Here is a 41,129-nt window from a genome sequence, read left to right on the forward strand (position 1 = left end):
AATTAAATGTTTTACTGACATTTGAATTTCAACAGCTAAAGATTTTACAGTTATATTATTATCTATCATGCTGTTTACTCCTCTATTTAAAAAGTAATTTAGTTATACATTATTTTTTTTATTAAACCAACAAATATTACGAGCAGACATAATTATTTTTCCTGCTTGTTCTTTTTTTAAACTATTTATATCAGATAAATCTTCAATACTTTGCTCAGCTAAATCTTCTATGGAGAGTATTCCTTTAATTTTTAATAAAATCGCTAATTTTTTATTCATTCCTTTAATATTTAATAAATTTTTATCTAACTGTTTATCATATATATTTTTTATTAAAGATAAATTATTTAGATTACATTTAGCTGTTTCTTGTATTTTCTTCAATTTATCTATAGATAAATTAAACTTATTAGTTAATTTATATAATTCATTAATAGAAATATATGTTAATTCTTCTATAGTAGAAAAACCTGATGTAACTAATTGTATAGCTAAATTTTTATCAATATTTAAATTTTTTATAAACATATTAACAATAGCATTATTTTCTTCTTTATGTTTATTTTGTAATTCATTATTAGTCATAACATTTAATTCCCATCCGCTTAATTGTGAAGCTAAACGAATATTTTGACCATTACGACCAATAGCTTTTGCTAAATTTTCTTCTTCTACAGCAATATCAACAACATGATTATCTTCATCTAATACTATCGATGATACATCAGCTGGAGACATAGCATTAATAACAAATTGTGCTGGATTTTGGTCCCATAAAACAATGTCAATTCTTTCTCCATTTAATTCATTAGATATAGCTTGTACTCTAGCACCTCTCATACCAACACAAGCTCCTACAGGATCTATACGTTTATCATGAGTCTTTACTGCTATTTTTGCTCTATAACCAGGATCTCTGGCTGCAGCTATAATTTCAATTAATCCTTCATTTATTTCAGGAACTTCAATTTTAAATAATTCAGTTAACATTTTGATTTTAGATCTACTAATGAATAATTGAGGACCATGAAATACTGCTTTTACAGAAAAAAGAAGACCTTTAATTCTATCACCTATTCTAAAATTTTCTCTAGGTAACATATCTTCACGTAAAATAGTAGCTTCTACATTATTACCTAAATCTAAAATTAAGTAAGTTTTATTTGTTTTTTTTACAATACCATTTAAAATTTTTCCTTCTTTTTTTTTAAATTGTTCAATAGTTACAGCTTTTTCTGCTTCTCTAACTTTATGTACAATAACTTGTTTAGCAATTTGTGTAGTTATTCGATTAAAGTCAATAGAAGTTATCTTATCATATATATAATCTCCTATATTTAATGAATTATCTTCAATACGTGCTGCGTCCAATGTAATTTCTTTAGTAGGATAATGTACTTCTTTTACAATTAACCATTTTCTAAATGTTTGAAAATTTCCATTTTTTCGATTAATATTTACATATACTTCTATATCTTGTTCATATTTTTTTTTTGTTGCACTTGTTAATGCACTTTCTATTACTTCAAATATTTTTTCACGAGGTAAAGATTTTTCATTAGAAACTGCTTCAACTACAGCTAATATTTCTTTATTCATCCTAGTTATCCTCAAACCTAAAATTTTATATAATAGGGAACTAGATAATTTTGATCAAAATATAATTGATATTATTAATAATATTATTAATTAATAAAAAATTATTTTATAATAGATGTTAATTTTCATAAAATTTAATTTTAGTAATTAAACTTATTTTATTCACAATAATATATATACATATTTTATTACTCCTTTCGATAAATATTTTTATTAAAAATAATCTTTCATGAAACAAACAATTATTTTTAAATAATTTTTCATAAAATTCAATAATTAAATTACTAAATTTATATAATTTTATAATTAAATTAATATTTGTAATTAGATATGAGAACTTAATTGATAGAAATGGTTGCGGGAGTTGGATTTGAACCAACGACCTTCGGGTTATGAGCCCGACGAGCTACCAAACTGCTCCACCCCGCGTCTACTTAACGATATATGATAGATATGTTAAAAACTTAAAAAACTTAATAATAGTAAAACTCTGGTACCGAAGACGGGATTTGAACCCGTAAACCCTTAAAAGGGCACTACCACCTCAAGGTAGCGTGTTTACCATTTCACCACCTCGGTTTTACTAAATACAATATTTTTTACAAATTAATATAATCATTTGTTATAATATTTTTTTTATGATTATTTAAATTACCTAATATTAAACTAATCATAAAAAAAACTATAACTAAAATAAAAATAGATTTAGTTACAATTTTACTAGAAGTATTAGTATTAAAAAAAGATTTTGAATTATTCATATAATAATCACTAATATTAACAATATTATTATTTTGTACCATAATTAAACTAATTAATATAATTGATACTAAAACAAATAAAATTAAAAATAATTTATACACAATACTTACCAAAATAAATTATAACATGTAATTACATAATAATATATTATATATATTTAATTTACAATACATTTTAAATATTTTTTATTATATATTAATATATTATTTTTTTATCCAATCAGGTGTTCTAACTTTTTTTCTAGACATTAAATCATCTATTTGTAATATTCCTATAGTTTCATATTTAATTAAAGCATTTTTCATTGCATGTAATATATCAATATTGTCTTTTAAAATTTTAAAAGCTCTATCATAATTTTCTTGAATTAAATATTTAACTTCTTCATCAATTATACGTGCAGTTTGATCTGACATATGTTTTGTTTTTGTTACATTTCTACCTAAAAAAATTTCTCCTTCTTCTTCTGCATATAATAAAGGTCCTAATTTTTTAGAAAAACCCCACTGAGTTACCATGTTTCTTGCTAAGTTAGTAGCAATTTTTATATCATTAGATGCACCAGTAGATACATATTTTTCTCCATAAATTATTTCTTCTGCAATGCGACCACCATATAATGTAGAAATTTCACTTTCTAATTTTTGACGATTTAAACTAATAATGTCAATTTCTGGTAAAAAAAATGTAACTCCTAATGCTTGTCCTCTTGGAATTATAGTTACTTTATGTACTGGATCATGTCCTGGTACTAATCTTCCAATTATAGCATGTCCAGCTTCATGATAAGCAGTAGACTCTTTTTGAGATTCTGTCATAACCATAGAACGTCTTTCAGATCCCATCATAATTTTATCTTTAGCTTTTTCAAATTCATTCATAGATACAAACTCGTAATTTTTACGAGCAGCTAATAATGCACCTTCATTTACTAAATTAGCTAAATCAGCTCCAGAAAAACCAGGAGTACCACGTGCTAAAATTGAAACATTAACATCTTTTCCTAATGGTACATTTTTCATATGTATTTTTAATATTTGTTCTCTACCCCTAATATCTGGTAAACCTACTATTACTTGTCTATCAAAACGTCCAGGTCTTAAAAGTGCTGGATCTAATACATCAGGACGATTTGTTGCAGCAATAACAATAACACTTTCATTATTATTAAAACCATCCATTTCTACTAACATTTGATTAAGAGTTTGTTCTCTTTCATCATGACCACCACCTAAACCGGCACCTCTTTGACGTCCTACTGCATCTATTTCATCAATAAATATAATACATGGAGATGATTTTTTTGCTCTATTAAACATGTCACGAACTCTAGAAGCTCCTACACCAACAAACATTTCAACAAAATCAGATCCAGAAATAGTAAAAAAAGGCACTTTAGATTCACCAGCTATAGCTTTTGCTAATAAAGTTTTTCCTGTACCTGGTGGACCTATCATTAAAACTCCTTTAGGAATTTTCCCACCTAATTTTTGAAATTTTAAAGGTTCTTTTAAATAATCTACAAGTTCTTTAACTTCTTCTTTTGCTTCATCACATCCTGCTACATCATTAAATGTAATTTTAATCTGATTTTTTGTAAACATACGAGCTTTACTTTTTCCAAAAGATAATGCACCTTTACCTCCTCCTTGAATTTGACGTATAAAAAACAACCAAACACAAATAAGTAAAAAAATAGGAAACCATGATATAAATATAGATAATAATACATTAGGACTAGCAGCAGGTTCACCAAATACTTTAATATTGTTATTAACTAATAACTGAAGTAAATTAGGATCACTTATAGGAATATATGTTGTATATTTAGTATCATCTTTTTTATAAACATAAATTTGACGTTCATTTATATAAACTGCATTAATTTGTTGATGAATAATATCAGATAAAAAAGTTGCATATTCAATTTTTGATGTTTTGTCATCAATATTTAGATTAAAACCCTGGAAAAAAGATAATAAAGTAATTGCAATTGCTAACCAGAGCATTAGATTTTTTGCTATACTGTTCAAAAAAGTAACTCCATAATTATTAGTATAAATACAATAAAATATTATTTATTTTGATATCCTTTTGCTACAACATATATTTCACATGAATGAGATCTTGAAGCATCAGGTTTTCTGATTTTCATTGTTTTAAATAATGAATCAATTTTTTTTAAATATTGATTCACTCCTATACCTTGAAAAATTTTTATTAAAAAGTTTCCATTAAAATCTAATACAGAATAACATAAATTTAAAGCTAATTCACTTAAATACATAGATTTAGGTATATCTATTTCTTTAATACCAGAAATATTAGGAGATATATCAGACATTATAACTTGTGCTTTCAAATTATTTAATTTAATTTTAATTAAATTAATGATATTATCATCACATAAGTTTCCTTGGATAAAACTTACATTATTTATTTTTTTCATTGGCAATAAATCACAAGCTATTATTTTACCTTTTAATCCAATTTTTAATGATACAAATTTAGACCATCCTCCAGGAGAACAACCTAAATCTATTATTGTTATATTTGGTTTAAAAATTTTATCTAACTTTTGTATTTCTTGTAATTTAAACCATGATCGAGATCTAAATTCACTATTTTGTTTTACTTTTTTGACATAAATATCTTTAAGATATTTTTTCATCCAAACATTTTTTTTTTTATTTTTTCTACAAAACATGAATTGTATGAATTAAAATAATTAATAATAATTATTTTTAATATATATTATATGTTCAATCAGTATAACAAATTTTTTTTAAAATTACAATTTACAAAAATGATAATATGTATTATACGTTTTAATAAATATTTCTAATATTAATATAAAATATTAGTTTTAATTATTTTATAAAAAAATTTAAATAATTACAAACAAATGTTTAAAATAATTTAACTTATTTTATGATAAATACTAACTATTTTAAAGTCAGTTATTTATTAATAATATTTTTAATTATTTCTTAATAAAAAATTATTTATATTTATTATTTTTGTTTAAACTAGCGTTTAACAGTTCAGTTAAATTTGCAGATGCTGATGCTGCTGCAGTAATATTATGATTTTTAATTTTATTAATACGATTTTTATGGTAAGAATATCCAGTACCTGCAGGTATTAATCTTCCAACGATAACATTTTCTTTTAAACCTCTTAATTCATCAAATTTTCCTGCAACAGAAGCTTCTGTTAAAACTCTTGTAGTTTCCTGAAAAGAAGCAGCAGAAATAAAAGATGTAGTTGCTAAAGAAGCTTTAGTGATACCTAATAAATCATGAATATAAGATATTGTTTTTTTACCTTGTATTTTTAATTTTTTATTAATTTTTTTAATTTGAGATACATCAACTTGTTCTCCTACTAAAAAATTTGAATCTCCTTTACTTTTAATTGTTGCTTTACGTAACATTTGTCGTATTATAACTTCAATATGTTTATCATTAATTTTAACTCCTTGTAAACGATATACTTCTTGAACTTCATTAATTATATAATTTGTCACTTTATTGACACCTTTTAAACGTAATATATCATGTGGAGATTCAGGACCATCTGAAATAATATCTCCTTTATTGACTAATTCTCCTTCAAATACATTAATTTGTCTCCATTTTGGTATCATTTCTTCATATATATTTTCATTATTATTAATAGGATTAATTATTACACGTCTTTTACCTTTAGTTTCTTTTCCAAATGAAATTATACCACTAATTTCTGCTAAAATAGCTGATTCTTTTGGACGACGAGCTTCAAATAAATCTGCTACTCTAGGTAATCCTCCTGTTATATCTTTAGTACCTCCTGACTCTTGTGGTATTCTTGCAATTATTTCTCCAGCATGAATATTCATTCCATTTTCTAAATGAACTATTGCTTTACTAGGTAAAAAATAATGAGCTGGTATATCAGTTCCAGGGATAAAAATATCTTCATTTTTAAGATTTACAATTTTTAACATAGGTCGTAAATCTTTTCCTATTAATGTTCTTTCTGATGTATCTAATACTACTATAGAAGATAAACCTGTTAATTCATCAGTTTGACGAATAATAGTTTGACCATCTAACATATCAACAAATTTTATTTTTCCATTAACTTCACTAACTATAGGCATAGTATGTGGATCCCAATAAGCAATTATTTCTCCTGAATTAATTTTTTCTCCATTTTTTTTAGTTATAATTGCTCCATAAGGTATTTTATATTTTTCTTTTATACGTCCAAACTCATCTAATATTTTTAATTTAACATTTCTTGAAGTAATAACTAATTTCCCATCTGAATTAATAACAGACTTCATATTTGTTAATTTTATAATACCCTTATCTTTTATTTGGATACTAGATTCAGATGCAACTCTAGAAGCAGCACCACCTATATGAAATGTTCTCATTGTTAACTGTGTTCCAGGCTCTCCTATTGATTGAGCTGCAATTACCCCAATTGCTTCTCCTTTATTGATAATATGTCCTCTTGCTAAGTCACGACCATAACAATTAGCACATACACCAAAATTAGTTTCACAACTAACAACAGATCTAACTTTAATATTATCAATAGAATATTTATCTAAAATATCACAATATTTTTCACTTAATAATGTATTTTTAGCAATTAAAATATCATTTCTTCCTGGTTTTAAAATATCTTTTGATGTTACTCTACCTAATACTCTTTCTCTGAGAGATTCTTTTACATCTCCTCCTTCAATTATAGAAGACATTTCAATACCATTTGTAGTTAAGCAATCATTTTCTGTTATGACTAAATCTTGAGCAACATCAACTAATCTACGAGTTAAATAACCTGAATTAGCTGTTTTTAGTGCAGTATCTGCTAGTCCTTTTCGTGCTCCATGAGTAGATATAAAATATTGTAATACATTTAATCCTTCTCTAAAATTAGCTGTTATTGGAGTTTCAATAATTGATCCATCAGGTTTAGCCATTAATCCTCTCATACCAGCTAATTGCCTTATTTGAGCGGCTGAACCACGTGCTCCAGAATCTGCCATCATAAAAATATTATTAAAAGATATTTGTTTTTCTATAATTCCTTTTTTATTTATTACATTTTCTGTAGATAAATTTTTCATCATTGCTTGTGCTACTTTTTCATTTGCTACTGACCAAATATCAATAATTTTATTATATCTTTCTCCAGCAGTTACTAATCCTGATTGGAATTGTTCTTGTATTTCAGAAACTTCAGATTCTGCTGCTAATATTATAGTAGATTTTTTTTTAGGAATAATAATATCATCAATTCCTACAGAGGATCCTGATCTAGCTGCATAATAAAATCCAGTATACATAATTTTATCTGCAAAAATAACTGTAGATTTTAATCCTAAAATTCTATAACATATATTTAACATTTTAGAAATTGATTTTTTACCTAAAGTTTGATTTATTATCTTATATGGTAAACCTTTTGGTACATACATCCAAAATATTGCTCTACCTATTGTGGTATTAATAATATTTTTATTTTTTATCCATTCATTATTTTTATTTTTATAATATTCAGTAATTTTTACTTTAACACGTGCATGTAAATCGCCTTGTCCTGTAAGATAAACTTTTTCTGCTTCTTGAGAACTAGCTAATATCATATCTTCTCCTTTTACATTAATTTTTTCCCTAGTCATATAATATAAGCCTAAAACAACATCTTGTGATGGAACAATAATAGGTTCACCATTAGCTGGTGATAAAATATTATTAGTAGACATCATAAGAGCTCTAGCTTCTAATTGAGCTTCTAAAGTTAAAGGAATATGTACTGCCATTTGATCTCCATCAAAATCAGCATTATAAGCAGCACATACAAGAGGATGTAATTGTATTGCTTTTCCTTCAATTAATATTGGTTCAAAAGCTTGTATTCCTAATCTATGTAAAGTTGGTGCACGATTTAATAATATTGGATGTTCTCTTATAACTTCTTCTAAAATATCCCAAACTACAGATTCTTCTTTTTCAACCATTTTTTTTGCTGTTTTAATTGTTGTTGCTAATCCTTGCATTTCTAATCTTCCATATATAAATGGTTTAAATAATTCTAAAGCCATTTTTTTCGGTAAACCACATTGATTTAAATGTAAATAAGGACCTACTGTAATAACAGATCTTCCCGAATAATCTACTCTTTTACCTAATAAATTTTGTCTAAATCTTCCTTGTTTTCCTTTTATCATATCTGCTAATGATTTCAAAGGTCTTTTATTAGATCCTATTATTGCTCTTCCTCTTCTTCCATTATCTAAAAGAGCATCAACTGCTTCTTGCAACATACGTTTTTCATTTCTTACTATAATATCTGGAGCTGATAATTCTAATAAACGTTTCAATCTGTTGTTACGGTTAATGACACGACGATACAAATCATTTAAATCAGAAGTTGCAAATCTTCCTCCATCTAATGGAACTAAAGGTCTTAAATCAGGAGGTAATACCGGTAATACATTCATTATCATCCATTCTGGTTTATTTCCTGAATGAATAAATAATTCAAGTAATTTTACACGTTTAGTAATTTTTTTTCTTTTAGTTTCAGAATTAGTATTCTGTAATTCTTCTCGTAAAAATTTATATTCTTCTTCTAAATTAATATTTTTCAATAAATCTTGAATAGCTTCTGCGCCCATTTTTGCATTAAATTCATCACCAAACTCTTCTAATGCATCTAAATATTGTTCTTCTGTTAAAATTTGTTTTTTATTTAATTTTGTCATTCCTTCTTCTATAATAACATAAGATTCGAAATATAATACTCTTTCAATATCCTTTAAAGGCATATTTAATAATAATCCTATTCTAGAAGGTAATGACTTTAAAAACCATATGTGTGCAGTAGGTGACGCAAGTTCAATATGACCCATTCTTTCACGTCTAACTTTGGTTTGTGTAACTTCCACACCACATTTTTCACATATTACACCACGATGTTTTAATCTTTTATATTTACCACATAAACATTCATAATCTTTTATAGGACCAAAAATACGAGCACAAAATAAACCATCTCTTTCAGGTTTAAAAGTACGATAATTAATTGTTTCTGGCTTTTTAACTTCTCCAAAAGACCAAGATCTAATTATATCAGAAGAAGCTAAAGAAATTTTTATTGAATCAAATTCTTTTATTCTATTTGGTGATTTTAAAAGCTTAAATAACTTTTTCACAAAAAAATTACCTCACACATATTAGAAATTAATAAATAATTTAATTTTTAAATAATTAAACATAAATTTTAAAAATTTATTCTTTATTTTCTAATTCAATATTTATTCCTAATGAACGTATTTCTTTAAGTAAAACATTAAAAGATTCTGGCATCCCTGGTTCCATTTGGTGATTTCCATCAACAATATTTTTATACATTTTTGTTCTACCATTTACATCATCAGATTTAATTGTTAACATTTCCTGTAAAGTATATGCTGCTCCATATGCTTCTAAAGCCCATACTTCCATTTCTCCAAATCTTTGTCCTCCAAATTGAGCTTTACCTCCTAAAGGTTGTTGTGTAACTAAACTATATGATCCTGTAGATCTTGCATGCATTTTATCATCTACTAAATGATTTAACTTCAACATATACATATAACCTACAGTTACAGGTCTTTCAAATTTTTCGCCTATGAGACCATCATATAATGTAATTTGACCTGAAGTTGGTAAATCAGAAAATTTTAATAATTCTTTTATTTCATTTTCTTTAGCTCCATCAAAAACTGGAGTTGCTATTGGCATTCCTTGTTTTAAATTATTTGCTAAAGATAATATTTCTTGATCTGAAAAATTATTTAAATTTATATTTTGTTTAATTTCATTTCCTAAATTATAAGCTTTTTGAATAAAACTACGTATTTTTTCAATGTTTTTTTGTTTTTGTAATAAAAAATTTATTTTATCACCAATACCTTTCGCAGCCATTCCTAAATGTGTTTCTAAAATTTGTCCTATATTCATTCTAGATGGGACACCTAATGGATTTAATACAATATCTACAGGATTACCATTATCATCGTATGGCATATCTTCTACAGGACAAATTTTTGATATAACTCCTTTATTTCCATGTCTTCCTGCCATTTTATCTCCTGATTGAACTTGTCTTTTAACAGCTAAATTAACTTTAACTATTTTAAGTATACCAGGAGCTAAATCATCACCTTGAGTTATTTTTTTTTTTTGTAAAGTAAGTATTTTATGAAATTTTATTTTTAATTCATTATATTGTTTTATGAGTTCATTTAATTTTTTTTCTTTCTCTTTATTTTTATTAGTAAAAAATTTTACCCAATATTTTAATGAATATTTGATTATATCTTCTTTACTAATATCATTTTCAATTAAAAATAAGTGTATACGTGTAATAATATTTGCTTCAAATATTTTTTGTTCATCAAGTAAATCTTTTTTAATTTGTTTTAATTCCATTTCTTCAATTTCTAAAGTTCTTTTATCCTTTTTAACTCCATCCCTAGTAAAAATTTTTACATCGATAACAGTACCTGAAACACCATTAGGAACACGTAATGATGTATCTTTAACATTAGAAGCTTTTTCTCCAAAAATGGCACGTAATAATTTTTCTTCTGGTGATAATTGTGTTTCACCTTTAGGTGTTACTTTACCAACTAAAATATCACTACTTGTTACTTCAGCACCAATATATACAATACCTGATTCATCTAATTTAGTTAAAGAAGATTCACTAACATTAGGTATATCTGAAGTAATTTCTTCAGGTCCTAATTTAGTATCACGTGATATACATGACAATTCCTGTATATGAATTGTTGTAAATCTATCTTCTTGCACAATTTTTTCTGAAAGTAAAATAGAATCTTCAAAATTATAACCATTCCATGGCATAAATGCTACTCTCATATTTTGACCTAATGCTAATTCACCTAAATCAGTAGATGGTCCGTCTGCTAATACATCTCCTTTTTTTACTAATTCATTTAATTTAATACATGGTATTTGATTAATACATGTATTTTGATTAGATCTTGTATATTTAGTTAAATGATAAATATCAATACCTTTTTTTTGTTTTTTTGTTTCATGATCATTAATTTTTATTATAATTCTAGATGCATCTACATACTGAACAATACCTGAATTTTTGGCAATAATGTTAACTCCTGAATCTACAGCTACTATTCTTTCCATTCCAGTTCCTACTAAAGGTTTTTCTGCCCTTAAAGTAGGGACTGCTTGTCTTTGCATATTAGCACCCATCAATGCTCTGTTGGCATCATCATGTTCTAAAAATGGAATCAAAGAAGCTCCTACAGAAACTATTTGTTGATTAGAAACATCCATATAGTTTATTTGCTCTTTTTTAAATAAACTAGATTCTCCTTTATTTCTACATGTAACTAAATCATCTATAATTAATCCACTTACTAAATCTAATTTAGTATTAGCTTGTGCAATAATAAAATTACCTTCTTCTATAGAAGATAAATAATGAATTGTATTAGTAACATAAGCATTATTAACACAACGATAAGGAGTTTCTAAAAAACCATATGTGTTAGTTCTAGCATAAACTGATAATGAATTAATTAAACCTATATTAGGTCCTTCTGGTGTTTCAATAGGACATACTCTACCATAATGAGTAGGGTGAACATCTCTAACTTCAAAACCTGCTCTTTCTCTTGTTAAACCTCCAGGACCTAAAGCTGAAATACGTCTTTTGTGTGTAATTTCCGATAATGGATTATTTTGATCCATAAATTGAGATAATTGACTAGAACAAAAAAATTCTTTTATAGCAGCAGAAATAGGTTTGGCATTAATCATATCTTGTGGCATGATATTATCATCACTTAATGATAATCGTTCTTTAACAGAACGTTCAACACGAATCAATCCTATACGAAATTGATTTTCTATCATTTCTCCAACAGATCTAATTCTTCTATTACCTAAATGATCAATATCATCAATTTCTCCTTTTCCATTACGTATATTTATCAATTTTTTAATTACATCAACAATATCTTGCTTATTTAAAATCCCAGAACCAATTATATTATCACGTAATAAAGAACGATTAAATTTCATTCTTCCTACAGAAGATAAATCATAACGTTCTATATTAAAAAATAATTTTTTAAATAATAATTCTGACGATTCTTTAGTAGGAGGTTCACCAGGTCTCATCATTCTATATATTTCTATTAAAGCTTCTATTTTATCATTAGTTGTATCTATTCTTAATGTTTCAGATATATATGGTCCATGATCTAAATCGTTAGTAAATATTGTATCAATTGTATTATGTTCATTATTTTCTATAATTCTATTAATAATATCTAATTCTAAATAAGAATTAGCAGAAATTATAATTTCTCCAGTTTTATTATTTATATAATCTTTAGATACTATTTTTCCTATAAGATAATCTTTTGGTATATTTATATATTGAATTTTATTTTTTTTTAAATTATTAATATGTTTTAAAGTAATACGTTTTCCTTTTTCTATATAAACTATATTATTAATTATTATATTAAATAACGCTGTTTCTCCTCTTAATCTATCTGGTACTAATTTTATTGATAATTTTTTATTATTGATAATATAAATATTTTTTTCGAAAAAAATATCTAAAATTTGTTCAGTATCATAACCTAAAGCTTTTAATATTATTGTAACTGGTAATTTTCTTCTTCTATCAATACGAGTGAAAATATTATCTTTAGGATCAAATTCAAAATCTAACCAAGAACCTCTATAAGGAATAATACGAGCATTATATAATATTTTTCCTGAGGTATGTGTTTTTCCTTTATCACTATCAAAAAATACTCCAGGACTACGATGTAACTGAGAAACTACTACTCTTTCAATACCATTAACTATAAAAGTGCCATTTTTTGTCATTAATGGAATTTCTCCCATATACACTTCTTGTTCTTTTACAGTTTTTTGGTTTGTTTCTGATAATTCTTTATTATACATAACTAATTTTAATGTTACACGTAAAGGTACAGAATAAGTCATACCACGTATTTTACATTCTTTAACATTAAAAATAGATTTACCTAAACGATAATTTATATAATGTAATTCACAATTACCGCTATAACTATTTATTGGAAAAATAGATTTAAAAGCAGCCTCTAATCCATATTTGCCCATAAAATCTTGTTTAATAAATTTTTTAAATGAATCAAGTTGTATAGAAAGTAAATATGGAATATCTAAAACTTGAGATTGTTTACTAAAATTTTTACGAATACGTTTTTTTTCAGTTTGAGAATAAACCATATGGTTCCTCAGTTATCTGATAGATTGAGTATTTAATTTAAATTTAATTTTAAATAAAACTTAATATATATGTATTATAAAATGTTATTAAAAAAATTTAGTAATTATTTTATTTCTATTTCAGCACCAGTAATTTTTAATGTTTTTTCCAAAGATAATGCTTCTTCTTTACTAATAGCTTCCTTTAAAATGACTGGAGCAGATTCTACTAAATCTTTTGATTCTTTTAATCCTAAACCCATACAACTTCTAACTGCTTTTATTACTGCTATTTTGTTTTTTCCTATACTTTTTAAATATAAATTAAATTCAGTTTTTTCTTCTACTTCTTCTATTTTCGTATCATTAACTGCTTTTGTCATAATAGTAGAAGCTGATACTCCAAATTTTTTTTCCATATCACTGATTAAATCCATTATATCCATAATAGACATAGTACTAACAGCTTCTATTATTTGTTCTTTAGTTATAGACATAAAAAATTCCTAAAATTAAGAAAAATTTTTTTATTTATTTAAATAAAAATTTAATTTTTATAAATTATTTTTTTATATTTTTAATAATTACTAATATTTTAATAAATTTTCCTATAGCAGCTTCTTTGATTGTAGCTAACATAAAAGATAAAGCCTCTTTGTAAGTAGGCAATGTAGCTAACCTATCAATATCTTTAGCATCAATTAATTTACCATTAAAAGAAGCAATTTTAATTTTAAAATTAGTATTTTTTTTAGCAAATTCTTTAAATAAACGTGCAGCTGAACCAGGATGTTTAAGTGAATATCCAATTAATATTGGTCCGTGTAATTGATCTTTTAAACATTCAAAAGTACTATTTTTGATAATTAGTTTTAATAGTTTATTTTTAACTACTCCTATAAAAACATTATTTTCACGACTGTTTTTTCTTAATTCAGTAATACTATTAACGTTTATACCACAAGAATTAGCAATAACAACAGATAAAGCTTTTTGATTTATTTTGCTTAATTTTGCAACAATCATTTTTTTTTCTGTAATATTTAATGGCATTAGATTATTGCACTCCTGATTTTTTAATATAAAAGAATTACATTATTAGAATTAATATTCTATATATAAAATATATTACATTACAATGTATAAATTATATTGTTTAATTAAAAAATAATTATTTTAATATAAAAAAAGCTATTCGTAAAGTTTATACTTTAATATTTATTAAAGATGTTGTTATATCAATAGATACTCCCATAGTTGATGAGATATATATTTTTTTTATAAAATCTCCTTTCAATTGTGTTGGTTTATATTTTATTAAATTTTTTATTAAATACTCTATATTTTCTTTTATTTTATAATTATCAAAATTAATTTTGCCTATGCTGGTATGAATAATTCCATTTTTATCATTACGATAATTAATTTGTCCTTTTTTAATCTTTTTTATAATTTCTTTAATATTTTCAGTAATAGTTCCCAATTTAGGATTGGGCATTATTCCTCTTGGACCTAATATGGGAGCTAATTTACTAACTAAATTCATCGCTTCTGGAATAGTTATTACTATATCAATTTGTTTGATGTTATTTTTAATTTTATTTACTAGATCTTCCATCCCAATTAAATCTGCACCAGCTGTTTTTGCCTCTATTGCTTTAGCTCCATAAGCAAAAACAGCAATTTTTAAATTTTTTCCTGTTCCATAAGGTAATATAACACTATTTCTAATGTTCTGTTCTGATTTTTTTGGATCTATATTTAATTGTATTGCAATATCAATGCTTTCAATGAAATTAACTGCACTAAATTCTTTTAATTTATTAATAGCTTCATCAATAGAAATTTTTTTGTTTTGATTAATTTTATTATACATATTAGTCATACGTTTTGTTTGTTTAACCATTATTATATTTTAATCCTCTATTATTAATCCCATTGAAAGCGCTGTCCCTTCTATAGAATGCATCATTGATTCAATATTTATTCCTGTCATATCTACAGATTTTAATTTTGCTATTTGACGAATTTGTTCATGAGTTATTTTACCTATTTTTTCTAATTTTGGTTTACTAGAACCAGATTTAATTCCCAAAGCTTTTTTTATTAAAATTGCTGCTGGAGGAGTTTTAGTAATAAATGTAAAAGAACGATCTGAATAAATAGTAATGATAACAGGAATAGGTATTCCTTTTTCTAAATTACTAGTTTGAGAATTAAAAGTTTTACAAAAATCCATTATATTAATTCCATGTTGTCCTAATGCAGGTCCAACAGGAGGGCTTGGATTAGCAATACCTGCTGAAACTTGTAATTTAACATAAGTTTTAATTTTTTTTGCCATAATTATTCCTTTAAATTAATAATTTATTATAAAAATTTTATAAATAAATTATCCTTTTTCTACTTGACTAAAATCTAAATCAACAGGAGTTGCTCTACCAAAAATTGATACTGATACTTTTAAACGACTTTTTTCATAATCAACTTCTTCAACTATCCCATTAAAATCAGAAAAAGGACCATCATTTACACGAATCATTTCTCCCGCTTCAAATAATATTTTTGGTCTTGGTTTATCTCCAATTTGTTGAAGACGACTTTTAATTATGTCAACTTCTTTATTACTAATAGGAGATGGATTATCAGAAGTTCCTCCTACAAAACCTAATACTCTAGGAATACCACGAACTAAATGCCAACTTATATCTTTCATAACCATATTAATTAAAATATATCCAGGAAAAAATTTACGTTCACTTTTATAACGTTGTCCATTACGAATTTCTACTACTTCTTCAGTAGGTATTAAAATATCTCCAAAAAAATTATTCATATTATTAATATGAATATGTTCTTTTAATGATTGTGCAACACGATTTTCAAATCCAGATCTAGCTTGAATAACATACCATTTTTTTTGTATAGATTTAGTCATTTATAATCTCATATTAGTTAAAAATGATATTAAATAAATTAAAATACTATCAAGACACCAAATAATTAATGATATAATCAAAGTTATTATGATAATAATTAAAGTTATTTGTAAAGTTTCTTTATAAGAAGGCCAAATTACCTTACGTGTTTCTATACGTGTTTCTCTAATAAATAAAAATATCTTTTTTCCTGTTTTAGTAGATAAAATAATAAAAACTATTAAAATTAATATAGGACAAATAATTATTATTCTAATAGGTAATTCTATATTTTGATATAAATAATCACATATTATTATTGAAATAAATAAGACTATACTAATAGTCCATTTTATATATTCTAAAATATATTTACTCCTTTTGAATTTTACATTATTAATCATATATTATATCAACCAATATAAAATAAATTCAGTTTAATGATATTATTATACAAATTATATATAATATAAAACATTATTTATAATTAGATAATTTATTTTATAATAAATTTTTGAAAAAAGAATCAAAGGGATTAATATTTTAATACCCTCATCTTCTTTTATTTCTATTATTTTAATATTTTAGTTACAATTCCAGCACCAACAGTTCTACCACCTTCACGAATAGCAAATCTTAAACCATCTGTCATAGCAATAGGATTTATTAAAGTTACAGTCATTTTTATGTTATCACCAGGCATTACCATCTCGATTTCTTTTGCTAATTCTATTGTACCAGTAACATCAGTAGTCCTAAAATAAAATTGAGGACGATAACCTTTAAAAAATGCAGTATGTCTACCGCCTTCATCTTTAGATAAAATATATACTTCTGACTCAAATTGAGTATGAGGTTTTATAGATCCTGGTTTAGCTAAAACTTGTCCTCTTTCAATCTCTTCTCTTTTAATTCCTCGAAGTAAAATACCTACATTTTCACCTGCGCGACCTTCATCTAATAATTTACGAAACATTTCAACACCTGTACAAGTAGATTTTATCGTATCTCTTATACCAATAATTTCTACTTCTTCACCTACTTTTATTATACCTCTTTCTACTCTTCCTGTTACAACTGTTCCTCTACCAGAAATAGAAAAAACATCTTCAATTGGTAATAAAAATGGTTGGTCAACAGCTCTTTTTGGTTCGGGTATATAATTATCTAAACAATTTGCTAATTCAATAATTTTTTTTTCCCAAACTATATCTCCTTCTAATGCTTTAAGAGCAGATCCATGAATAATAGGAGTTTTCTCACCTGGAAAATCATATTGAGTAAGTAAATCACGTACTTCCATTTCTACTAATTCTAATAATTCTTCATCATCAACTAAATCACATTTATTAAGAAAAACAACAATGTAAGGAACTCCAACTTGTCTTGCTAATAAAATATGTTCTCTGGTTTGAGGCATAGGTCCATCTGTTGCCGCAACTACTAATATAGCTCCATCCATTTGAGCAGCTCCAGTAATCATATTTTTTACATAATCAGCGTGTCCAGGACAATCTACATGTGCATAATGACGATATTTTGTATCATATTCTACATGAGAAGTATTAATAGTAATACCTCTTTCTTTTTCTTCTGGAGCATTATCTATTTGATCAAAAGCTTTAGCTGCTCCACCATATTTTTTAGATAATACAGTTGTAATAGCTGCTGTCAAAGTTGTTTTACCATGATCAACATGTCCTATAGTACCTACATTAATATGTGGTTTAGAACGTTTAAATTTTTCTTTAGACACAGAATAATTCCTTCTATATTTTTTTTTCTTCTTTTATAAAATAAAAAAGAAAAATTACTTAATTATTGATTAACTATTATTTATTTACACCTAGAATCAATAATAATTTGTGAAATATTATTAGGTGCTTCAGTATATTTTAAAAATTCCATAGAATAAGATGATCTTCCTTGAGTATAAGAACGTAAATCAGTAGCATAACCAAACATTTCAGACAATGGTACACATGCACGTATTAATTTACCAGTTAAAATATTATCTATACCTTCTATAATACCTCTTCTACGATTTAAATCTCCTATTACATCACCCATATATTCTTCTGGAGTTTCTACTTCAACTTTCATAATAGGTTCTAATAATACTGGATTAGCTTGTTTAAATGCATTTTTAAATGCAATTGAAGCTGCTAATTTAAACGCTAATTCTGATGAATCTACATCATGATATGATCCATAATGTAATCTAACTGCAATATTCACTACTGGATATCCAGCCATTGGACCAGATTTTAATTGTTCTTGAATACTTTTATCTATAGATGAAATATATTCACTAGGTATTACACCACCTTTTATATCGTTAGTAAATAAATATCCTATGTTATTTTTTTTATTAAATTTTATTGGAGATATATCTATAACAACATGTCCATATTGTCCTCTACCACCAGTTTGTTTTATATGTTTACCTTCTATATTTAGAACATTTTTTTTTATAGTTTCACGATAAGATACTTGAGGTTTACCAATATTAGCCGATACATTAAACTCTCTTTTCATCCTATCAACTATAATTTCTAAATGCAATTCACCCATACCTGCAATAATAGTTTGATTACTTTCTTTATCTGTCCAAGTTTTTAATGATGGATCTTCTTTTGTCAATCTATTTAATGCTAATCCCATTTTTTCTTGATCAATTTTAGTTTTAGGTTCTATAGCAATAGATATTACAGGTTCTGGAAATTCCATTCTTTCAAGAATAATACTTTTATCTATAGAACACAATGTATCTCCTGTTGTCACATCTTTTAAACCAATAGCTGCTGCAATATCTCCAGCATGAACTTTTTTAATTTCTTCACGTTTATTAGCATGCATTTGTACAATTCTTCCAATTCGTTCTTTTTGCATTTTAATAGGATTAAAAATTAAATCACCACTACTTACTGTACCAGAATATACTCTGAAAAATGTTAAGTTGCCAACAAAAGGATCATTTGATATTTTAAAAGCTAATGCTGAAAATGGTTCATCATCATTTGATTGTCGAATATCTAATATTTTTTTTTCATTATCTATAATTCCTTGTATAGGAGGAATATCAGTTGGTGCTGGTAAAAATTCAATTACTGCATCCAACATAGCTTGTACTCCTTTATTTTTAAAAGCAGAACCACAAGTTATTAAAGTAATTTCATTATTTAATACTCTTTTTCTTAAAGATAATTTTATTTCTTTTTCAGTAAGATTTATTCCATTTAAATATTTATCCATTAATTTTTCATCTGATTCAACAGCAGATTCAATTAATTTTTGGCGCCAAATTTTTGATTCTTTTATTAAATTTATAGGTATTTGATTATAATTAAAAGTGGTACCTTGATCTTTATCATTCCAACTTATTGCTTTCATTTTAATTAAATCTATAACACCAATAAAACTATCTTCAGATCCAATAGGTAATTGTATTGGTACAGTTTCTGTAGATAAATTTTTTTGTATTTGATAAACAACTTTTAAAAAATTAGCACCCATACGATCCATTTTGTTTATAAATGCTATTCTTGGAACTTTATATTTATTAGCTTGTCTCCATACTGTTTCTGATTGTGGTTGAACACCACCAACTGCACAATAAATCATGACTACACCATCCAGAATTCTCATAGACCTTTCTACTTCAATTGTAAAATCAACATGTCCTGGAGTATCAATAATATTAATTCTATGTGCTTGATATTGATTAGCCATTCCTGACCAAAAAGCAGTGGTAGCTGCAGATGTAATAGTAATCCCTCTTTCTTGTTCTTGCTCCATCCAATCCATAGTGGCAGCACCATCATGTACTTCACCTATTTTATGATTAACTCCAGTATAAAAAAGAATTCTTTCAGTAGTAGTAGTTTTTCCAGCATCAATATGTGCACTAATACCAATATTACGATAACATGTTATAGGAGTTATACGACTCATTTTATTCCTCTATTTTAGATAGATTAATACTAAAAATTTAAATATATTATTTAATATTACATAATATTGATATATTTATTAGCTACAACATATTTTATTGATGAATTTATTAATTTAATAAATTAATATCTATATATTAAGAATATAATAAATTAAATATTACCAACGATAATGAGCAAATGCTTTATTTGCTTCAGCCATACGATGTACTTCTTCTTTCTTTTTAATTGCATTACCTTTATTTTCAATAGCGTCAGAAATTTCATGAGCTAATCTTAATGACATAGATTTATCATTTCTTTTTCTTGCTGCATTTACTAACCAACGCATTGCTAATGTATTTCTTCTACTAGGCCTAACTTCTACTGGAACTTGATAAGTAGATCCACCTACTCTTCGAGATTTTACTTCAACCATAGGTTTTACATTTTCTAATGCATTTAAAAAATTATCTAATTCATTTTTACCAGAATTTTTAGTTATTGATTTCAAAGCAGAATAAACAATTGATTCTGCTATAGATTTTTTTCCATTAACCATTAAAATATTAATAAATTTAGCAAGTAAATTTGAATCAAATTTAGGATCTGGTAATATTTTACGTTGACTAATTATGCGTCTACGAGACATAATATAATACTCCATAATAATATTATTTAGGTTTTTTTACACCATATTTAGATCTTCCTTTTTTTCTTTCTTTGACACCAGAACAATCCAATGCTCCTCTAATTGTATGATATCTAACACCGGGTAAATCTTTTACTCTACCTCCACGAATTAGTACTACAGAATGTTCTTGTAAATTATGTCCTTCTCCTGGTATATAAGAAGTAACTTCAAAACCATTAGTTAAACGAACTCTACAAACTTTTCTTAATGCTGAATTTGGTTTTTTAGGTGTAGTTGTATAAACTTTAATACATACTCCTCTTTTTTGAGGACAAGAACTTAAAGCAGGTACATTACTTTTAGTAATTTTATGAGTTCGTTGTTTTCGAACTAATTGATTAACTGTAGCCATTCTTTTATTTCCTAAATAAAATTATTATAATTAAATAATTTTAACATAAATTAAATTTTTTTATTTAAAATAATATTTTATAATTACCAAAATATTTGTTGTTTATTTTTTATTGATAAAGATACAAAATCTTTATATTCTATTTGTATTATTTTTTTAGATATTATCTTTAATAAACCTCTTGATTCTATATCATTTTTTATACCAAAAATATTAAATGGAATTTTGTTTTTAATTACAATTATTTTTTTCATTGAATTACTATTATGTAATCCTGCCAAGATACCATCTTGAATTAAAATTAAATCATCATTTTTACTTAAAAAATTTAGAAGTAAAGAAAAATTACAAGATGATGGTGAATTAAATAAGGTGTATAACATAAATTAACTTTATATATTTCATAATTTAAAAATGTAATATTATATTATATTTTTTCAGTTTTTTTTTCCAATGTAAAGAATCAATAATTTTAATAGGTACTGTCCAAAAATTTTTTTTGTTAAAATTTTTTAATCCTAAAATATTCAAAGAATTATAACAAATAAAATAATTGTTTATATTACAAATACTTAAAATATTAAAACTAATACTATAATTAGGAAATAATATTTTTTTTGGTTTTTGGTTAGAAACTATCTGAAAAATACCATCTCCTGTAAAAAATAATGCTATATCCTCACTAAATGAGGATATAGAAATTATAGCATCTAATCCTGCTTGACCAGAACTATTGCCATATGGAGATTTAGAAAAAATAAAAGCTACTTTATTCATTAAAATTGTATAAAACGATCACAAGTTAATATAGATTTAGCTAAAATACTTAAACTTGTTATTTGAAATTCACTTGCTATTAAATTATGATTTAATTGATTATTCAATATTTTATTTTTATCTAAAATCATGCCTCTTTTTATTGCAGAAGAAATACAAATATATAAATTTATATGATATTTATTACTTAAATTTTTCCAATATTTAACTAAATTTATTTCATAATTATCTAATTGAATATATTTATTGGCATTATAAATACCATCTTGATAAAAAAAAATACTTTTTACATAGTGTTTTTCTTTAATAACTGCATTTGTAAAAAAATATGCTGAGTATGCATTTTGTGTGCTATAAGGTGATCCCATTACTAATAATGAAAAAGTCATATTTTTCCTAAAAATATTAATATAAAAAATTATCTAATAAAATTAATAACTAATTAAATTTTATTTATTTATTTTAAGAAAAGATTCTTTAATATCTAATAATTCAATTTCAAATATTAAAGTGGAATTTGCAGGAATTCCTGGTATTAAATTATATCCATATCCTAATTTTGGAGGTATAACTATTTTAATTTTTCCACCTTTTCTAATATATTGAAGTGCTTCTTTCCAACCAGGAATAATTTGTTGAAAATTTATATATAATGGCATTTTTCTAGAATATGAACTATCAAACATAGTTCCATCAACTAATTTTCCTTTATAATGTACTACTACAATAACATTACTATATTTGTTTAATATTTTTTTTCCATATCCTAATTTTTGTATTTGATATAACAATCCTGTTTTACTTCTTTTTACATTTTTTTCTTTTAAAAATCTTGCAATATATTTTTTTCCTGCAATATCATTTTTTATTGATTCTTTTTTAATTCTACTAGTTGTAGCATTTTGTATTTCTAATTCAAATGATGTAATAATTCTCTTTAATTCTTTATTAGATATTTTAACTTTATTATTTATACAATCAATTATTCCTTGAATAATAAATTTTCTATTCAATACAATATTAATTTTTTCTTGTTCTTGAAAAGAATGATTTAAATATTTTCCTATAGTAACACCTAATGCATAAGAATTTTGTTCTGTTTTATTTCGAAATAAATTTTGTTTTTTAATATTTATTAAATTAGATCTTTTTTCTTCAACAGAGGGTACTTCATAACCAAAAACAGAATTATAATGATGATCACCCAACCATCCAATATTTTTATATATTGATGCTGCTGATGAATTTAAACTTATAGCTGAAATAATAAATATAACAAAGATTGATATTTTTTTAGTAAAAAATTTCATTTTTTTCTCCAAAAATATTTAAAATTTATTAGATAAAACATCTAATTTTATTATTATAAACTATTTTAAAAATTTAGTGAATATATAAAAAAAATATTTGTGATATTTTATATTAATTTGATTAATAATCATACAAAAAAATTTTAAACAATTTAATAATTAACTAATAATTTTAATATTCTCCTTAATGGTTCAGCAGCACCCCAAAGTAATTGATCACCTACAGAAAATGCTGAAAAACAATTTTTATCTATATTGAGTTTTTTAATTCTTCCAATAGGTATATCTAGCTTACCACTTACTGCAATAGGAGTTAAATGATTTATAGTATTACTAATATCATTAGATATAACTTTAACCCATTTATTATGATTTTGTATAATATCTTTAATATTATCTAATGATAAGTCTTGCTTAAGTTTTATAGTAAAAGATTGACTATGAGATCTTAAAGCACCAATACGAACACAAATACCATCTATAGGAATAATTTTTTTTGTATTTAAAATTTTATTTGTTTCAAATTGACCTTTCCATTCTTCTTTTGTTTGTCCATTACAAATTTTTTTATCTATCCATGGAATTAGACTTCCAGCTAATGGTACAGAAAAATATTTTTTAGGAAAATTATTTTTTGTAAAATTTTTAGAAATTTCTCTTTCAATATTTAAAATATTAATAGATTTATCTTCAATATTTGATATTTTCGATATAAATTTCATTTGTAATAAAAGTTCTTTCATAAAATTTGAACCTGCACCTGATGCAGCTTGATACGTTGATACATATAACCACTTAATTAAATTATTTGTAAATAATCCTCCTAGTGCCATTAACATTAAACTAACAGTACAATTACCTCCTACAAAAGTTTTGATACCCATATCTATGTTTTTTTTTATGATATTTAAATTTACTGGATCTAATGCAATTACAGAATTTTCAGAAGTTCTTAAATATGATGAAGCATCTATCCAATAACCATTCCAACCTATCAAACGTAATTTAGAATATATTTTATTTGTATATGTACTACCTTGACATGATAAAATTATATCTAAAGATGATAATATTTCAATATTATAAGCATCCTGTAAAATTTTACATTTATTTTTAATATTAAAAGGAATTATTTTTCCATGTTGTGAAGTGGTAAAAAATATTGCATTAATAGAATTAAAATCTTTTTTTTTTATCATTCTTTCTAATAGAACAGATCCAACAATACCTCTCCATCCTATGAATCCTACATTTTTCATTACTGATAAACCTTATAGTTTTTATTAATTGACATTATTTATATATCATGATATGAAATAATATTTTATATATAATATGTTATAAATAATTTATTATTTAAAATATTCGATATAATAATATAAAATGAATACAAAAAAGTTTTTAATTTTATTAATTTTTATTTTATTAAAAATTGATGTAGCTGTTGCAACTCGTATTGATGTATTATTTACTCCTAATAAAAAAACATTACCAGTAATAATTAATCTTATTAAACACGCTAAAAAAGAAATATTAGTTGCTGCTTATACATTTACTAATAAAACTTTAGCTTTTGCATTATTAAATGCAAGTCATAAGGGTATAAAAATTTACATAATTGTTGATGCTAAAAATAATATTCATCGTTATACTGCAATTAATTTTTTAAAAAATAAAACTAATAACATTCATATTAGAATGAATAATCATTATGCAATCATGCATAATAAATTTATTATTATAGATAGATCTACTGTTGAAACAGGTTCTTTAAATTATTCTGCTAATGCGATAAAACGTAATGCAGAAAATATAATTATTATTTATAACTCTAAAAAAATAGCTAAAATATATAAAAAACAATTTTTAAAATTATGGAAAGAAAGTTTAATTAAAATTAATTAAATAATTGTTATTTTATATGTAATTTAAGTCCCAATCAATAGGATTATATTTATGATCAATAAGATATTTGTTTGTTTTAGAAAAATGTTTACAATGTAAAAACCCTTTGTGTGCAGAATAAGGTGAAGGGTGTGATGTATATAAAATATAATGTTTTTTATTATTAATAAATTTTATTTTTTTTTTTGCTTTTTCACCCCATAGTAAAAACACTATATTTTTAAAATTATTACTAATAATATTAATAACATTATTAGTAAATTTTTCCCATCCAATATTATTATGTGAGTTAGCTAGTCCTTTTTCTACTGTTAATACAGTATTTAATAGCATTACACCTTGTTTAGCCCAATTTAATAAATATCCGTGTTTAGGGATTTTGAAGTTTGGTATATCAAATTTTAATGATTTATAAATATTTTTCAATGAAGCAGGAATTTTTATATTAGGCATTACAGAAAAAGCTAAACCATTAGCTTGATTTTTTTCATAATAAGGATCCTGACCTAATATAACTACTTTTAAATTTTTGGGATTAGTAACTTTAAAAACATAAAATATATTTTTTTTATTTGGATAAATAATTTTACCAGAAATAATATCAGTATTAATTTTATTTATTAATTTTTTAAAATAAAATTTTTGTTTTTCTTTTTTTAAGAAATTAGTCCAATTAATATTTTTTTTCATTAATATTATTAAAGTTAATAAAATTATTTATAATTATTTATTAATATATTATATTAATATATCATTTTTTAAAAAATTTAGTATTTTGTTTTTAAAATATTTCTTAAAAACTATTTATTTGTAAAGAGTACAACATGAGATATTATGAAATAATATTAATTATACATCCAGATCAAAGTGATCAAATTGAAGATATTTTAAAATATTATAAAAGTATTATTGATCAAAATAAAGGTATAATTTCTAGGTTAGAAAATTGGGGAAGAAGACAATTATCATATCCTATTAATAAATTACATAAAGCACATTATATTTTAATGAATATAATGATTAATAATAATTATATTAATAATTTAGAAAAAAATTTTTTTCTTAATGAATCAATTATAAGATATATAGTAATTAAAACTAAAAAAGAAATTAAATGTATGTCACCTATTTTGAAATCAAAAGATGAACATACAGAAGAAAAAAGTAACGATATTATAAAAACTATATAAAAATAAATTTTCTTATTTTGAATTTTAAATAATTTTATTCATGAATTAATCATATTTTATATATTAGGAGTTATATTATAATGATACGTTATTTTCGTCGTCGTAAATTTTGTCGTTTTACATCTGAAGGAATTAAAGAAATTGATTATAAAGATATTAATTTATTGAAAAATTTTATTACTGAAAGTGGTAAAATTGTTCCTAGTAGAATAACTGGTACAAAAGCTAGATATCAACGTCAATTAACTAGAGCAATCAAATTAGCAAGATATTTATCTTTAATACCTTATACTGATCATCATAAATGATTTAAAATTAGTACTTAATAAATAAATTATTAATATTACTGAATAAGTATAATTTATTATATATTGAGGTACATAATGAAAATAATTTTGTTAGATCAAATTATAGGATTAGGTAAAAAATCTGAAATAGTTAATGTAAAATCTGGATATGCACGAAACTTTCTAATTCCAAAAAATAAAGGTATACCAGCTACAGAAGAAAATATTAATTTATTAAAAAAACAAATTACCAAATTAAAAACAGAACTATTAGATATTTTTAATAAAGCAGAATTAAGATCAAAAAAATTTATAAAAGTAATAGATAAAATTATAATTAAATCTAGATCTAGTAAAGATAATAAATTATTTGGATCTATTGGAAGAAATAATATTTTAAAAGAAATTAAAAATATAGGATTTAACATTTCAAAAAAAGAAATTATTTTACCGAAAGGAACATTAAAAACATTAGGTAATCATGAAATACATTTTAAATTTCATCCCAAAATAATAATAAAAAAAAATATTACAATTATTAATTTTTAATTATAATCTTATTGACTAAATATTATTTTTCGTTTATTATATATTACTATACAATGACGTAACTATTCAGACAATATTGTGTTTGTGAACCCGGACAGATCTGGAAAGAAGCATCCGTAACAAAAATAATATGTGTAAAAAATAGTTACGTTATTTAATTTAATAATAATATTAAAAATTTAATGACTTATTATGTATTAGCAAGAAAATGGCGCCCACAAAAATTTTGTGATATTATAGGACAAGATCACATAGTTAAAGCTATTAAATATAGTTTATCTAAAAAAAATATTCATCCTGCATGGATATTTTCTGGTAGTAGAGGAGTAGGTAAAACTACTATAGCCAGATTGTTTGCTATGGGATTAAGCTGTTTAAATGGTATTACAGATGATCCTTGTGGATTATGTGAAAATTGTAAAAATATAAAAAATAATTCTTTTCTAGATTTAATAGAATTAGATTCTGCTTCTAAAACAAAAGTAGAAGAGATTAGAGATATAATAGATAACATTCAATATAAACCTATAAAAAGTTGTTATAAAATATATATTTTTGATGAATTTCATATGTTGTCAAAACATAGTTTTAATGCTTTATTAAAAATAATAGAAGAACCTCCTAATCATGTAAAGTTTATATTTGTAACAACAGAATTACAAAAAATACCAATTACTATTATATCTCGATGTTTACAATTTCATTTAAAATTAATAACAAATAAAAAAATATCTCAAAAATTAAAACATATTCTAAATATAGAAAAGTTAAATTATGATGAAAAAATATTAGATATATTATCAAATGTTGCTAATGGAAGTATGAGAGATGCTTTAAGTTTAACAGATCAATTAATTTCCATGGGTGAATTAACACTTAAAAATATCTATTTAATGTTAGGTTTGATTAAAAAAAAATATTTGTTTTTATTAATTAGTAGTTTAAAAAAAAAAAATATTAATTTAATATTAGAAATTATTGAACAAATTGCATCTTTTAATATTAATTGGGATAATATAATTATAGAAATATTATTTTTATTACATGAGTTATTAAAAATTAAAATTATTGGTTCTATAAATACAATTAATAATGAATATAATGATTTTTATAAAAATAATAAAAAATATTTAAATATTATTTTGAAAAATTTTTCTTTAGAAGAAATAAGATTTATATATAAAACATTTATTATAGGAAGAAAAAATTTAAATTTAAATCCTAATAATAAAATTGGTTTTGAAGTGATTATATTTAAATTAATATTTAATTTTAGTAAAATTTAATAACTTAATAATATTTAATTAAATTATTTTAATTATTTACAGAAATAATAATAAATATTATTGCTTTCTTTTCAAAATTATATTTTTATTTTATAAAATATAATTTAATAATCTTTTACTCTTAATACATTAAGTTTTATATAATAATTTTAAAAATTGATTAAAAAACTAAGTTTTTTATACTAATTTTACAATAAATATAATTAATATTATATATTAATATATATAAAAAAATAGTAACTAAATTTTATTTATAAGGAAAAATATTGTAATGAAAGTGCAAGAAACTCGAAATTTTCAATCTGAGGTTAAACAACTTTTACATTTAATGATAAATTCTCTTTATTCCAATAAAGAAATTTTTTTAAGAGAATTAATATCTAATGCTTCTGATGCAGCAGATAAATTAAAATTTAAAGCTTTATCTAATAATAATTTATATGAAAATGATAATAAATTAAAAGTACAAATTTCTATAAATAAAAAAGAAAAATTGATTATTATTAATGACAATGGAATTGGTATGACTCGTGATGAAGTAATTGAAAATTTAGGAACAATTGCTAAATCAGGAACAAAATCTTTTATTGAATCTTTAAAAATTACCTCTAAAAAGTTAGAAGAAAATAAACAACCAACACAGTTTATAGGACAATTTGGTGTTGGATTTTATTCTTCTTTTATAGTAGCAAATAAAGTATCAGTAAAAACTAGAGCAGCTGGAATAGCATATGATAAGGGAGTTTTTTGGGAATCTACCGGAGAAAATAATTATAATATTACAAATATTTATAAAAAATCTCGAGGGACTGAAATTACTTTACATATACGTGAAAATAATAATGAGTTTCTTGATATATGGCGTATTAAAAATATTATTAGTAAATATTCTGATCATATATCTTTACCAATAGAAATTCAAACCTATGATGAAAAAAATAAACAATATATTTGGGAACAAATAAATAAAGCACAAGCAATATGGTTACGTAATAAATCAGAAATCAGTGATTCTGAATATAAAGAGTTTTATAAACAGTTAACTCATGATACAACTGATCCTATTGCATGGACTCATAATCATGTTGAAGGAAAACAAGAATATACTAGTTTATTATATATTCCCTTTAATGTTCCATGGGATGTTAGAAATCGTGACCATAAAAATGGTATTAAATTATATGTACAAAGAGTTTTTATCATGGATGATGCTGAACAACTTTTACCAAAATATTTAAGATTTATTAAAGGTTTAGTAGATTCTAATGATTTACCTTTAAATATTTCAAGAGAAATTTTACAAGATAATAATATTATCTATAATATGAAAAATATGTTAACTAAAAAAGTATTAAATATGTTAACAAATATTTCAAAAACAAAAGATTTATATAATGATTTATGGCAAAAATTTGGATTAATTTTAAAAGAAGGTCCTGCAGAAGATTTGAATAATAAAGATAGAATAATTAAATTACTACGTTTTGCTTCAACTTATAATAATAATTCTATACAAAATGTATCATTAGAATCATATATTAATCGAATGATTGAAGGACAAAAAAAAATATATTTTTTAACTGCTGACAATTATCTTGCAGCAAAAAGTAGTCCTCATTTAGAATTTTTTTCTAATAAAAAAATTGAAGTACTTTTATTAACTGATCATATTGATGAATGGATGATGAGTTATATAACTGATTTTCAAGAAAAACCTCTTCAATTAATTAGTAAAAAAGATGAATCATTAAATGATTTTATTAAAAAAAAAGATAATTTAGATAATGATATAAATAAAAAAACATTAAATGAATTTATAAAAAAAGTTGAAAATTTATTAGGTAATAAAATAAAAAAGGTATATTTCACAGATCGTTTATTTAATACTCCTGCTATTGTTACTACAGATACTAATGAAATGAGTACACAAATGGCTAAATTATTTGCTGCAGCAGGACAACAAACACCAGAAATAAAATATAATTTTGAATTAAATTCAAATCATACTTTAATTAAAAAAGCAATGAATATAAAAGATGAAAAATATTTTACAGAGTTTATTAATTTATTATTAGAAGAAGCTATTTTTGCAGAAAAAGGTACATTAGAAAATCCTAATATATTTATAAATAGAATAAATTATTTTTTATCAAAAGATAAAATATAAAAAATTTTTATAGATAAGATTTTAAATAATATTTTACACAAATCTTATCTATAAATAAAATTTTCATATATTAATTATAAATATTATTTATTATTTTATTTTTGTAAAATTTTTTATATTTATTATTTTAATGTTTAATATATTATTATTATGTAACGTTATAATTATTTTTTTAAAATTTAATTTATATTGATTTAAATTATGATTTATAATTGGTGTATTTTTTGCTTTATTATATTCTTTTTGTGTAATTATATTTTTATATAACATTCTATCTAAAACTAAATTTCTTCTTTTTTTTGTTTTTTCTATAGATGTTATAGGATTATAAACAGATGGATTTTTAGGTAATCCTGCTAAAATAGCTATTTCACTTAATGTTAATTGATTTAATTTTTTATTAAAATATATTCTAGATGCTTCAACTATTCCATAAGTATTTTGTCCTAAATAAGTTTTATTTAAATATAATTCAAGAATATTTTTTTTAGATAGATATTGTTCTATTTTTATGGCTAATAATATTTCTTTTATTTTTCTTATAAAACTTTTTTTAGGATTAAGAAAAAAATTACGTGCTAATTGTTGAGTTATAGTACTACCTCCTTGGGTTATATGTCCTGATATAATTAAATTCATTAGTGCTCTAAAAATAGCTTCTATATCAAATCCATGATGACTATAAAATCTATTATCTTCAATAGCAATAAAAGCTTGTATAATTTTTTTTGGAATATGATTTATTGAAATATAGTTAGAATAATTTACATTAAAATTTATTATAGGTATTGTATTTTGACAAATAATAACAGGAAATTGTACTTGCATTTGTTTTATATTTGTTATATTTGGTAAATTATTTATAGTTTGATTTAAAAAAAAATATGAATAAATAGTGATAAATATCATTATTATTAATAATGAATACTTTCTAGAGAAAAAATTATTAAATTTCATTTAATATTTAAACTATATATGAAATATATAATTAATAATATATGATAAATTTAGTTTTTATTAAATATATATATTTATTTAAATAATTATTTACTATTGAAAAAATTAAATTTATGATTTAACTTTGAGTTAAATTATAAATTTAATTAAAAATAAAAAATTTAATATAAACAAATTTATAAAAATTAACATTAAAATTATATATAATATATATATTTAAAAATTTATTAACAATAATTTAAATTATTAATACTAAGAAAATGGCAGAAAAAAGAAATATATTTTTAATAGGTCCTATGGGAGCAGGAAAAAGTACAATTGGACGTCAATTAGCTAATCAATTAAATATGGAATTTTTTGATTCTGATGAAGAAATTGAACGTCGTACTGGAGCTGATATAAATTGGGTTTTTGATGTAGAAGGAGAATTAGGATTTAGAAAACGTGAAAAAAAAATTATTAATGAAATTACTACTAAAAAAGGAATTATTTTAGCTACAGGTGGAGGTTCTATAACATCTAAAGAAACACGTAAATATTTATCATCTAGAGGAATAGTTATTTATTTAAAAACTACTATAGAAAAACAATTAATACGTACTCAAAGAGATAAAAAACGACCTTTATTAAATAATAAAAATAAACCTGCTATAGAAATTTTACAAAATTTAGCTAAAGAAAGAAATCCTTTATATAAAGAAATAGCTGATATTATTATTAAAACAGATAAACAAAATGCTAAAATTGTTACCAATCAACTTATTAACTTATTAGAAAAAAATTAATATTTAATAATATTTTAAGGAATTAGTATGATAGATACTATTTTAGTAAAAACAAAAAAACATAATTATCCTATTACAATAGGCTTTAATTTATTTGATACACCATATTTATTTAGTAGTTTTAAATATGGTGATCAAACAATGATTATTACTAATCAAAAAATATTTACTCTTTATTTTAAAAAATTATCTGATATATTAAAAAATATTGGTATAAAAGTAGATTATATTATTTTACCAGATGGTGAAAAATATAAAACATTAACTACAATGAATATTATTTATTCATCTTTATTAAAAAAATTACATAATAGAGATACTACATTAATTTCTTTAGGTGGTGGTGTAATTGGTGATATGACTGGTTTTGCCGCATCTAATTATCAAAGAGGAGTGAAATTAATACACATTCCAACTACTTTATTATCTCAAGTAGACGCCTCTATAGGTGGTAAGACTGCTGTTAATCATCGTTTAGGCAAAAACATGATAGGAAGTTTTTATCAACCTAATTCTGTTATAATTGATTTAAATTATTTAAATACATTATCGAAAAGAGAATTTTCTTCAGGAATGGCAGAAGTTATTAAATATAGTATTATATTTGATAATATTTTTTTTGACTGGTTAGAAAAAAATATTGAAAAATTATTAAATTTAGATAAACAATCTATAAATTATTGTGTTTATAAATGTTGTGTATTTAAATCTAAAATTGTTTCTAAAGATGAAAATGAAAACAATCAAAGAGTTTTATTAAATTTAGGACATACTTATGGACATGCAATTGAGTCAGAAATCAATTATGATGGTACGTGGTTACATGGAGAAGCAATATCAGTTGGTATAATTATGGCATGTATAACTGCAGAAAAATTGAATTTATTTAATAAACATGATACATTGAGAATAATAAATTTACTAAAAAAATGTAATTTACCAGTTCAAAATCCTAAATTCATGAATACAAAAAAATATTTAAAATATATGTTTTTAGATAAAAAAGTTCATAATAATAAAATTAATTTAGTTATACCTATAAAAATAGGAAAAGTAATAATAAGTAATAATATTAATAAAGATGTTATTTCTGATTCAATTAAACAATCTAAAAATTTAATAATATAAAATTTTTTTAATATATATAATGATTATATTTGTAAATATACAAAATGAATAAGTATTTTATTGCTGCATCTATTTTATCAGCTAATTTTTCTTATTTAGGAAAAGAAATTAATGATGTTATTATAGCTGGAGTAGATATAATACATTTCGATATTATGGATAACCATTATGTTCCTAATTTAACTATAGGACCATTAGTATTAAAATCATTAAGAGATTACGGTATTACAAATCTTATTGATGTACATTTAATGACTAAACCAGTTGATAATTTAATTATTTCTTGTGCACAAGCTGGAGCAGATTATATTACTTTTCATCCAGAATGTTCATATCATATTGATCGTAGTATTTCTTTAATAAAAGAATATGGTTGTAAAGCAGGATTAGCTTTTAATCCTTCTACTTCATTAGATTATTTAAATTATATAATAGATAAATTAGATATGATTTTAATCATGTCAGTAAATCCTGGATTTGCAGGACAAAAATTTATTCCTAAAATTTTTAACAAAATTATTGAAACAAGAAAAATAATTAATCAAAAAAAAAAAAATATATTACTATCAGTTGATGGAGGTATAAATATAAAAAATATAAATAAAATAATTAGTTCTGGAGCTAATGTACTAGTATTAGGTTCAACTATATTTAAAAATGTTTTATCTTATAGAGAAATAATTGAACAAATTAAAATAAAATTAAATAATATAATATAATAATATTAAAAATTTATATTTTGATTATCTTTTAACTTTAAAAATAAAAATATTATATGTTAATCAAAAAAACAGTATTTAGTGCTATTCAACCTACAGGTAATATAACAATTGGAAATTATATAGGTGCATTACAACAATGGAATCAAATTCAAAAAAAATATTTCTGTATTTATTGTATTGCAGATTTGCATTCCTTAACTATATATCAAAAACCAAATATTTTAAATAAAAATATTTTAGACACGCTAGCTATTTTTTTAGCATGTGATATTGACCCAAATAAAAATATTATTTTTATACAATCACATGTTCCTCAACATACACAATTAAGTTGGATATTAAATTGTTTTACTTATTTTGGTGAATTAAAAAGAATGATTCAATTTAAGGAAAAAATATTATTTTTAAAAAAAAATAATAATATTAATATTGGATTATTTAATTATCCTATATTAATGGCTGCTGATATTTTATTATATCAAACAAATAAAGTTCCAGTAGGAAAAGATCAAATTCAACATATTGAAATAGCTAGAAAAATAGCTATAAGATTTAATTCTATTTATGGAAAAAACATATTTACAATACCAGAAAAAATTATTAATCCTAATAAAGGATCATGCATAATGTCATTATTAAATCCTTTCAAAAAAATGTCTAAATCTGATTCAAATTCTAATAATATTATTAATTTATTTGATAATAATGACATGATTACAAAAAAAATCAATAATGCTGTTACTGATTCTGATATTCCCCCTAGAATTATATATGATAAAATTAATAAACCAGGAATTTCTAATTTACTTAGTATATTATCTAATATAACTAATAATTCTATTAAAAATTTAGAAAGAGAATTTAAAGGTAAAATTTATAATGATTTAAAAAAATCTGTAATAAAAAACCTATGTATATTTTTACATACATTTCAAAAAAAATATTATAAATATAGAGAAAATAAAAAATTATTAAATAATATTATTGTTAACGGATCTAATCAAGCTCAAAAATTAGCAAAAATTACATTAAATAATATTAATAATCTTATTGGATTATACAATAAATAATTTTTATAAAATATTTTTATAATATAAATTCTAACGAGTACCATAAACGACAATTGTTTTTCCATGGGCATAAATCAAATTTTGATCTTTGAGAATTTTAAATATACGTCCTACTGTTTCTCTTGAACAACCAACTATCTTACCAATTTCTTGTCTAGTAATTTTAATTTGCATTCCATTAGGATGAGTAATTGCATCAGGACTTCTAGCTAAATTTAATAATGTTTTTACTATTCTATCACTTACATCTAAAAAAGCTAAATTACTTACTTTTTTTGATGTAATTTGTAATCTATTAGCGATTTGAGCAGAAATTTTCATAACAATATCATAATTAATTTTAATTAAATTATAAAAATTTTTATAAGATATCTCTGCTAGTTCACAATCTGTTTTTAATTTTACCCATGCAGTACGTTTATGATGATGAAGAAAAATTCCTAATTCTCCTACAAAATCACCTTTATTTAAATAACTAAGAATAATTTCTTTTCCTTTATTATTTTTAATTAAAACTACAACACTACCATTTAATATATAATATAAATTATTTGCTATATCACCTTTATTTATTAAAATAGTTTTAGCCGAATATTTATTAATCTGACAATAAGAAAGAAACCATTCTAAAGTAGGATCTTTTTGTGGTTTTAAAACTACCATTAATTATCCTTTATTATTTATATATTTAATTATAATCTTATTATTTATATTCAATATATAATAGAATATATTATTAAATATAACAAATATTAAAAAAAATATATATAGTATATATAAATATTATTTCTAACAAAATATATAATTTATAATTTTTTATTAATAAAAATATAATGTGGAATTATAATATGAAATATTTTAATACAGAAAAAAAAGAATATATAGATAAATTTTTTAATAAATCATTTAGTAAATGTAATATCTCATTTGAAATTTTTCCTCCTTCTGATTGCAAAATAGAATCAAAATTTTGGATTTTAATTCAAACTTTAATAAAATTTAAACCAAAATTTATTTCTATAACATACAGAAATATTAATAACTCTTATAATAATAAAACTTATAATATTGTAAAAAAAATTCAAAAATATACTAATATAGAATTAGCTCCTCATATAACATGTATTAATCTAAAAAATAATGAATTATATAATTTAGCAAAAAAATATTGGAAAAATGGAATAAAACATGTTATTGCATTAAGAGGAGATAAAACGAAATTTAATAACAATATTAATTCTTTAATATATGCTTCTGATTTAGTTTATTTTTTAAAAAAGATAGCAAATTTTAATATTACAGTAGCAGCATATCCTGAAATACACCCAGAATCTAAAAATATTAAAGAAGATTTAGTTAATTTAAAAAGAAAAATAGATGCTGGTGCTACAAGAGCTATTACACAATTTTTTTTTAATATAGAAACCTATCTTACTTTTCGTGATAAATGTATATCTCAAGGAATAAATATAGAAATTATTCCAGGAATATTACCTATTACTAATTTTATTCAACTAAAGAAAATTATAAAAATTACAAATATTAAAATACCTGATTTTATAAATAACATGTTCCAGAATTTAAATGGACAAGATGAAAAAATATGTAAATTACTAGGAAGTTTTATTGCTATAGAAATGATAAGAAGACTTAAAAATGAAGGAGTGAACCATTTTCATTTTTATACTTTAAATAAATTAGAAATAGTTTATGCTATTTGTCTTTATTTAGGTATTAAACCCAATGAAAATATTTTAACAAATAAAACTTAACTAGAATTATTTTTATAAAATATTTTGAATTAAATTAAAAACATCTGCTGATACTCAGAATTGAACTGAGGACCTCACCCTTACCAAGGGTGTGCTCTTACCTACTGAGCTATATCAGCAACTAATAATTCATTATTAGTACTTTTTAATAAATAAGCAGGCAGTGGGAATTGAACCCACATCATTAGCTTGGAAGGCTAAGATAATACCATTATACGATGCCTGCATTTTGGTGGGAGAAGGATTCGAACCTTCGAAGTCTATGACGACAGATTTACAGTCTGCTCCCGTTAACCACTTGGGTATCCCACCATTATAATTAAATTTTTAAAATTAGAAAATTAGTAATAATATTTTAAACATAAACATAAAACAAATGCCGGCTACCGGAATTGAACTGGTAACCTACTGATTACAAGTCAGTTGCTCTACCATTTTGAGCTAAGCCGGCATTTGTTTTATGTTTATTATTTTATTTAATTTAAAATTAATATCTTATATAATATTTAATCCTGGTATTTTCCTACTCTCACATGAGTAAATCTCATACTACCATCGGCACTACAATGTTTCACTTCTGAGTTCGGAATGGATTCAGGTGGTACCATTGCGTTATTGATACCAGGATTAAAATTACTAATAATAAATAGTTATTCAAAACGATTCTGGTGTTGTAAGGTTAAGACTCACGGGTGGTTATTAGTACTGATTAGCTCAACATATTACTATGCTTACACATTCAGCCTATCAACGTTATAGTCTTTAACGTCCCTTCAGGGATATATTTAAATAACAAATATATCCTGGGAAGAATAATCTTAAGGTAAGTTTCGCGCTTAGATGCTTTCAGCACTTATCTTTTCCGCATTTAGCTACCGGGCAATACCATTGGCATGATAACCCGAACACCAGAGATGCGTTCACTCCGGTCCTCTCGTACTAGGAGCAACTCCTTTCAATCTTCCAGCGCCCACGACAGATAGGGACCGAACTGTCTCACGACGTTCTAAACCCAGCTCGCGTACCACTTTAAATGGCGAACAGCCATACCCTTGGGACCTACTTCAGCCCCAGGATGTGATGAGCCGACATCGAGGTGCCAAACACCGCCGTCGATATGAACTCTTGGGCGGTATTAGCCTGTTATCCCCGGAGTACCTTTTATCCGTTGAGCGATGGCCCTGTCATATAGAACCACCGGATCACTAAGACCTGCTTTCGCATCTGTTCGAACCGTCATTCTTACAGTTAAGCCAGCTTATGCCTTTGCACTAACCTCACGATTTCCGACCGTGATTAGCTGACCTTAGTGCTCCTCCGTTACTCTTTAGGAGGAGACCGCCCCAGTCAAACTACCCACCAGACACTGTTCCTGATCCGGATAACGGATCTAGGTTAGAATAGTAAATGTTAAAGGGTGGTATTTCAAGGTTGACTCAATATTAACTAGCGCCAATATTTCATTGTCTCCCACCTATCCTACACGTTAATATTCAATATTCAATATCAAGCTATAGTAAAGGTTCACGGGGTCTTTCCGTCTTGCCGCGGGTACACTGCATCTTCACAGCGATTTCAATTTCACTGAGTCTCGGGTGGAGACAGTCTGACCATCATTACGCCATTCGTGCAGGTCGGAACTTACCCGACAAGGAATTTCGCTACCTTAGGACCGTTATAGTTACGGCCGCCGTTTACCGGGGCTTCGATCAAAAGCTTTTCGTAAAACGATAACTTCATCAATTAACCTTCCGGCACCGGGCAGGCGTCACACCGTATACGTCCACTTTCGTGTTTGCACAGTGCTGTGTTTTTAATAAACAGTTGCAGTCAGCTGTTATCTTAGACTGATTTCAGCTTTAAAAGTAAATTTTATTACTTACAATCAGTGTGCCTTCTTCCGAAGTTACGGCACTATTTTGCCTAGTTCCTTCACCCGAGTTCTCTCAAGCGCCTTAGTATTCTCTACCTGACTACCTGTGTCGGTTTGGAGTACGATTCTATGTTATCTAGAGCTTAGAGGATTTTCTTGTAAGTATGGTATTAATTACTTAAGTACAATAAAGCACTTAGTCATCACGCCTCAATGTTTTATTATTAACTATCCGGATTTTCCTAGATAATTCATCTACACGCTTGAACCAAGACAACCATCACTTGGATAATCTAACCTTCTTCGTCCCCCCTTCGCAATAACACTGAGTACAGGAATATTAACCTGTTTTCCATCGATTACGCTTTTCAGCCTCATCTTAGGTGTCGACTTACCCTGCCTCGATTACCGTTGGACAGGAACCCTTAGTCTTTCGGCGAATAGGTTTTTCACCTATTTTATCGTTACTCATGTCAGCATTCGCACTTCTGATATCTCCAATAAACTTCACAATTTATCTTCAACGACTTACAGAACGCTCCCCTACCCAATAAATATAAATCTATTGTCGCAGCTTCGGTGTATAATTTAGCCCCGTTACATCTTCCGCGCAGAAAAACTAGACCAGTGAGCTATTACGCTTTCTTTAAATGATGGCTGCTTCTAAGCCAACATCCTGGCTGTTTATGCTTTTCCACATCGTTTCCCACTTAATTATAACTTAGGGACCTTAGCTGGCGATCTGGGTTGTTTCCCTTTCCACAACGGACGTTAGCACCCGCTGTGTGTCTCCCGTGATAACATTATTCGGTATTTGAAGTTTGCATCGGATTGGTAAGCCTGGATGACTCCCTAACCGAAACAGAGCTCTACCCCCGAATATGAATAACACGAGGCGCTACCTAAATAGCTTTCGAGGAGAACCAGCTATCTCCCGGTTTGATTGGCCTTTCACCCCTAACCACAAGTCATCCGCTAATTTTTCAACATTAGTCGGTTCGGTCCTCCAGTTAGTATTACCTAACCTTCAACCTGCTCATGGCTAGATCACCGGGTTTCGGGTCTATACCTTGCAACTTAACGCCCTTTTAAGACTCGGTTTCCCTACGGCTCCCTTATACAGTTAACCTTGCTACAAAATATAACTCGCTGACCCATTATACAAAAGGTACGCAGTCACATTTTTAAATAACAAATGCTCCTACTGCTTGTACGTATATGGTTTCAGGTTCTATTTCACTCCCCTAACCGGGGTTCTTTTCACCTTTCCCTCACGGTACTAGTTCACTATCGGTCAGTCAGTAGTATTTAGCCTTAGAGGATGATCCCCCTATATTCAAACAAGATATTACGTGTCCCGTTTTACTCTTCGAGATTACAATTAATATATTTTAATATACGGGACTATCACCCTGTTTCGTATGACTTTCCAGACATTTTTATTAATATAATAATTGATTAGTTCTCTGGGCTTTTTCCTTTTCGCTCGCCGCTACTAAGAAAATCTCAGTTGATTTCTTTTCCTCAGGTTACTTAGATGTTTCAGTTCTCCTGGTTTACTTCGTTATTCTATGAATTCAAATAACGATAATGTATAAAATATACATTAGGTTTCCCCATTCGGATATCATCGACTAATAACGCTTCAAATCAGCTCATCGATGCTTTTCGCAGATTAGTACGTCCTTCATCGCCTCTGACTGCCAAGGCATCCACCATATACGCTTATTTACTTAACCTTACAACACCACAATCGTCTAAAATAATTTTATATTATAATTAATA

35 protein-coding genes, 6 tRNA genes, 2 rRNA genes, 1 other RNA gene and 1 pseudogene (1 of these 45 only partly in view) are annotated in these 41,129 nt (G+C 24.4%); 12 read left to right on the top strand and 33 right to left on the bottom strand.

Annotation, left to right across the window (positions count from 1 at the left end; all coding sequences use genetic code 11):
- From infB to asd, 24 genes and pseudogenes are all read right to left on the bottom strand, one after another.
- Positions 1–69: the start of a translation initiation factor IF-2 gene (infB, locus tag GJT81_RS01665; RefSeq protein ID WP_169785601.1), read on the bottom strand. The gene continues 2,439 nt to the left of window position 1, outside the view; only the first 69 of its 2,508 coding nucleotides appear in the window; it begins with the start codon at positions 67–69; its stop codon lies beyond the left edge, outside the window.
- A 33-nt stretch (positions 70–102) separates the two neighbouring features.
- Positions 103–1,599: a transcription termination factor NusA gene (gene nusA, locus GJT81_RS01670; protein WP_169785602.1), complete on the bottom strand. Its 1,497-nt coding sequence runs from the start codon at positions 1,597–1,599 to the stop codon at positions 103–105.
- Between the two features lie 352 nt (positions 1,600–1,951).
- Positions 1,952–2,028 (bottom strand) — tRNA-Met (locus GJT81_RS01675).
- A gap of 62 nt (positions 2,029–2,090) precedes the next feature.
- Positions 2,091–2,178, bottom strand: a tRNA-Leu gene (locus GJT81_RS01680).
- A 20-nt stretch (positions 2,179–2,198) separates the two neighbouring features.
- A complete protein-coding gene (gene secG / locus GJT81_RS01685; RefSeq protein WP_169785603.1) occupies positions 2,199–2,462 on the bottom strand; it encodes a preprotein translocase subunit SecG in 264 nt (87 codons plus the stop codon).
- A gap of 120 nt (positions 2,463–2,582) precedes the next feature.
- Positions 2,583–4,394: pseudogene (gene ftsH, locus GJT81_RS01690) on the bottom strand (ATP-dependent zinc metalloprotease FtsH); the annotation flags it as partial.
- Between the two features lie 41 nt (positions 4,395–4,435).
- The gene (locus GJT81_RS01695) at positions 4,436–5,068 is read right to left on the bottom strand and encodes an RlmE family RNA methyltransferase (RefSeq protein ID WP_169785605.1); all 633 of its coding nucleotides are present in this window, start codon (positions 5,066–5,068) and stop codon (positions 4,436–4,438) included.
- 294 nt (positions 5,069–5,362) lie between these two features.
- Complete coding sequence (gene rpoC / locus GJT81_RS01700) at positions 5,363–9,577, bottom strand: DNA-directed RNA polymerase subunit beta' (protein ID WP_169785606.1); 4,215 nt, start codon at positions 9,575–9,577, stop codon at positions 5,363–5,365.
- Positions 9,578–9,653: 76 nt separating this feature from the next.
- Complete coding sequence (rpoB, locus tag GJT81_RS01705; protein WP_169785607.1) at positions 9,654–13,691, bottom strand: DNA-directed RNA polymerase subunit beta; 4,038 nt, start codon at positions 13,689–13,691, stop codon at positions 9,654–9,656.
- Positions 13,692–13,795: 104 nt separating this feature from the next.
- Positions 13,796–14,167, bottom strand: coding sequence for a 50S ribosomal protein L7/L12 (gene rplL, locus GJT81_RS01710; protein ID WP_169785608.1), 372 nt, complete (start codon positions 14,165–14,167; stop codon positions 13,796–13,798).
- 64 nt (positions 14,168–14,231) lie between these two features.
- Positions 14,232–14,723, bottom strand: coding sequence for a 50S ribosomal protein L10 (rplJ, locus tag GJT81_RS01715; RefSeq protein ID WP_169785609.1), 492 nt, complete (start codon positions 14,721–14,723; stop codon positions 14,232–14,234).
- Positions 14,724–14,874: 151 nt separating this feature from the next.
- Entirely contained in the window at positions 14,875–15,576 is a 702-nt protein-coding gene (gene rplA, locus GJT81_RS01720) for a 50S ribosomal protein L1 (protein WP_169785610.1), read from the bottom strand.
- A gap of 9 nt (positions 15,577–15,585) precedes the next feature.
- On the bottom strand, positions 15,586–16,014 hold the full coding sequence (gene rplK / locus GJT81_RS01725) for a 50S ribosomal protein L11 (RefSeq protein ID WP_169785611.1): 429 nt from the start codon (positions 16,012–16,014) through the stop codon (positions 15,586–15,588).
- 48 nt (positions 16,015–16,062) lie between these two features.
- Positions 16,063–16,608 (bottom strand): transcription termination/antitermination protein NusG, encoded by a 546-nt coding sequence (gene nusG, locus GJT81_RS01730; protein WP_169785612.1) that lies wholly within the window; start codon positions 16,606–16,608, stop codon positions 16,063–16,065.
- Complete coding sequence (gene secE, locus GJT81_RS01735) at positions 16,609–16,992, bottom strand: preprotein translocase subunit SecE (protein WP_169785613.1); 384 nt, start codon at positions 16,990–16,992, stop codon at positions 16,609–16,611.
- Positions 16,993–17,159: 167 nt separating this feature from the next.
- Positions 17,160–18,344: an elongation factor Tu gene (tuf, locus tag GJT81_RS01740; protein ID WP_169785614.1), complete on the bottom strand. Its 1,185-nt coding sequence runs from the start codon at positions 18,342–18,344 to the stop codon at positions 17,160–17,162.
- 80 nt (positions 18,345–18,424) lie between these two features.
- Complete coding sequence (fusA, locus tag GJT81_RS01745; RefSeq protein WP_169785615.1) at positions 18,425–20,542, bottom strand: elongation factor G; 2,118 nt, start codon at positions 20,540–20,542, stop codon at positions 18,425–18,427.
- A 159-nt stretch (positions 20,543–20,701) separates the two neighbouring features.
- Positions 20,702–21,172, bottom strand: coding sequence for a 30S ribosomal protein S7 (rpsG, locus tag GJT81_RS01750; protein ID WP_169785616.1), 471 nt, complete (start codon positions 21,170–21,172; stop codon positions 20,702–20,704).
- A gap of 22 nt (positions 21,173–21,194) precedes the next feature.
- Complete coding sequence (rpsL, locus tag GJT81_RS01755; protein ID WP_169785617.1) at positions 21,195–21,566, bottom strand: 30S ribosomal protein S12; 372 nt, start codon at positions 21,564–21,566, stop codon at positions 21,195–21,197.
- An 83-nt stretch (positions 21,567–21,649) separates the two neighbouring features.
- The gene (gene tusB, locus GJT81_RS01760) at positions 21,650–21,949 is read right to left on the bottom strand and encodes a sulfurtransferase complex subunit TusB (protein WP_169785618.1); all 300 of its coding nucleotides are present in this window, start codon (positions 21,947–21,949) and stop codon (positions 21,650–21,652) included.
- A 25-nt stretch (positions 21,950–21,974) separates the two neighbouring features.
- Positions 21,975–22,343 carry a sulfurtransferase complex subunit TusC gene (tusC, locus tag GJT81_RS01765; RefSeq protein WP_169785619.1) on the bottom strand — a complete coding sequence of 123 codons (369 nt, stop codon included), beginning with the start codon at positions 22,341–22,343 and terminating at the stop codon, positions 21,975–21,977.
- Positions 22,343–22,732: a sulfurtransferase complex subunit TusD gene (tusD, locus tag GJT81_RS01770; protein WP_169785620.1), complete on the bottom strand. Its 390-nt coding sequence runs from the start codon at positions 22,730–22,732 to the stop codon at positions 22,343–22,345. Before tusD ends, tusC begins: the two co-directional genes overlap by 1 nt.
- Positions 22,733–22,792: 60 nt before the next feature.
- A complete protein-coding gene (gene fkpA, locus GJT81_RS01775) occupies positions 22,793–23,653 on the bottom strand; it encodes an FKBP-type peptidyl-prolyl cis-trans isomerase (RefSeq protein WP_169785621.1) in 861 nt (286 codons plus the stop codon).
- A 152-nt stretch (positions 23,654–23,805) separates the two neighbouring features.
- On the bottom strand, positions 23,806–24,912 hold the full coding sequence (gene asd, locus GJT81_RS01780; protein ID WP_169785622.1) for an aspartate-semialdehyde dehydrogenase: 1,107 nt from the start codon (positions 24,910–24,912) through the stop codon (positions 23,806–23,808).
- A 124-nt stretch (positions 24,913–25,036) separates the two neighbouring features.
- Here asd and GJT81_RS01785 point away from each other — a divergent pair, with 124 nt between their 5' ends.
- Entirely contained in the window at positions 25,037–25,558 is a 522-nt protein-coding gene (locus tag GJT81_RS01785) for a phospholipase D family nuclease (RefSeq protein ID WP_169785623.1), read from the top strand.
- A gap of 12 nt (positions 25,559–25,570) precedes the next feature.
- Here GJT81_RS01785 and ung read toward each other — a convergent pair whose 3' ends face one another.
- Entirely contained in the window at positions 25,571–26,248 is a 678-nt protein-coding gene (ung, locus tag GJT81_RS01790; RefSeq protein ID WP_169785624.1) for a uracil-DNA glycosylase, read from the bottom strand.
- Positions 26,249–26,382: 134 nt separating this feature from the next.
- On the opposite strand from ung, the gene rpsF reads away from it, so the two are divergent.
- The 6 genes from rpsF to htpG all read left to right on the top strand — a co-directional run bounded on the left by rpsF (position 26,383) and on the right by htpG (position 31,037).
- Complete coding sequence (rpsF, locus tag GJT81_RS01795) at positions 26,383–26,748, top strand: 30S ribosomal protein S6 (RefSeq protein ID WP_169785625.1); 366 nt, start codon at positions 26,383–26,385, stop codon at positions 26,746–26,748.
- A gap of 80 nt (positions 26,749–26,828) precedes the next feature.
- Entirely contained in the window at positions 26,829–27,056 is a 228-nt protein-coding gene (rpsR, locus tag GJT81_RS01800) for a 30S ribosomal protein S18 (RefSeq protein ID WP_168867678.1), read from the top strand.
- A gap of 75 nt (positions 27,057–27,131) precedes the next feature.
- Entirely contained in the window at positions 27,132–27,584 is a 453-nt protein-coding gene (rplI, locus tag GJT81_RS01805; RefSeq protein ID WP_169785626.1) for a 50S ribosomal protein L9, read from the top strand.
- Positions 27,585–27,641: 57 nt separating this feature from the next.
- Positions 27,642–27,737: signal recognition particle sRNA small type (ffs, locus tag GJT81_RS01810), an RNA gene on the top strand.
- Between the two features lie 29 nt (positions 27,738–27,766).
- Complete coding sequence (gene dnaX / locus GJT81_RS01815) at positions 27,767–28,870, top strand: DNA polymerase III subunit gamma/tau (RefSeq protein ID WP_169785627.1); 1,104 nt, start codon at positions 27,767–27,769, stop codon at positions 28,868–28,870.
- 265 nt (positions 28,871–29,135) lie between these two features.
- Positions 29,136–31,037, top strand: coding sequence for a molecular chaperone HtpG (gene htpG / locus GJT81_RS01820; RefSeq protein ID WP_211080538.1), 1,902 nt, complete (start codon positions 29,136–29,138; stop codon positions 31,035–31,037).
- Positions 31,038–31,127: 90 nt separating this feature from the next.
- Here the strand turns inward: htpG and GJT81_RS01825 are convergent, their stop codons facing one another.
- Entirely contained in the window at positions 31,128–31,994 is an 867-nt protein-coding gene (locus GJT81_RS01825) for a transglycosylase domain-containing protein (protein ID WP_169785629.1), read from the bottom strand.
- A 260-nt stretch (positions 31,995–32,254) separates the two neighbouring features.
- Between GJT81_RS01825 and aroK the strand changes: the two genes are divergently transcribed.
- From aroK to trpS, 4 genes are read left to right on the top strand one after another with little or no spacing between them, the layout of a single operon-like run.
- Positions 32,255–32,779 (top strand): shikimate kinase AroK, encoded by a 525-nt coding sequence (gene aroK / locus GJT81_RS01830; protein WP_169785630.1) that lies wholly within the window; start codon positions 32,255–32,257, stop codon positions 32,777–32,779.
- Between the two features lie 30 nt (positions 32,780–32,809).
- Complete coding sequence (gene aroB, locus GJT81_RS01835) at positions 32,810–33,907, top strand: 3-dehydroquinate synthase (protein WP_425591449.1); 1,098 nt, start codon at positions 32,810–32,812, stop codon at positions 33,905–33,907.
- Positions 33,908–33,951: 44 nt separating this feature from the next.
- Positions 33,952–34,626: a ribulose-phosphate 3-epimerase gene (gene rpe / locus GJT81_RS01840; protein WP_169785632.1), complete on the top strand. Its 675-nt coding sequence runs from the start codon at positions 33,952–33,954 to the stop codon at positions 34,624–34,626.
- 56 nt (positions 34,627–34,682) lie between these two features.
- Positions 34,683–35,699 (top strand): tryptophan--tRNA ligase, encoded by a 1,017-nt coding sequence (gene trpS / locus GJT81_RS01845; RefSeq protein WP_169785633.1) that lies wholly within the window; start codon positions 34,683–34,685, stop codon positions 35,697–35,699.
- 30 nt (positions 35,700–35,729) lie between these two features.
- On the opposite strand, the gene crp is transcribed toward trpS, so the two are convergent.
- On the bottom strand, positions 35,730–36,362 hold the full coding sequence (gene crp / locus GJT81_RS01850; RefSeq protein WP_169785634.1) for a cAMP-activated global transcriptional regulator CRP: 633 nt from the start codon (positions 36,360–36,362) through the stop codon (positions 35,730–35,732).
- 185 nt (positions 36,363–36,547) lie between these two features.
- Here crp and metF point away from each other — a divergent pair, with 185 nt between their 5' ends.
- Positions 36,548–37,471 carry a methylenetetrahydrofolate reductase gene (gene metF, locus GJT81_RS01855; protein WP_169785635.1) on the top strand — a complete coding sequence of 308 codons (924 nt, stop codon included), beginning with the start codon at positions 36,548–36,550 and terminating at the stop codon, positions 37,469–37,471.
- A gap of 45 nt (positions 37,472–37,516) precedes the next feature.
- Here metF and GJT81_RS01860 read toward each other — a convergent pair.
- The 6 genes from GJT81_RS01860 to GJT81_RS01885 all read right to left on the bottom strand — a co-directional run bounded on the left by GJT81_RS01860 (position 37,517) and on the right by GJT81_RS01885 (position 41,083).
- A tRNA-Thr gene (locus tag GJT81_RS01860) sits at positions 37,517–37,590 on the bottom strand.
- Between the two features lie 36 nt (positions 37,591–37,626).
- Positions 37,627–37,697, bottom strand: a tRNA-Gly gene (locus GJT81_RS01865).
- Positions 37,698–37,701: 4 nt separating this feature from the next.
- Positions 37,702–37,783 (bottom strand) — tRNA-Tyr (locus GJT81_RS01870).
- A 65-nt stretch (positions 37,784–37,848) separates the two neighbouring features.
- Positions 37,849–37,922, bottom strand: a tRNA-Thr gene (locus GJT81_RS01875).
- Between the two features lie 59 nt (positions 37,923–37,981).
- A 5S ribosomal RNA gene (gene rrf / locus GJT81_RS01880) occupies positions 37,982–38,097 on the bottom strand.
- 49 nt (positions 38,098–38,146) lie between these two features.
- Positions 38,147–41,083, bottom strand: a 23S ribosomal RNA gene (locus GJT81_RS01885).
- Positions 41,084–41,129 lie beyond the last annotated feature (46 nt).

Source organism: Enterobacteriaceae endosymbiont of Plateumaris consimilis (assembly GCF_012563145.1).
Taxonomy (GTDB): domain Bacteria; phylum Pseudomonadota; class Gammaproteobacteria; order Enterobacterales; family Enterobacteriaceae.

Bases quoted from the DNA above. Each gene is read 5' to 3' on its own strand.
- nusA (WP_169785602.1), bottom strand. From the start codon at position 1,599: ATGAATAAAGAAATATTAGCTGTAGTTGAAGCAGTTTCTAATGAAAAA.
- GJT81_RS01695 (WP_169785605.1), bottom strand. From the start codon at position 5,068: ATGTTTTGTAGAAAAAATAAAAAAAAAAATGTTTGGATGAAAAAATAT.
- rpoB (WP_169785607.1), bottom strand. From the start codon at position 13,691: ATGGTTTATTCTCAAACTGAAAAAAAACGTATTCGTAAAAATTTTAGT.
- rplL (WP_169785608.1), bottom strand. From the start codon at position 14,167: ATGTCTATAACTAAAGAACAAATAATAGAAGCTGTTAGTACTATGTCT.
- rplJ (WP_169785609.1), bottom strand. From the start codon at position 14,723: ATGCCATTAAATATTACAGAAAAAAAAATGATTGTTGCAAAATTAAGC.
- rplA (WP_169785610.1), bottom strand. From the start codon at position 15,576: ATGGTTAAACAAACAAAACGTATGACTAATATGTATAATAAAATTAAT.
- rplK (WP_169785611.1), bottom strand. From the start codon at position 16,014: ATGGCAAAAAAAATTAAAACTTATGTTAAATTACAAGTTTCAGCAGGT.
- nusG (WP_169785612.1), bottom strand. From the start codon at position 16,608: ATGACTAAATCTATACAAAAAAAATGGTATGTTATTCAAGCTAGATCT.
- secE (WP_169785613.1), bottom strand. From the start codon at position 16,992: ATGATTAATAATGTAAAATTCAAAAGGAGTAAATATATTTTAGAATAT.
- fusA (WP_169785615.1), bottom strand. From the start codon at position 20,542: ATGAGTCGTATAACTCCTATAACATGTTATCGTAATATTGGTATTAGT.
- rpsG (WP_169785616.1), bottom strand. From the start codon at position 21,172: ATGTCTCGTAGACGCATAATTAGTCAACGTAAAATATTACCAGATCCT.
- rpsL (WP_169785617.1), bottom strand. From the start codon at position 21,566: ATGGCTACAGTTAATCAATTAGTTCGAAAACAACGAACTCATAAAATT.
- tusB (WP_169785618.1), bottom strand. From the start codon at position 21,949: ATGTTATACACCTTATTTAATTCACCATCATCTTGTAATTTTTCTTTA.
- tusC (WP_169785619.1), bottom strand. From the start codon at position 22,343: ATGAATAAAGTAGCTTTTATTTTTTCTAAATCTCCATATGGCAATAGT.
- tusD (WP_169785620.1), bottom strand. From the start codon at position 22,732: ATGACTTTTTCATTATTAGTAATGGGATCACCTTATAGCACACAAAAT.
- fkpA (WP_169785621.1), bottom strand. From the start codon at position 23,653: ATGAAATTTTTTACTAAAAAAATATCAATCTTTGTTATATTTATTATT.
- asd (WP_169785622.1), bottom strand. From the start codon at position 24,912: ATGAAAAATGTAGGATTCATAGGATGGAGAGGTATTGTTGGATCTGTT.
- GJT81_RS01785 (WP_169785623.1), top strand. From the start codon at position 25,037: ATGAATACAAAAAAGTTTTTAATTTTATTAATTTTTATTTTATTAAAA.
- ung (WP_169785624.1), bottom strand. From the start codon at position 26,248: ATGAAAAAAAATATTAATTGGACTAATTTCTTAAAAAAAGAAAAACAA.
- rpsF (WP_169785625.1), top strand. From the start codon at position 26,383: ATGAGATATTATGAAATAATATTAATTATACATCCAGATCAAAGTGAT.
- rpsR (WP_168867678.1), top strand. From the start codon at position 26,829: ATGATACGTTATTTTCGTCGTCGTAAATTTTGTCGTTTTACATCTGAA.
- rplI (WP_169785626.1), top strand. From the start codon at position 27,132: ATGAAAATAATTTTGTTAGATCAAATTATAGGATTAGGTAAAAAATCT.
- dnaX (WP_169785627.1), top strand. From the start codon at position 27,767: ATGACTTATTATGTATTAGCAAGAAAATGGCGCCCACAAAAATTTTGT.
- GJT81_RS01825 (WP_169785629.1), bottom strand. From the start codon at position 31,994: ATGAAATTTAATAATTTTTTCTCTAGAAAGTATTCATTATTAATAATA.
- aroK (WP_169785630.1), top strand. From the start codon at position 32,255: ATGGCAGAAAAAAGAAATATATTTTTAATAGGTCCTATGGGAGCAGGA.
- rpe (WP_169785632.1), top strand. From the start codon at position 33,952: ATGAATAAGTATTTTATTGCTGCATCTATTTTATCAGCTAATTTTTCT.
- trpS (WP_169785633.1), top strand. From the start codon at position 34,683: ATGTTAATCAAAAAAACAGTATTTAGTGCTATTCAACCTACAGGTAAT.
- crp (WP_169785634.1), bottom strand. From the start codon at position 36,362: ATGGTAGTTTTAAAACCACAAAAAGATCCTACTTTAGAATGGTTTCTT.
- metF (WP_169785635.1), top strand. From the start codon at position 36,548: ATGAAATATTTTAATACAGAAAAAAAAGAATATATAGATAAATTTTTT.